This window comes from Halarchaeum grantii (assembly GCF_014647455.2).
Lineage (GTDB): Archaea > Halobacteriota > Halobacteria > Halobacteriales > Halobacteriaceae > Halarchaeum > Halarchaeum grantii.
Window position 1 is genome coordinate 1 of the sequence record NZ_BMPF01000007.1, and the last position, 57,671, is coordinate 57,671.

53 protein-coding genes and 5 pseudogenes (1 of these 58 running past the window's edge) are annotated in these 57,671 nt (G+C 56.0%); 33 read left to right on the forward strand and 25 right to left on the reverse strand.

From position 1 onward, the window contains the following. Window positions 1–522 precede the first annotated feature (522 nt). Window positions 523–1,098, reverse strand: coding sequence for a hypothetical protein (locus IEY12_RS14785; protein ID WP_188884426.1), 576 nt, complete (start codon window positions 1,096–1,098; stop codon window positions 523–525). A gap of 108 nt (window positions 1,099–1,206) precedes the next feature. After that, a complete protein-coding gene (locus tag IEY12_RS14790) occupies window positions 1,207–2,796 on the reverse strand; it encodes a DUF7827 domain-containing protein (RefSeq protein WP_188884427.1) in 1,590 nt (529 codons plus the stop codon). Between the two features lie 93 nt (window positions 2,797–2,889). Between IEY12_RS14790 and IEY12_RS16035 the strand changes: the two are divergent. The 3 genes and pseudogenes from IEY12_RS16035 to IEY12_RS14800 all read left to right on the forward strand — a co-directional run. Next, a pseudogene (locus tag IEY12_RS16035) lies at window positions 2,890–3,290 on the forward strand (transposase family protein); the annotation flags it as partial. A gap of 108 nt (window positions 3,291–3,398) precedes the next feature. Then, complete coding sequence (csg, locus tag IEY12_RS14795; protein ID WP_268246010.1) at window positions 3,399–6,185, forward strand: HVO_2072 family ArtA-dependent S-layer glycoprotein; 2,787 nt, start codon at window positions 3,399–3,401, stop codon at window positions 6,183–6,185. 388 nt (window positions 6,186–6,573) lie between these two features. After that, window positions 6,574–7,902, forward strand: a pseudogene (locus IEY12_RS14800) (RNA-guided endonuclease InsQ/TnpB family protein). Between the two features lie 116 nt (window positions 7,903–8,018). Here IEY12_RS14800 and IEY12_RS14805 read toward each other — a convergent pair. Further along, window positions 8,019–9,239 carry a COG1361 family protein gene (locus IEY12_RS14805; protein ID WP_188884428.1) on the reverse strand — a complete coding sequence of 407 codons (1,221 nt, stop codon included), beginning with the start codon at window positions 9,237–9,239 and terminating at the stop codon, window positions 8,019–8,021. 663 nt (window positions 9,240–9,902) lie between these two features. Between IEY12_RS14805 and IEY12_RS14810 the strand changes: the two genes are divergently transcribed. The 6 genes and pseudogenes from IEY12_RS14810 to IEY12_RS14835 all read left to right on the forward strand — a co-directional run bounded on the left by IEY12_RS14810 (window position 9,903) and on the right by IEY12_RS14835 (window position 15,414). Beyond that, window positions 9,903–10,634 carry a homing endonuclease associated repeat-containing protein gene (locus IEY12_RS14810; RefSeq protein WP_188884429.1) on the forward strand — a complete coding sequence of 244 codons (732 nt, stop codon included), beginning with the start codon at window positions 9,903–9,905 and terminating at the stop codon, window positions 10,632–10,634. A 189-nt stretch (window positions 10,635–10,823) separates the two neighbouring features. Continuing rightward, window positions 10,824–11,174, forward strand: coding sequence for a hypothetical protein (locus IEY12_RS14815; protein WP_229871414.1), 351 nt, complete (start codon window positions 10,824–10,826; stop codon window positions 11,172–11,174). A gap of 906 nt (window positions 11,175–12,080) precedes the next feature. Beyond that, window positions 12,081–12,455: pseudogene (locus IEY12_RS15950) on the forward strand (transposase); the annotation flags it as partial. 264 nt (window positions 12,456–12,719) lie between these two features. Continuing rightward, window positions 12,720–13,631 carry a ParA family protein gene (locus IEY12_RS14825; RefSeq protein WP_188884430.1) on the forward strand — a complete coding sequence of 304 codons (912 nt, stop codon included), beginning with the start codon at window positions 12,720–12,722 and terminating at the stop codon, window positions 13,629–13,631. Continuing rightward, window positions 13,631–14,167 (forward strand): DUF7970 domain-containing protein, encoded by a 537-nt coding sequence (locus tag IEY12_RS14830; RefSeq protein ID WP_188884431.1) that lies wholly within the window; start codon window positions 13,631–13,633, stop codon window positions 14,165–14,167. Before IEY12_RS14825 ends, IEY12_RS14830 begins: the two co-directional genes overlap by 1 nt. A gap of 644 nt (window positions 14,168–14,811) precedes the next feature. Continuing rightward, window positions 14,812–15,414, forward strand: coding sequence for a DUF7342 family protein (locus IEY12_RS14835; RefSeq protein ID WP_188884432.1), 603 nt, complete (start codon window positions 14,812–14,814; stop codon window positions 15,412–15,414). Window positions 15,415–15,441: 27 nt separating this feature from the next. Here the strand turns inward: IEY12_RS14835 and IEY12_RS14840 are convergent, their stop codons facing one another. The 10 genes from IEY12_RS14840 to IEY12_RS14885 form a co-directional block, all read right to left on the reverse strand. Beyond that, window positions 15,442–16,704: a tyrosine-type recombinase/integrase gene (locus tag IEY12_RS14840; protein WP_188884433.1), complete on the reverse strand. Its 1,263-nt coding sequence runs from the start codon at window positions 16,702–16,704 to the stop codon at window positions 15,442–15,444. Window positions 16,705–16,707: 3 nt separating this feature from the next. Continuing rightward, complete coding sequence (locus IEY12_RS14845; protein WP_188884434.1) at window positions 16,708–17,142, reverse strand: type II toxin-antitoxin system VapC family toxin; 435 nt, start codon at window positions 17,140–17,142, stop codon at window positions 16,708–16,710. Next, a complete protein-coding gene (locus IEY12_RS14850; protein ID WP_188884435.1) occupies window positions 17,143–17,391 on the reverse strand; it encodes an AbrB/MazE/SpoVT family DNA-binding domain-containing protein in 249 nt (82 codons plus the stop codon). It lies immediately after the preceding gene. Between the two features lie 497 nt (window positions 17,392–17,888). Beyond that, the gene (locus IEY12_RS14855; protein WP_188884436.1) at window positions 17,889–19,556 is read right to left on the reverse strand and encodes a transposase; all 1,668 of its coding nucleotides are present in this window, start codon (window positions 19,554–19,556) and stop codon (window positions 17,889–17,891) included. Between the two features lie 371 nt (window positions 19,557–19,927). Then, a complete protein-coding gene (locus tag IEY12_RS14860) occupies window positions 19,928–20,158 on the reverse strand; it encodes a DUF8066 domain-containing protein (RefSeq protein WP_188884437.1) in 231 nt (76 codons plus the stop codon). A 595-nt stretch (window positions 20,159–20,753) separates the two neighbouring features. Beyond that, window positions 20,754–21,077 (reverse strand): hypothetical protein, encoded by a 324-nt coding sequence (locus tag IEY12_RS14865; protein ID WP_229871419.1) that lies wholly within the window; start codon window positions 21,075–21,077, stop codon window positions 20,754–20,756. 403 nt (window positions 21,078–21,480) lie between these two features. After that, complete coding sequence (locus IEY12_RS14870; RefSeq protein ID WP_188884439.1) at window positions 21,481–21,921, reverse strand: hypothetical protein; 441 nt, start codon at window positions 21,919–21,921, stop codon at window positions 21,481–21,483. 3 nt (window positions 21,922–21,924) lie between these two features. Next, window positions 21,925–22,443 carry a DUF7342 family protein gene (locus tag IEY12_RS14875; protein ID WP_188884440.1) on the reverse strand — a complete coding sequence of 173 codons (519 nt, stop codon included), beginning with the start codon at window positions 22,441–22,443 and terminating at the stop codon, window positions 21,925–21,927. 399 nt (window positions 22,444–22,842) lie between these two features. Continuing rightward, window positions 22,843–23,400, reverse strand: coding sequence for a PIN domain-containing protein (locus IEY12_RS14880; protein ID WP_188884441.1), 558 nt, complete (start codon window positions 23,398–23,400; stop codon window positions 22,843–22,845). Window positions 23,401–23,414: 14 nt separating this feature from the next. Beyond that, complete coding sequence (locus IEY12_RS14885; RefSeq protein WP_188884483.1) at window positions 23,415–24,068, reverse strand: winged helix-turn-helix domain-containing protein; 654 nt, start codon at window positions 24,066–24,068, stop codon at window positions 23,415–23,417. 1,060 nt (window positions 24,069–25,128) lie between these two features. Between IEY12_RS14885 and IEY12_RS15785 the strand changes: the two genes are divergently transcribed. Together IEY12_RS15785 and IEY12_RS14895 are read left to right on the forward strand one after the other, a co-directional pair. Then, window positions 25,129–26,022 carry a hypothetical protein gene (locus IEY12_RS15785; RefSeq protein WP_229871425.1) on the forward strand — a complete coding sequence of 298 codons (894 nt, stop codon included), beginning with the start codon at window positions 25,129–25,131 and terminating at the stop codon, window positions 26,020–26,022. 56 nt (window positions 26,023–26,078) lie between these two features. Beyond that, the gene (locus tag IEY12_RS14895) at window positions 26,079–26,876 is read left to right on the forward strand and encodes a DUF7847 domain-containing protein (RefSeq protein ID WP_188884442.1); all 798 of its coding nucleotides are present in this window, start codon (window positions 26,079–26,081) and stop codon (window positions 26,874–26,876) included. Window positions 26,877–26,889: 13 nt separating this feature from the next. Here IEY12_RS14895 and IEY12_RS14900 read toward each other — a convergent pair whose 3' ends face one another. Next, on the reverse strand, window positions 26,890–27,363 hold the full coding sequence (locus IEY12_RS14900; RefSeq protein ID WP_188884443.1) for a hypothetical protein: 474 nt from the start codon (window positions 27,361–27,363) through the stop codon (window positions 26,890–26,892). Window positions 27,364–27,719: 356 nt separating this feature from the next. On the opposite strand from IEY12_RS14900, the gene IEY12_RS14905 reads away from it, so the two are divergent. After that, window positions 27,720–28,469: a hypothetical protein gene (locus IEY12_RS14905; RefSeq protein WP_188884444.1), complete on the forward strand. Its 750-nt coding sequence runs from the start codon at window positions 27,720–27,722 to the stop codon at window positions 28,467–28,469. A gap of 50 nt (window positions 28,470–28,519) precedes the next feature. After that, window positions 28,520–29,176: a hypothetical protein gene (locus tag IEY12_RS14910; RefSeq protein ID WP_188884445.1), complete on the forward strand. Its 657-nt coding sequence runs from the start codon at window positions 28,520–28,522 to the stop codon at window positions 29,174–29,176. 54 nt (window positions 29,177–29,230) lie between these two features. Here the strand turns inward: IEY12_RS14910 and IEY12_RS14915 are convergent, their stop codons facing one another. Further along, window positions 29,231–29,734 (reverse strand): hypothetical protein, encoded by a 504-nt coding sequence (locus IEY12_RS14915; protein WP_188884446.1) that lies wholly within the window; start codon window positions 29,732–29,734, stop codon window positions 29,231–29,233. Between the two features lie 379 nt (window positions 29,735–30,113). Here IEY12_RS14915 and IEY12_RS14920 point away from each other — a divergent pair, with 379 nt between their 5' ends. Beyond that, complete coding sequence (locus tag IEY12_RS14920) at window positions 30,114–31,028, forward strand: PQQ-binding-like beta-propeller repeat protein (protein ID WP_188884447.1); 915 nt, start codon at window positions 30,114–30,116, stop codon at window positions 31,026–31,028. A 92-nt stretch (window positions 31,029–31,120) separates the two neighbouring features. Here the strand turns inward: IEY12_RS14920 and IEY12_RS14925 are convergent, their stop codons facing one another. The 3 genes from IEY12_RS14925 to IEY12_RS16100 form a co-directional block, all read right to left on the reverse strand. Then, complete coding sequence (locus IEY12_RS14925; RefSeq protein WP_188884448.1) at window positions 31,121–31,444, reverse strand: hypothetical protein; 324 nt, start codon at window positions 31,442–31,444, stop codon at window positions 31,121–31,123. A gap of 98 nt (window positions 31,445–31,542) precedes the next feature. Then, entirely contained in the window at window positions 31,543–31,743 is a 201-nt protein-coding gene (locus IEY12_RS16095; RefSeq protein WP_483867016.1) for a DUF8054 domain-containing protein, read from the reverse strand. Beyond that, window positions 31,731–32,027 carry a DUF8054 domain-containing protein gene (locus IEY12_RS16100; RefSeq protein WP_483867017.1) on the reverse strand — a complete coding sequence of 99 codons (297 nt, stop codon included), beginning with the start codon at window positions 32,025–32,027 and terminating at the stop codon, window positions 31,731–31,733. Before IEY12_RS16100 ends, IEY12_RS16095 begins: the two co-directional genes overlap by 13 nt. Before the next feature lie 134 nt (window positions 32,028–32,161). Here IEY12_RS16100 and IEY12_RS14930 point away from each other — a divergent pair, with 134 nt between their 5' ends. Continuing rightward, window positions 32,162–33,382, forward strand: a complete 1,221-nt coding sequence (locus IEY12_RS14930) for a PQQ-binding-like beta-propeller repeat protein (protein WP_188884449.1) — start codon at window positions 32,162–32,164, stop codon at window positions 33,380–33,382. A gap of 775 nt (window positions 33,383–34,157) precedes the next feature. On the opposite strand, the gene IEY12_RS14935 is transcribed toward IEY12_RS14930, so the two are convergent. The 4 genes and pseudogenes from IEY12_RS14935 to IEY12_RS14950 all read right to left on the reverse strand — a co-directional run bounded on the left by IEY12_RS14935 (window position 34,158) and on the right by IEY12_RS14950 (window position 36,133). Continuing rightward, window positions 34,158–34,676 (reverse strand): hypothetical protein, encoded by a 519-nt coding sequence (locus IEY12_RS14935; RefSeq protein WP_188884450.1) that lies wholly within the window; start codon window positions 34,674–34,676, stop codon window positions 34,158–34,160. 99 nt (window positions 34,677–34,775) lie between these two features. Then, window positions 34,776–34,991 carry a hypothetical protein gene (locus tag IEY12_RS14940; RefSeq protein ID WP_188884451.1) on the reverse strand — a complete coding sequence of 72 codons (216 nt, stop codon included), beginning with the start codon at window positions 34,989–34,991 and terminating at the stop codon, window positions 34,776–34,778. A 76-nt stretch (window positions 34,992–35,067) separates the two neighbouring features. Beyond that, window positions 35,068–35,890: pseudogene (locus IEY12_RS14945) on the reverse strand (IS5 family transposase). 21 nt (window positions 35,891–35,911) lie between these two features. Next, window positions 35,912–36,133, reverse strand: coding sequence for a hypothetical protein (locus IEY12_RS14950; protein WP_188884452.1), 222 nt, complete (start codon window positions 36,131–36,133; stop codon window positions 35,912–35,914). Window positions 36,134–36,237: 104 nt separating this feature from the next. Here IEY12_RS14950 and IEY12_RS14955 point away from each other — a divergent pair, with 104 nt between their 5' ends. The 6 genes from IEY12_RS14955 to IEY12_RS14980 all read left to right on the forward strand — a co-directional run bounded on the left by IEY12_RS14955 (window position 36,238) and on the right by IEY12_RS14980 (window position 40,682). Next, window positions 36,238–36,972 carry a helix-turn-helix domain-containing protein gene (locus IEY12_RS14955; protein ID WP_188884453.1) on the forward strand — a complete coding sequence of 245 codons (735 nt, stop codon included), beginning with the start codon at window positions 36,238–36,240 and terminating at the stop codon, window positions 36,970–36,972. A gap of 115 nt (window positions 36,973–37,087) precedes the next feature. After that, window positions 37,088–37,774, forward strand: a complete 687-nt coding sequence (locus IEY12_RS14960) for a class I SAM-dependent methyltransferase (protein WP_188884454.1) — start codon at window positions 37,088–37,090, stop codon at window positions 37,772–37,774. A 17-nt stretch (window positions 37,775–37,791) separates the two neighbouring features. Beyond that, complete coding sequence (locus IEY12_RS14965) at window positions 37,792–38,502, forward strand: AzlC family ABC transporter permease (protein WP_188884455.1); 711 nt, start codon at window positions 37,792–37,794, stop codon at window positions 38,500–38,502. A 13-nt stretch (window positions 38,503–38,515) separates the two neighbouring features. Beyond that, window positions 38,516–38,815, forward strand: coding sequence for an AzlD family protein (locus IEY12_RS14970; RefSeq protein ID WP_268246011.1), 300 nt, complete (start codon window positions 38,516–38,518; stop codon window positions 38,813–38,815). Window positions 38,816–38,997: 182 nt separating this feature from the next. Then, entirely contained in the window at window positions 38,998–40,137 is a 1,140-nt protein-coding gene (locus IEY12_RS14975; RefSeq protein WP_188884457.1) for a hypothetical protein, read from the forward strand. Beyond that, the gene (locus IEY12_RS14980) at window positions 40,137–40,682 is read left to right on the forward strand and encodes a transposase (RefSeq protein WP_229871442.1); all 546 of its coding nucleotides are present in this window, start codon (window positions 40,137–40,139) and stop codon (window positions 40,680–40,682) included. The genes IEY12_RS14975 and IEY12_RS14980 overlap by 1 nt, the downstream gene beginning before the upstream one ends. Before the next feature lie 311 nt (window positions 40,683–40,993). On the opposite strand, the gene IEY12_RS14985 is transcribed toward IEY12_RS14980, so the two are convergent. Next, window positions 40,994–41,182 (reverse strand): hypothetical protein, encoded by a 189-nt coding sequence (locus tag IEY12_RS14985; RefSeq protein WP_188884459.1) that lies wholly within the window; start codon window positions 41,180–41,182, stop codon window positions 40,994–40,996. A gap of 425 nt (window positions 41,183–41,607) precedes the next feature. Between IEY12_RS14985 and IEY12_RS14990 the strand changes: the two genes are divergently transcribed. From IEY12_RS14990 to lrp, 3 genes are all read left to right on the forward strand, one after another. After that, window positions 41,608–42,360, forward strand: coding sequence for an HFX_2341 family transcriptional regulator domain-containing protein (locus IEY12_RS14990; RefSeq protein ID WP_188884460.1), 753 nt, complete (start codon window positions 41,608–41,610; stop codon window positions 42,358–42,360). A 512-nt stretch (window positions 42,361–42,872) separates the two neighbouring features. Continuing rightward, a complete protein-coding gene (locus IEY12_RS14995) occupies window positions 42,873–43,694 on the forward strand; it encodes an IS5 family transposase (RefSeq protein WP_188884461.1) in 822 nt (273 codons plus the stop codon). Between the two features lie 218 nt (window positions 43,695–43,912). Beyond that, window positions 43,913–44,368 carry an HTH-type transcriptional regulator Lrp gene (lrp, locus tag IEY12_RS15000; RefSeq protein ID WP_188884462.1) on the forward strand — a complete coding sequence of 152 codons (456 nt, stop codon included), beginning with the start codon at window positions 43,913–43,915 and terminating at the stop codon, window positions 44,366–44,368. Window positions 44,369–44,393: 25 nt separating this feature from the next. Here the strand turns inward: lrp and IEY12_RS15005 are convergent, their stop codons facing one another. After that, entirely contained in the window at window positions 44,394–44,561 is a 168-nt protein-coding gene (locus IEY12_RS15005) for a DUF1931 family protein (protein ID WP_188884463.1), read from the reverse strand. Window positions 44,562–45,189: 628 nt separating this feature from the next. Further along, entirely contained in the window at window positions 45,190–46,479 is a 1,290-nt protein-coding gene (locus IEY12_RS15010; protein WP_188884485.1) for an orc1/cdc6 family replication initiation protein, read from the reverse strand. Between the two features lie 636 nt (window positions 46,480–47,115). Between IEY12_RS15010 and IEY12_RS15015 the strand changes: the two are divergent. The 9 genes and pseudogenes from IEY12_RS15015 to IEY12_RS15055 form a co-directional block, all read left to right on the forward strand. Then, a pseudogene (locus IEY12_RS15015) lies at window positions 47,116–47,220 on the forward strand (IS5/IS1182 family transposase); the annotation flags it as partial. Continuing rightward, window positions 47,220–48,422, forward strand: coding sequence for an RNA-guided endonuclease InsQ/TnpB family protein (locus IEY12_RS15020; protein ID WP_188884464.1), 1,203 nt, complete (start codon window positions 47,220–47,222; stop codon window positions 48,420–48,422). The pseudogene IEY12_RS15015 and the gene IEY12_RS15020, both read left to right, overlap by 1 nt. Window positions 48,423–48,936: 514 nt before the next feature. Next, complete coding sequence (locus tag IEY12_RS15790) at window positions 48,937–49,299, forward strand: DUF7985 family protein (protein ID WP_326838481.1); 363 nt, start codon at window positions 48,937–48,939, stop codon at window positions 49,297–49,299. A 24-nt stretch (window positions 49,300–49,323) separates the two neighbouring features. Beyond that, on the forward strand, window positions 49,324–51,057 hold the full coding sequence (locus tag IEY12_RS15030) for a DUF8186 domain-containing protein (RefSeq protein WP_020222171.1): 1,734 nt from the start codon (window positions 49,324–49,326) through the stop codon (window positions 51,055–51,057). Beyond that, window positions 51,054–51,905 (forward strand): hypothetical protein, encoded by an 852-nt coding sequence (locus IEY12_RS15035; RefSeq protein WP_188884466.1) that lies wholly within the window; start codon window positions 51,054–51,056, stop codon window positions 51,903–51,905. The genes IEY12_RS15030 and IEY12_RS15035 overlap by 4 nt, the downstream gene beginning before the upstream one ends. Window positions 51,906–51,907: 2 nt before the next feature. After that, entirely contained in the window at window positions 51,908–52,966 is a 1,059-nt protein-coding gene (locus tag IEY12_RS15040) for a TrbL/VirB6 family protein (protein ID WP_188884467.1), read from the forward strand. Window positions 52,967–52,972: 6 nt separating this feature from the next. Continuing rightward, the gene (locus IEY12_RS15045; protein ID WP_188884468.1) at window positions 52,973–54,091 is read left to right on the forward strand and encodes a TraC-like domain-containing protein; all 1,119 of its coding nucleotides are present in this window, start codon (window positions 52,973–52,975) and stop codon (window positions 54,089–54,091) included. Next, entirely contained in the window at window positions 54,084–56,273 is a 2,190-nt protein-coding gene (locus IEY12_RS15050; RefSeq protein WP_188884469.1) for a VirB4 family type IV secretion system protein, read from the forward strand. Before IEY12_RS15045 ends, IEY12_RS15050 begins: the two co-directional genes overlap by 8 nt. After that, window positions 56,266–57,671 carry the start of a helicase HerA domain-containing protein gene (locus IEY12_RS15055; protein ID WP_188884470.1) on the forward strand. It continues 2,872 nt past the right edge of the window, so the window shows 1,406 of its 4,278 coding nt (coding positions 1–1,406); its start codon is at window positions 56,266–56,268; the stop codon falls past the right edge of the window. The genes IEY12_RS15050 and IEY12_RS15055 overlap by 8 nt, the downstream gene beginning before the upstream one ends.

A 57,671-nucleotide genomic window follows, 5' to 3' on the forward strand; every position in this document is an offset into this window, starting at 1 on the left:
ACCAATCTTACAAGAGACACTCGCTACCGCTACACAACCGAGGTGTGAGGCTTAACTAAAGACGGATGGCTAGCATACCTACAGCAATTCTCCGATACAGAAGCTGCGGCCAGTGCATTGGAATCACTTCAGCAAGGTCGGGTTTCACAGGAAGGGACACAGGACTTCAACACTCGAACGTGGCAGCAGATCTACTACTATCAAGATTTGACCGCAGCTGGTAGTGATAGTGGATATCTCCGGTATCGCGAAGAAGACGGTATGGTGTTCAATTCCGAAGGTGGTGTAACCCGTGAGGCAAATGGTCTTTCCAAGATTGTGGGTGGAAATCGATCCGAACCAAACCTGAGTGGAGACGTTGTCTACGCCTATTTAATCCAGGCTGAAGATTGCCTCATTACTGTTTCCCCATCTTTGACGGCTTGGGGAGAACGAAAAGAAGGGACGGAAGACGTCATCCAGTACTCTTGGCTATCGTCTGCAGTTAAGTCAGAGTAATCTTCTTCACGCCTGTGATGGTGTTCAGCTGTTCAATCCATATTCAACAGATACCTGTATAATCAGGATCACAGTGAGCAGGACGGCCATCAGAGTACCTACGATCAAAGCACACCAGTTTACGAGGCGGGAGTCACTCTGATAGAGATTAGCCGAGACGATACGTTCGGAGAGTGGGGCGAAAGGACGAAGCGAGAGCGTACCCCGGCTGTACGCACCACTATCAACAGCGATATGTAGTAGCCACACTCCGCCGGTTGTTCCTGCGATGAATGTGGCGAGGATATCCCAAGACGGGGGGACTAGAAGCGTTTGTGCAAAGATCCGCTGTAGCTGTGCGCCCGTTCCCAAAACTAGTAGGTAGACGACTGGCACAAAGCTGATCGGGGTGAGTACGCTGTGGAGTAGTCCTCGTCGCTGTAGACCAGTTAGTGTCTCAAGCGTGTTCGGTAAGGCTGCCGTCACCACACCAAGACTGAGACATCCATATAACGCGAGTATGGTAAGCAGCGTTGGTTGGACAAGATCAGCACCCAGAAGAACGATACCACCACTGGAGATTGTCGCAAGTGAAACTCCACGATGGCCCCAGTTATTCATCTACCGCGACTTTTGAATGGACCAGCAAAAAGCCTCGCCTGAAATCGGATGTGGTTGCCGTTGTGACGGTATCCTGAGTTTTGGATCAAGAATGTGGACGTGGGAAGCCTACGGATTCAGTGATGTGGTTGAACCAGTTGTTGTCTCGTTCTCGGGAAGCGGATATTCTACTGGTCCGGCTACGACATCTCCCTCATACATTATCGTGACATTAACTGGCTCGGAGGCTTGGGATGGGATAGAGACCTCGGTTGCAATCTCCCCAGTACGACTGACGGTGCTCGTATATCGCGAGAGAAACTGGAAATCTTCAGTTGATGAAGACGCCTCAACGACGAGAGGGGTTCCTGCTGCGTAGTTCGTCTGAGCAGATACTGAGATCGAATTGTTGGAATTAGATATTGAGAGGTTGTGGATAGCTGGCTGTGACACAGTAAATGTCTTGTTAAACCTGATATGCTCTCCAGTTGGGTACGTGCGACTATCGACCTCAAGCGAGATGTTGTACGCTCCTTCCGGTAGCTGATCTGTATTCGTTACAGTACTTAAGGTATTAGCTTCGGAGGAGTAGGTCTCATTAATCGCCATCAGCGGGGAGAGTATCTGGGTATTATTACTGTGAATCTGTAAATCAACACCCGCTCCGAGGGTACCTTGTCCAGTTAGACCATATTTGATAGTCTCCGACATCTGGTAATCTCCGAGAGATATCTGAATAGTGTCCTCTGATTCATTTGAATTTTCTACTGAATACTGGAATAGCAGTGTCTCACTTGCGTTAATGACGACAGGATTGCTAAATTCGATAGATAGCTCTCCACTAGACGTTGTCTTATAACTGCTAACCTGTGGTTTTAGAGACCGGTCTATTATCCCATCAGAGTTCGTATCGATACCGATTGATCGCACGAGCTGCCGACTGTGGAATGTTGGTGTCTGCTCATAGTCAAGAGTGAGTGATTGACCTCGAACTGTCTGGTTCGGTGCTGACAGTTGAAGCGTGTGCTCCGTGTGCGCCCCAGGAGTGCTATCTGACATAAATACGGCCTTCTCGCCCGGGTTTGTCGACTGGAGCGCACTTTCGATACCGCTAAGGTGGAAGTTCGCGACCATCAAATCCCCAGTAGCAACGTCCAGTGGCTCTGTAGTGTTTTGGCTCGTGTTTTCGGCAAACCGATACTCTGCGACTACAGATGCTGGTGTCTCTCCAGAGATGGTGTAACTCGTACTTCCATAGACTGTTGGTTCAGTAATCATCATTACCGATGCAATACGCGCGGAACCAGAGGTAATAATCAGGTTATATCTTCCAGTCGGTAGCAGATCTGCCTTAACATCTGAGTTCTGGCTTGTAAATGTAATTGAGTCTTCACTTCCCCTCGTGTTGTATGCGGCTTTGGGCTGTCCTACTTTCGACGTATCCAGTTCAACTGTGACCTGCCCATCTCCATTCCCATCTCTTACTTGGAGTGTTGTAGAATAATTACCATCTGCTGACGAGATCTGCAGACTCACCTGCTCGGTATCAGAGAACTCGAGTGGTATCGTTGCGATATCGCCCTGCTGTTCAACCGTTGTCGGGTTTGAGAAACTGACTGCTGCATGTTGTGCCGTCGCAACCCCACCCGAAGCCGATGCGGCTATTAGACATAACACGACAAAGAGTGTCCGTTGCCCGGATTGTCCCCATCTATCCATACTTGTACTACTCTAGTTATGGGTAAGTACTTTCTGTCGTTTGGCTTCCTCAATAGTTGCTCAATCTGTTTTGGTAATCCGATTCCAGCTCTAGTGGATCCGGCGTACACCTCGCAGATGGGCCACTCGTGCCATCGTATCGGTCGGCGAGATTCGCTGCCGAGTTTCGGTATCCACACGGCGACTGTCACGTTTCGACGCTTTAGGCCGACATCAACGCTACGGCGACTATCGTACGACGGGTTAATCCATGGGGAGAGAGCGTCCCACTTCTTAGACAGACACGCGCACGCGAAGCATCCGCGTATCCATCATCAAGTTTTGGTTCTGCCTGCTACCATTCTCAGGAAACCAGAACCATCTTTAGCTGCTTATCACTTATTGGTACTCTTCCCTTTAGAGGATTTCAATACCACCAGGACAGTACTGAAATGCGACATACGTTAGCACTCAAAACACACAAAGCATTTACTACTGCTACCCGTTGTTATTGACGTACCCCTACCATGCCGGCAACAGCAAGTACACCACACAAATCCGGAACCGGTATCGGATCCCTGCTGGTAGAACGCTAGCGCTGGCGACTGCAACAATAACAAAAAATGTCAGACACACGTCTTAAGGTTCGCAGCCTGTTCCTGGTTGTGCTGATGGTCGGCTCCGTCTTCGGTGCCACCGTCGCATTCACCGGGGGTGCCGCTGCAGCCACTTCGAACGGTTCCTCTATTTCACCGACTACGGTGGACTCGGGGACCACGGAAACGCATAACGTTTCAATTAACGCAACCATGACGCCTGACGGTAGCTCGGACTCGGTTACGATCAACCTGCCGAGCCAGGCGTCTATTACTGGGAATTCGCTTTCGCTTGACACGAACAGCTCCCAGTTCAGTAGTGCCGGTACCAGTACCTCGAACGACCAGTCCGATCTGGTCTACACGATCTCTGACTCCAGTAACGGGAACGTCAGCTACATCAACGTCTCTGGTACTGTCACTGTCGACTGGGACTCCGTCAGCTCCCAGCAGACTGAGACGGGTTACCTCAACGTCACTGACTCGAACGGTAATGCCGTGAGCAAGTCGGTCTCGTTCACGCTCAACGCGAACACGAGCTCGAGTACCGACTCTGCACGTACCGAAACGCAGGACTGGACGTATGTCCACGACGACGAGGCCGTCTTCCAGGGTGAGGAGGATGTTCGCTTCGGTACGCCGAGCGACTATGAGAGCTCCCTGATCGGTGTGTCCGGCAACGGTGAAGGTGACACACTCGAGTCCCCGATCCCGCAGGACCAGGCAACCGGCCTGTATGACGCCAACGGTCCTGACAGCTACCGTGACGGCGTCATCGGTGTGAACGTGCGCCAGCCGCGCGTCAGCACCTTCGAGGTCCGCCTGGACCAGGACTCCGATGACATTAACGGTGGCAGCGTCACGAGCGACAACGCCAATCTCTCCGTCTACGTCCAGTACAACTACGGCGATGCGGAAGATGCTGAAGTCTCCGTAATGGACTCGTCCGGCACGGAGATTTCCAACGAAGTTATCAACGGTGACGCCACCGTTGAGAACGGTAGCGGCTACGTGAACGTTGACATCAGCGACGAGGACGCCGGTGAATACACCTTCACGGTTGAAGGTTCCGACGACCTCGACTTCGGTAGCGCTACGCAGTCCACCACGGTCGAGCTCACCGGCGAGAAGGAACTCGGTCTGAGCCTTGACCAGACATCCGTCACCCGCGGTACCAACGTCCAGTATGAGGTTACTGGCGGTACTGACGGTAGCTACCACGTCGTGACGATCGGCCAGAGCGACTTCCAGGATGACCTCTCCGAGGCGAACGCGGAGAAGATCTTCCGTAACATCGGCGACACGGACACGACTGGCATCGTCACCTCCGATGGTGACATCCAGTACGCGTACGCTGTCGTCGAGATTGATGGGACGACCGGTGTTGGCTCCATCGAGACGCAGTACCTCGACGAGTCCGACATTGACGTGAACGTCTTCGATACGGACGTTCCGGAAGATGCGAGTGCCTCTGGCGGCGCGGACGACGTGACGCTCGAGGTTACTGAGGGTGACGTCACGCTCAACTCGCCTGAAGACTCCTACGTCGTCGGCTCTGAAGTCGACGTGAATGGTACGGCAACGAGCTCCGAGAACATCGCACTCTACGTCCGCGACGGCGGTGACTGGCAGCTCCTTACGCTCGACGGTGACCGTCAGCTTAACGTTGAGTCTGACGACACCTTCGAGAAGGAAGATGTTGTGCTCTCCAACGGTGACGGTCAGGGGAACAACATCCTATCGCTGCCCGGCACCTACCGTGTCGGCGTGATTGATGCTGCTGATGCAGACATCGATGGCGACGACACCGTGGATGACTCGATTACCACGTCTGAATTCAACAGCGGTAGCAGCACCAGTAGTTCCCTCCGCGTTGTTGACGGGAACCTGACTGCGTCTATCACCACGATTAACGGTCAGATTGCGGAATCCGATGGCTCCCTTGAGATTACCGGTACTGCTTCCGGTCAGGACGAGGTTGCCGTCGTGATGGTGGACCAGCGTGGCAACACGCAGTATCAGTCGATTTCCGTTGAGGACGATCAGACGTTCAGTGAGGAAGACGTGACCATTCCTGAGGAGTTCTCCCAGGGCAAGGTCTCCGTTCACGTCTTCTCGATGGGTCGCGACAACACCTTCGGCGACGGTGACATCGCGAACTTCGACGAACTCAGTGACTTCGTCACGCAGCTTGAGGAAGATTCGCTGACCGGCGAGCAGGTTCGTGAGCGGCTGACCGATAAGACGACTGAAGCGGTCGCCAGCGACGACCTGATGGTCACGAAGACCTTCCGTCTGGCGGACGGCTCCACGACCGTCGACTCGGTCTACCCCGAAGGCTCTGAAGCCTCCGGTATCAACCCTGTCGCCACGGGTGACACGATGGTCGTCAGCGGCCAGACGAACCTCCAGCCCGATGACAACACGATTACCGTCGAACTCCTCGATGAGGACGGGAACTCTCAGAACCTCGTCAGCACTGACGAGTGGGGTACGAACGGTACGTGGTCTGTCACGCTGAGCACGGACGATCTCGAATCTGGTACCTACACCATCGAAGCGGACGATGGTGACAACTCGGACCAGGCTGAAGTCGAGATCGTGAGCGAGTACGCCGGTACGACTACGACGTCCACGGACGACGAAACGTCCACGACGTCCACGACGTCCACGACGTCCACCACGACGTCCACGACGTCCACGACGTCCACCACGACTGGGACGACGAGCGGTGGCACGCCCGGCTTCGGTGCCGGCGTCGCCCTCGTCGCTCTCGCCGGCGCTGCGCTCCTCGCACTCCGCCGCGACAACTAACACTAACAACGACTGACCGGCGGTACCGGTCATTTCGGTTCGCGGTCCTTTCTTTTGGAGTGACCTCGTAGCAATACGTCACTAGCCAGGCAATCAAGTACAATTGTAGCCTAGCTACGGCACTGCTGTTGTGTGTCGCTCTTCTTCCGGTCCACTAAGGCCATACTTAGTAGCAGTGGCTCTATATCGCGTCGTCGCCCTCCATTCGCCGTGCTCCCTGCAACAGCAGTCCCTTCCACGTCAGCCTGTGCTTCTTCTTGATTCGCTTCAACTCCTCATACCGCTCGTCGTCTTCGACCTCAATGTAAACAGTATGTCGTTCACTCCATGCAAACCCAGTAGTAAAACAAGGGTTACAACGGTTAAGGGTCTACACGCTGGTACGGCGATGAAGCGCGTCAACAAGTTCAAGGTACACCCACGTACCCTCGAATAGCGTGGGGTACTCCTCGAACTCCTCGACGCGTCAGCCACCCTCTGGAACGAACTCACCTACAACCGCCACCAGGCCTTCTTCGACGACAACTAGGTCTGGCACGCCACCAATCCCAGCGACCGCTACAAGGACGTACTCGGGAGTGCAACTGCCCAGTAAATCCCCCGCAAGAACAGCGCGGCGTGACGGTCGTTCTTAGCTCTCAACGAGAAATACCACGATGGCGACCACGACGAGAAGCCGTCGCTACCCGGCTACTGGGGTAACGAGGAAGACGGACGGAAGTCGCGGACGTACATCCGCAACGACCAATACACCCTCCAGTGGGGTGACCGAAGCCGCCTCGAAATTCCGGTCGGGAAAGCGTTGAAAGACGAGTACGACATCACCGGCAGACTCCACCTCGAAGCTTGCGGCAACCCGAAGTGGAATGGTGAACAGGGCCGGTTGGAACTGGTGTACGACGAGGTACGCGACACGTTCAGGACACTCCAACCAGTCACCGTACCTGATTCTCGACGGGATTCACCACTGGCCTCTGAAGAGGCCGCCTTGGACGTGGGTGCGAACACCCTCGTCGCCTGCACCACGACAACTGGCCAGCAGTTCCTCTACGAAGGCCGCAGCCTCTTCAAGCGGTTCCGCGAAACGACCGAGGAGATTGCTTACTACCAATCCATACTGGACGATCAGCGGCGGACGAGCAAGCGCATCGACCGACTGTACCGCCAGCAGTTGGGGCGTCGAAATCACGCACAAGATGCGTTGGTGCGCGACCTCGTCGAACAACTGTACGAAGACGGCGCTTGCCGAGTGTACGTCGGCAATCTCGAGGACGTGTTAGAGACGCACTGGAAGTGCGCGTGATGAACGAGAAGACGCACAACTTCTGGGCGTTTTCGCGGTTCATCGACCGCCTCGAATGTGTCTGTGAGGAGTCCGGCATCGAGGTCGTCGAGACGTCGGAGGAGTACACGACTCAAGAGTGTCCGTAGTGTGGCGAGCGAGAGAAAACATATCGGAATGCGGACGTGTTCCGGTGCGATGAGTGTGAATTCGAGGGACACGCATATTTGAAGGCAAATCACGTGGTCCTCGACCGTGAGACCGGTGGTGGAGTTGGGCCTAATGGCCCGGCCCGTGCGCTTCGAGTGGGACAATCACGAGTGGCGGCCCACCACAACCGCCTCGCCTGTTCGGCGGGCAAATCCCAAAGAGGAACACACAGACCGGAGTACCCATCGTGAGGTGGGGAAACTTGCCTCCGGGGAACCGGCATAGCCGAAATCCCCATCGGAGGAATCCCACCCCTTCAGGGGTGGGAGGAGGTCAAAGTTTGGAAACTATTGGGCATCTCGAGTGGTGAGTTCACACCAATCGCTGTGTCCCGACAGAGGTTAACGCTTTCTCAGCAGGCTACGTAGACGGTGTCGGTGTCCGACAGCACCTCCAGCTGCCAACCCACCAAATAGTAGGCCGATACTCGTTAGTGACATGCCATTAAGGATCCCACCTAGACCAGTTGAGCTCTTAGACTCTACCCCGGTACTAGAAGCGTCTAGAGCGTCTCCTTGAACAGTCTGGGTAATATACTGATTCTGACTACCGACCGTATAGGAGACGTTTAGTGCCAGTGATGATGCTGAGGTTCCAGTAGGAACTGTAGTTGTGGCCGTTGATGAGGCATTAATAGTATCGAACGATGCCCTTGTGAGGTCTGCATTAGATCCCTCCCCTGAAATTAGTACGTTATGAATCGGAGCGTTACCTGCATTTGTGACCTGATACTGGATAACGTTAGTCCCGTTATTGGTGGTCATTACTGCATCGATAAAGATGTCATCTTGAACTGGGACGACATCTACTGTACGGGTAACCTGCGTACTCCCGCTATCGTACTCAACTGTTGCATTGAGATCTAGTTCGCCAGGAGATGTCGGAGTCACATCGAACACAAACGTCGACATATTCCTTGCCGACAGAATTGGCTGTAGTTTCGTCTGTGTCTCTATCTGGTCACCAGCGCTTGAGAGATGGACAGCCACATCCGAGATCTCCGAATCACGGCTATTCGATACCGTAACGCGAACTGGTGTTGATGTTCCGGAAACCATCGTGTCAGCATTAACTGAGACCTGCGGTTCTGCTTCCGGGGTAGGATCGGATGGAGCACTCACATCAACGTAAACCGGGTATTCTACGCTTTCAACTGATTTCACCGTCCCACTAGAGTTCACAACGTTCCCTCGAACGCGTACTGTAAGATGTTTTTCTCCTGCCTCCTCAAAGGAGGTCCGAAGTGGTACTTTAAGTGAGTCACCAGCACCGATTGTTCCGAGATTGTTCACTTCTACAAGTCGCGTTCCATCTGAAGTGACTAATACAGCTTCAGTTACTTGGAAACCACCGTTTCCAGCGGACGAATGCAAGATCGTAGGTGTGATTGTTACTGGATTCCCGGCGACCGGTTCATCTTCGGATACCGAAACTTGAGAAATAGAGATATATGAGACATCTGCAGAGGCAACACCGACACCTGCTATAACTACTGATCCAACCAGTATTGTGATGATTATTGCACTAACGAACCCTACACCGTGTATTTGTCGCTGCATCACGTCCCCATGATATAATTGCAGCAGTATAACTGCTCTGGCTAAGGTTGGCCTAAAACAGAACATTTGGTACTCTTTTCTGAACTCAAAAAGTATATTCTGATCTATACTTATTTAATGCCCTGCTAGTTCAGTAACCCCCAATCGATATCGTCCTAGTAAGTAATATCGATAATCTCGACACTGTCTAGATGGGCGAACTTCAGCGAGCGACTGTCACAACATTGAACTGCACACCCGAAGTCGGACGACGTTCGTAACTACGCTGTTGATGACCGGTCTCCGTTATTCGTCCTGAAATTAACGGGATCTACTTCTCCGAACTCTTCCCTGCCACTCAATCAGACGAAATCGACTAATATGGCTCAACTAGACTGTATCATAGTTTCCACTGGCTAAGTTTGCTAACCAATCAATACGCGGACAATTGACTAACTACCTTGAGCTTGTATTTCCCTTGAGACAAAGTGAACCACCTCCGGGTTAAGTCCCGAAGCACTCAGCCTGCTCCACCTGTAGAACTGCGAGGCCGAGTCAGGATTTTGTCGATCAAATGCCGCAACGTCGATAATCAATCTCCTCTCAATTCGTTATTAGTTTTAAAGGAGTCTATTCAACTACGAATACCTCCAACAATAGTAAATATGGCTACGTCTAATTGAGGCTATGAAAATCAGCGAAGAGGAGTTAATTAACGAACTCAAGAGGTTGGCACGTAATCATTCATGTCCTCCAACTCTACAGGAGTTACGTGAACACGGAAAGTACTCTGCAACGACATATTATAATCGGTTTGGATCTTGGAAAGAAGCATTGGCTGAGGCAGGTTTTAGCCCACGAGATCCGCAAACAGAAGCTAGTGAAGAAGAATTAATTCAGTCACTAGTTGATCTTGCTGATAGACTTGAAGAAACACCTACTGTTGATCAGATGGACGAAGAAGGGGATTATTGGACTTCAACCTACCGTAACCATTTCGGTTCGTGGGATGTAGCGCTTGAAAAGGCAGGATTAGAAAGGACAGAAGACAAGATATCAAAAGAAGAACTAATATCAGAGCTGAAGCGTCTGGGTGAGGAACTAAGTAGCCAACCAAGTCGGGAACAAATGTCTAATCTTGGAAAATATAGCGAGTCAACGTATCGTCGTCAGTTTGGTTCATGGACTGCTGCCTTACAAGCGGCAGGATTTGATGAGCGGCCATCGGTAGGTGGTTCCAGAATCCCTGATGACAAACTACTATCTGACTTACAAGACCTAGCTGAAAAACTAGATAAGAAGCCAACAATGGACGATATGAATGAGCACGGACCACATTCACCAAATACATATGTTCAGAGATTTGGATCTTGGTCAGCTGCTATAGAGATTGCGCTGAATCAAGAAGATTATGAATAGATGTCGAGTGTTTATCAGTAGTCACTCCTGATACCGATATTTGGTAGAGGTGTACAGTAGATATTGAGCATTAGGAGGAGAAGAGCTGTGCGGGAAGACAGTTTGGTGTTGGTGATAGAGTGAGTATGACGCTACGACAACTACTGTGTTACCAATAAGTCAAAGACCGAGAAAGCCCAGTACGACGAGTTGTGTGAGGAAACCAGCCACACAGCAAACCTCGTCCAGAAAGGTATCCGACGTGCCATCGAAGTAGTTGATGCTGATGTTGAAAAACTAAAAGAGGGGGAGAAAACCAGTTGGCCTGAGCTCGACTCGTGGAGTGTCGTCGACGACAAACGCTCCGCGTCGTTCAACGACGATCACGCCACGCTCTCCACGTCGAACGGCAGAGTTACTGCCGAATACATGTTCACACCTGACGACGAACATGAGGGCACGCCGTTTACCCGGTACTACGAGATTGAGACTGGAATGCGTCGAGTGCCACGCTCCAATACGACGAGCATGACGACACGTTCTACTTGCATGTCACGCTGAAGAACCCCAACTACGAGGGTGACGGAACAGAATGCCAAGAAGCCAGTCACGATGATGACGCCACCGGAAACGGAGTGATTCTCGGCATGGGCTTGAACGTGACTGGCGCGTTCGCCGTTACCAGCACCGGAGGTTAGAATAGGTGTCCACACGAAAGTCTCTAGGTCGTTCGAGACGGCAAGCTGTTTCGTGATAGCGAGACGCCAAAGGCGTCTCGAACCACTTAGCCCTGAGTGGTTAACTTTGTAGCCAGTCTCCGCGTGTCATTGCTCAATATTCATTGTCTGGTAGCGCGGGGTAACATTCAATATATAGTAGCGCTATAATATGAATGCGAGCAGTTGTACGTAGACTGCTGGCATGTCATCCGATGGAGCAGGAGATCGACACGCTTAGTTGGAGGCTAAGTAGTGTCTTGGAATTGGATCCTGTCCTTCTGCTCCACTAAATGACTCAGGCTATACTCGAAGAGTCAGAATTGATAGGGTATTTCTATCCCATCTGAATATGTCGGAATAATATTAAGTGGGCAGTATCTGTATTGGAATAGCCGTTAGGTAGATTTTCGAATTGAACGGTCAGCGGAGATTACTGTTCGGCAACCGAGTGATCCGGAGGACCTAGCAGGTCTCCGATTTCCTCGCAGTCGGCGGGGTCAGGATCCGACCAATGGGCCGCTCAAAGACTTTTGATCGAGCTTTCGTCAGAGGCAGTGATGCCATCGCACACCAACTGGTCATTCTGGACTTTCTTTGTCGAAGGCACCGAACGACCTCTTTGCCTCGATTCGTGGGTGTTTTCCACACTTGGATATCTTTTTTCAAGGCGAGAATCCCGCCGTTCACGGCGGGCGTGAAGCCGACAACTGCCTCACGTTCCACCGTCGGTTGCAGGCCGAATACCCTACGACTGCAAGGGCGCATTGAGGACAAGGCGACGGAAGCGGGCATCCCGGTGAGTACGTGAATCCGGCGTATACCTCGCAGATGTGCCACTCGTGCCACCGTATCGGTCGGCGGGACTCGCAGGCTGAGTTTCGGTGTCCGCACGACGACTGCCACGTTTCGACGTTTCAGGCGGACATCAACGCTTCTGCGAATATCGCACGACGGGTTGACCCGTGGGGAGAGAGCGTCCCGCTTGACAAGGCGGAACGCGATGACTCGCTTCGAGATGGGAGCCGTAGTGGCACGGCCACGATTCACTGTGAGACGAGCGATACCTTCGCAGATGATACTCACGGAGTTTCAAGAGTCGAAACCCTCTACCAGCGACCACTGACAGGTATTTCCCATGCGTGGGAAGCCTCGCCGTTTACGGCGAAAAGGATGTCACAGCAGATCGGGAAATTTCCCCACTCCACCATATACATAATTCATCAACCTAATCTACCTACCTAATGAATTTGGGTGATCCGGGATGTAGTGAGGATTAAACCAGACACGATCCAGATCATCCTACTACATCAGGCATACAGATTATGTACATACCTCATCCAAATGTCTGGCATACTTTTATCACTCAAATGGCCTATGTAGGGAGTGTATGCCCATCACCTATACCATCTACTCAGAGTCTGGAGGTATCCACAAGACCACGTGGACAGCCAATCTCGCTGAAGCCCATGCTCGTCAGGGCTTCGACGTCCTCGTAATCGACCTTGATCACCAAGCCGCAAACCTCACCTACCTCTTCGACGTCGAGAAAGAACGCGACAACCCTGAAGCTGATAATCTCGTTCGACACGTCCTCGGACGGCCAAACGGTAACTTCGACGATCTCATTCGCAGCACCAAGGAAGGAGTTGACGTACTCCCCGCTCACGATATGCTCGAAGAATTCACCGAGCTTCTCCTCCAGCGTGAGCAGTTTGAAGAGAATATGGGTGATGAGTTCAATCGCTACGAGCAACTCTACAAGGTCCTCTGGGAGAAGAACAACGTTCAGAAGGACTACGATGTTGTCATTGTTGACCCAAACGCACGTGCCGAGATTATGCTCTATAACGCGATTTATGCTACTCGGACGCTTGTCGCGCCAACCAAGCCCGCAGGAAAGGGCAATAAGAGTCTCGAAGGGCTCGCTGGGCTCCTAGAAAGCATGAGTGAGAATCTCGGCATTGACGTTGGCGTTGCCGCCGTCATTCTTTCTGGGGCCAGTTCGACGAGCACCCACAAACGGTATATCGACGAAATGGAAGAAGAGTACGGCGTCGCGGCAACCGTGGGAAGCCGTGAGAGTATGATGGACGAGATGTGGGATGCCCAAGGAACAGCCTTCAAAGTCGTCGAGGAAGGCTGGCACAACGGCGAACCCGGTGCACGGCGGCTCCGTGACCGCGAAGTCGAGACACTCGAAACCATCCTAGAAATCGCGGACTACATCGTTGACGAATTCGACGTCGAACCGCCCAAAGAACCGTCGCTCAATATCGAGGAGACGGAGGTGACGTCCTAATGGGGGGACTGAAGAAGGGAACTGGCGGTCTCAATCTTACTGAGGACTCCGACCAGGAAGATGCCGAGGAGGCCGAAGCAGCAGCCGAGGTCGAATCCGAGGCCGAGACTACGACCGAGGTAGAAGCCTCAACAGCAGACACAGAGACTGACGCAGCGGAAGAGTCTCCAGCAGAATCGCTAGACGAGTCGGAGCCCGACTCGAGTGCAGAGAGTGAGGATGAGCAATCCGCAGACAAAGCGTCTTCTACACAGGCTCAGGCGGGAGATATCGACATGGACGGTCTGCCCTATCTCGTGCAGCGCCAGATGCGTGGGGCATCTGTGAACGCTGACCGGACAAAGCAGCTCCTCCTCGAGGTTCGTCCCTTCGTCAAGAACGGTGAGGAGGACTTTCTTGATGATCTGGAGAACCTCGTCGCCGGACCAGTCTACAAGGGGGATGCGCGCGAAGCCGCAATGATGGTTGCCCACGAACACCCTGAACTCGTCGCCGAAAAACTCCGCGAATGGGGTATCGAATACCTCGATAAGTAACTGGAAAGATGTATTGAAATTTAATTTTTATACCAATATATAGTGAATTAATTAAGTCATCGCTCGTGGAGTCGGTAATCGGTCGAATGTCTTCAAGTAGATTGATTAATTCGGGTATATGGATGTTCTCAGAGATCGTCCCGAGTTCTTGATGGGAACACATCGATTGAGGTGGTCTTAGGTGACCTCCTTCTCGCCGTAAACGGCGAGGCTTACCACGGTACTGCGCCGCTAGGTTGGGATATTTGCTTGTTTGTAACCTAGTCGGCATGACGGGCTACTGGCGGGGCCACACCGCCGTTACTCTTATCCCCGGCAGGGGGACTCGGAGTTATCCTGTCCGAGACACCACAGCGGTTCGAGAGAGTGTCTCGAACGTTCTGGGTCTCGGAGTCCCGATACTGTGCATTCAAGTGGGCGGTGTGAGTCGCCTCGGTGTACGTCATACTATGGCGTATTGGCACTTACATATCCGCGTCAGCAGCAAAACATGGTTTGTGTAAGTGTTGGCGGATTCACTCCCTTCCTGAACGACGGGATTCTCTCCTCGAATAAGTATAGTATTATTTCTATAAATAATTTTATATATAGGTGATAATGTGGAAACAAAAAAATTACTAGATTCTCTACAATAGCTAGTCAATATGAGCGATTACACACCCGACGAATTCGTGAACGTCGATGAGACAGCCGGTAACGGCTGGAAAGCTGAGACGACTCCCTACGAACGTGTTCGCCACGTCATTGCACAGACATACACGTCTATACCGGCTGCTGACATCGCCGAGGACGCACTCACTTCACCGAAAACGGCGCGCAAGCACCTAAAAGCGCTTGCAGACGAGGGGTTCGCCGTCACAAGTGCTGGTGAACACGGCAGAATGACCTATCGTCGATCTCCTGAATCACTTGTTGTTGAGCAGGCAGTGGATATCCTTGAACACGCTTCGACGGACGAACTCGTTACGCGTATCGGTGAGATGCGTGACCAGCTCAACAACTATCGCGCCAAGTATGGAGTTAATTCTCCCGAAGAGCTGGCCGTTGAGCGGACAAACCAGATGTTCGCGGAATCCGAATCTGATCATCAAAATATTGATTCAGAGACTGTTCAGGAGTGGCAGATGCTACGCCGCAACCTCGCATTCACAAACGCCGCCCTCTCAATTGCGAACGCCGAACGCTTCGTCGATGACGATCTACACTCGATGGAGACGTTCTCGCCTAACCTATCTCTTTTCGAGTGATCAGAGTTGGTAGATGTTTCTGCGGTCTTAGAGGTACTCATCGAAGAGGTCTGCAAACTCCTGTTGAATAAGCTCCCGCATGGCGTCAGCACGAGCCTGCCGCCGAGTTCGTTCGTCGAGGTAGTTGCGCTCGGAGACGGAGGCGTCACGACTCCCCTGTGAGGCCGCGACGGCGGCCGTTCCAGCCTCGATGTTCGGGCGTTGCTGGCGGTAGAGCCGGTACCACGTCCGACGCCCCATTTTCGGGAGCGGATGGCTCCTATCAACCTCAACGTCCGCTCGCTCGCCGAGGTCGCGGAACCAACGGCGCGCCGTCTGTGTGGACATCGGCCGACTGATTGACTGACCGGGGAGGAGGTAGCCGGTCCATTCCTCGTCTTCGGCGAGAATGTCGATACGCTCGCGGACGGCGTCGACGCCGACGAGGAGCTCGACCGTATTGCGGGTGCGGCGGGCGTTCTTGCGTTGGCCGGCCTCGAACTCGATATAGGGCACATCGCCCTCCTCTGGATCGAGTTCGAGTTGGTCGACGTGCAACTCACAGGCCTCGACGGGTCGGAGTCCCCAGCCGGCGAGCGCGAGCAGCAGGAAACGTTCGTCAGCATTCGCGACGTCAAGGAGTGCCGCGACGTCGTCGCGTGAGAGCGCCGGGTGGTCGTAGCGTGGGTCTTCGTCCCAGCCGAAGCGATTCAGCAGATTCTCGGCCGGGTTGTAGAGACCGCGCCCCATCTCCTCGAGGAACGTGTACCAGTTTTTGACTGCCGAGACGTACTTCTTCTTCGAGGCAAGCGTTCCCAGCTCGTCGTCGAGCACACGGAAGGTGTCTCGGACACGCGCGATCTCGTCGGGTTTCGCCGTCTCGTCCAACAGCGGCGAGAGCAGATTGCTCGTCTCGTTCACCTCGCGATAGGTCGTGACATACGTCTTTAGTCGCGAGCGCCGCGGCTTGATGGTCGTCGCGGCACGGCCACGGTCGCGCTCCAACTCCTCAAGGTAGTCCTCGAGTCCACGAATTGTCGGCTCGTGGTCGATACCCCACTTGCCGTCCGTCTCGTCAGGGTTTGGAGGGAGGCCGACTTCGTCGTAGAACTCGCTCGGTGAGCAGTCGTAGTCCCGGCGGAGGCGCTCGACGAACCCCGAATAGTTGCTCTTTAGCCACGCGTACGTCGGCGTCTCACTATCCGGGTCGACGTCGATGTCCGGGTCAGCCCGGATCGCGGGTACGATTTCCTCGCGATAGAACTGGGCGAACTCCTCGAGGCCGTCGAAGCGAGCGTAGGTTGCCTCCATCAGTCACTCCGGCTGGTAGGGGTTGGTTGCAGTTTCGAGGCGGTAGACGTCGTCAGTGGCGTCGAAATCGTCGTCAAACGCGTAGAGGTAGCCGAGCCCCTCAGTCTGCATGTAGGCGACGATGCACGCATCGACGAACGAGAAGCGTTCGTACTGCCGAAAGAGCGCTTTCGCGGTCGCAAACGCATCACTGGACAGCGACTCCAGGTGGAACCGGGCGTTCTCCTCGATGCGGTCGAGGAAATCCGTCGCTGCGTCGTGGCCCGCGTGCGTCGTTAGTCCGTTCAGCGTTTCGGCGAGTACGTAGTCAAGAACGACCGCTTCCGGGAGGTCCGCAGTATCGACGCCCTGGAGGATCGGGAGGGCGGCGTCGTGACGACTGTCTCGTCGATACGCAGCGGCGAAAAGCACGCTCGTGTCGATGAGTGCGCGCGGCATCTACTCGACGTCGACGCCCCACGCGTCGTGTTCTGACGTTACGTCGGTTTTCTTGTCGCCGCCGTAGCCCTCAAAGTCGCTGAACGTCCCGCTTCGCTGTTGGACGACCTGTACCCGTAGCGTCCCGCCGTCTTCGATCTGCCAGCGAAGTCTGTCGCCGTCGTCGATGTCGAGTTCGCGGCGGATACGGGCGGGAATGTTCGCTTGATTCCCCGAGACCTTGCTTTCCGAATCAACGCTCTCACTCATATTCCATACGAGGAGGGCGACGCCTATAAGCCTAGTGTGCGACCACACTACCCTGCGCCTGTCGCTGAGTTCGGTGGCGCTGCGACGATAGTTTACTTCGCAGACCGGCATTGTAGTCGGCCTGCTCGGTGGTATGGCGATTCTAAGGGTGCGGTTTTCGTTGGATAGAGCGATACAATCTGATTTCTTAGCATTTGTGTTTCATGGTTGTCCCGGCCAGACAACCAGACAACACAGAATAGTAGCCGAAACTCTCGGGTCACGTGTAAATTGCATATCGCTATATCGAACTCACTGGTGGATCGGGTCCGAATGTGCACGAGAATTCGCCGGAATGAGGCTCGACTGGCCCGATTTCGACCAGAAATTCACTCAGTCAGTCGTCGATGACGACCGAGAATCAGACTCTCCTCGGGACTGGTGTCGACAGAGCCAAACTCGCCAAGATTTCGACAGCGACGCCTCTCCGAACCGCATGCGGTCCCGACTGAGAGCGATTACGGCGGTGGACCCCCAAGCAACGGTTGCTCAACGAATCCGAGGAACCGCTTCGCCGTAATCCGTGGCCCGTCCTGCCGTTCGAGACAGTCCAGACTCACTTCCACGACGAACTCGACGAGCAACCACATATCGTAGAGCAACACGGCGAATCCGAAGTAGAAATACCGAATCCGGAAGTTCGAACTCGTCGTCCACGCCAGAAACTCCTTGATCGACCGATAGCTGCTCTCGATACCCCAGCGACGGCTGTAGCGATTAATCCAGCCTTTCGTCTCCTCCCGATCGAGGCGAATCTCGTCGTCGATATCGAGGTTCGTCGCGAACGTCGCAACTCCCTGCTCGTCCTCATCATCGCTCTCAGTCTCGTCTTTCGCTTCGTCATCGCGTCTTTTCGGAACGAACGCCATCGTCGTTTCGACACGTGTGTCTCCAGGCTCTCCTGCAACTGGGCCGTACAGCGCCCAGTCTGTCACTTTCACGTCGTTCGACATTCGCTGCACCTCCCGTTTCAACCGTTTCCGCTGTGGCACTGCGATGATGTATTTTGAGCCAGTTTCGTTCAACGTCCGGATTACGTCCGCGCTGTAGAACTCACGATCAGCGTACACCATCTTAATCGAGACGTGTTCGCGAGCCTGCCAGTAGAGCTTGCGAACTACCTCTCCTATCGTCTCACCCTTCTTTATGGGCCGCATCGCCAGCGTGAATTTCACATTCTCGCCGACGATGCTCGCCGTCGCGAATCGATAGCGACTCCCGTCATCTTCTGGATCCCTCGTCCCCATCGCCATCTCTAGCTCTCGGTGGTCGCCAGGAATCTCGATACTCGTTGCATCAATGGCAAGCTCGACCGGCCGCTTGAACTCGAGATGGCGCTTCGCTTGCTCAAGCATCGCCTCGACCCCGTCTGTCACGAACGCCGTAATCTGGTCAGCCGAGAGTTGCTTGATGTAGTGGAGATGCGTGTCGGCGTCCGGCGCGTTCTCCGTGCCGTCGCGATCCGCGAGAAGGTCACCGCCGTTCTCTGCGGCGACCTCGTTGAGACTGAGCAGTGATTGAAGCGTGAGGAATGCGGCGTCCTCGTACCGTGTACCCGAATCGGGACGATCCAAGTCTAGCTGTGGGAACACGAGTTCGCGCATTTCGGTCGTCACCTCTCGGGACTTCTCGCGGATAAAACGCTCCTCGGTCGCTTTCGAGAGGTCGCTATTCTCCGCAGGTTCGAGTGCTCGCAGCCCGAGTGGATTCCCTCGGTCGTGAGCGTGTTCAAGTATCCACTCCGTTCGGCGCGTGATGAACTCGTGGAGGTCGTCGCCGAAGCGGTCACGCCACGCGCGGCCCAGTGTTGTTCGGCTTGGAGCCGTCGCGTCGGTCGCGAATTTCTCGGAGTCGAAGCCGAGATCAATAGCGTACTCCTGAAGTTCAGCGTGGAGGCGGCTCATCGACCACCCCATCAGCTCTCTCCAGAAGAGTGCACGGACAAGCGGCTCAAGTGCGTACTTGTAGTGCCAGTCTGCCGCGTGGTCCTCGTAGATGTCGAGAGAGTGGAGCGGGAGGTCTCGAATGACCTCGAACGAGGTGGCTCCGTCTTCGATGAGGTCGATTGCGTCTTGTTCGAACGTGGTCAGTACGGTTGTGTCGTGAGTCGAATGTGGGTTTGACAACGAAACAGGGCGGAGGCAGACTGCGGTTCATGGATGTGTACTGTTGGAGACAGTTGAGTTGCATTCATGGTGAGTCTGCTAGTGGTTGTTCACGTCGTCTCGTCATTATCCTCCGAGACTGCGGTCTCTTCGCTCACGATCGTGTCCTCGAGACTACGTTGGAGCGTAGTTGTGTGGTCGATTGAGGACAGTTGAGAGTATGGATCCCGGACGTGTCCAGTGCCTGTCGTTGGAGGGTTAACTACCGAATACAGTCTTTCAGCTATCCTAAATCTATCTTTCTGGCCGCTTTTGTGAAGATTCAGCTCTGTTGAAATCCTATTAGTTCGACACGACACCCGTTGGAACAATTGTTAGGAAGGTCTGCGTATTTATCGACCCTCTTCTCGTAGAGTTGCCATCCGCTGTTGTGCGTCGGCAATCGCTTCCACGGCGACCATACCTCTCCACAGGAAGTACAGAAACACGAGTACAAACCCTGGGAGAACTCCAAGTAACAACTGCCCCGCGATGAGCAGTGAATATGCGAGGAGGAGTATGTAGAACACCACTATTGCAATGAGCCAGTTACGTGGAATTGATGGTGGGGACCAGTCCGTCATACATTTTCGATTATCTGTCACTGATTTAGTGATTACGCTACAAGGGTGATAAGTAGCTCATTTGTAGTTAGCAGTTGATCACCGCATCGGGGGAAATAGGAACACCACCAGCTCAATGAAGTAATCTGCGTCGTCGCGGTCCCTCCTATGATACAAAATACAGATCCTGTCTGACTTCGAAGATGATCTTACGCTTTCGGCCCTCCGAGCGGTTCAGTATCTCAGTGGTTTTCGTCGTGGGCGTCCACAGCGAATCATCCGAGAAGACGAGGAGCGTAGATGCCGTTCTAATTTCCCTGTTGAAAATAAACGGTTCAACTCTGCAGGAACCGTCCGACCTGCAGAACACCGTTTAGGAGACTCAGAACGAAAATCGAGGTCACTCCGAACTGGAATAGCATATCGTCATTGGAAGCGTGTCCAAACCATGTTACTCCCAGTGCGAGGATAACCAGGACAGCTAATCCCAAACTCAGTTTGTTAAACGTTTTCATAGTGACGTTATATTCTATTCGTATAAATACGTTCTCGAATATCGTCACTTTATCACTCGTTATTGACCGATAGGTGAAGGGGAAGGTACCACTTAGATAGATTACACTACTGCTCGATATGCTTGCCCACCACGAATAATACCGACGATGGCGAGAAGCACATATAGGATAGTTAGCGTGACAAAACCCTGGTTCAGATAACCGACAACAGCGAAGATAAGAGAAAGGACTCCCGCTATCAACAGAGTAATTGAGTACGCTTTCTGCCTCTGTAAAAGCAAGAACGCACCAGCGACAGCGACTAGCAGTAGGAGTCCACTTGCGAGATATGCTCCTAACTGAACGACGGTATAAATTGCTCCGAGGAGACCCACAAGAATGAGTCCAACGCTGGTGAGGTTCCACCGTAATTCTTGGTTGCTCACACAGGGAGGATGATGCCTGACACGAAAAATAGTTCGGACTATACGCACCCCTACCTAACAGCTGTTTCACCAGACAAGATGTCTAACAAATGACATTTCAACAGAGACTTACATAATGTCTGGGTAGAATGAACCTATGAGTCCGAAATACGAGGGATGGGAGAGACAGTACACTCTCGCCCTTGTGGCAGGCCTTGTCCATTTCGTATTGGGGTTCAGTGTTGATCGCGCTTGTGGCGGTGGCCGGTGTCGAATTGCTCAGTAAGATCGCTGGACGGAGACTACTTGGGACAAAGCCTCATCTCCGTGATTGAGGGGGACTCATCTGATGAACGATTCGCACGGTTGATCCAGCATACCGGCCAATATCCATCGCTGTTCGGATGCAGTACTCAGCGACCCCTTAGCTGTCAGTAAGGTCGGGAAGTCGCTCGTCGAACAATCTGTCGAGTGCTGTCCAGAGGACCTCCGTCGGGAGTTCCTTCTCGAAGTTGGCACGTTCGTGCTTATTCCCGCCTGTGACCGGATTCTCGTACTGGAAGTGAACGGGCCCGAGTTCGGGATGATCGTCGTCGCGATGCCAGCCGCAGTTGAACCCCGTGTTTGGGTCCGCGTAGTGGATGCGGTAGTACTGGTCGTCTGTGGTGAAGCGCCACTCGACGTCGAGTGTTGGTGCGTCTGGGCCGGTTGGAGGGAACACGCGGTTCGGGTCGACCTGTGCACGGAGAAATTTCTTGACGATGCTGTCCGGCTCGTAGGCGACTGTCGTGACAGTCGGATAGCGCCGGAGGACGTCCTTTAGCCCCTCGTAGACGGAGCTATCGATAGTTCCGGAGAGACCCATTCGTCAGACGGAGATCGTGTCGCGTTCGGTCGCCCAGTCGTACTCGGTAAGGGCTGCCTGAACGACGGGGATGCGGTCGTCGAGATGCTCCCACTCGCTCGCGACCTCGCGGCGCTCCTCGATCTCGTCGGCGTCGTCGAGGTCGGCGATGCTCGCGCGAAGCTCGCCGGGAGTTTCGACGCCGTAGGTTGTCTGCCAGTCGGTGATTGTGGTCCGCATCGATTCGAGGGCAGACGTGAGCTCCTCGCGACTATGTTCGCGTTGGAGGGAGGCGACTTCACGGTAGGTCGCCATGAGTTGGTCGACGCAGTAGAGAGTCTGGTCGCCCTGCTCGATCTTCCGGAGGACGTTGTCCGCGACGAGCTGGTCGAGGTACTTCTGTGCGGTCTTCACCGAGACGTCGGTCTCGTCGGCGATCCAGGAGGCGGTGCGCGGCGTCCGGAGCGTGCGCGCGGCGGCGCGAACCCGCTCGCCGCGCGTCATCGACGCACGCTCGTCGTCGCGTTCTGTGTCGTCGGCCATACTCCACCTACGAGTTTCTAGAACATATATCCAAAGGGTTAGAGATATAGTTCCCTAATGCACGGATGCTGTCGGTGCGTTTCTCAGTACTCATCATCGTGTGAGGAAGGAACGGTCTTGTTCGCCGAATTTTCCAGAGTATGACCGCTATCTCGTGCACAAATTCTGTCGTTCGGGACTACTGCACTGGTGGAGAAGTTGAGACCGGCCGTCTCAATGCATACGGTTCTTGAACCGGCTCGTGACTCTGGATGAGGTACTCCTTCGACCTCTCATCGTTTTCACTTCTAACAATAGGCGAAGCAGGAGGGCTGCTCGCTCCTCGGAAACTAGTATATTTAGCTAATGTTGAAGTCGTGAATGGACGTGCTAATACTGGTCCAATCGCAAAAATTTCTTCTACTCATTCCACGTAAGCTGGCCAACGGTTGGAAACTCAACCTTGGCCGTTTGGGGTGGGTTGTAGTATCGTGACTTGATGTCGTAGTATCCGAATTCGGGAGGGATACGAGCGCACGCCTTTGCCAGATTTTCGTCCGCTGTGTGGGTGATCACATGAATTCGGGCATTCGCATCGAACAATCGAACTGCCAACGCGACCAACGCCGCATCCTGCCAGTTGTTCGTCTCTGGATACTTGCTCTGCTGGTTGAGAAACTCATCTGCAACGAACCGTGCTTTCTCAACTGGTCCAGCGCTCCTATCGAACCCCTGGGTGCGATCACCTGGCAGTGATGGAGCTACCCGAAGCCACCCTTCTTCGATAGCCGCATCGAGGTACGGATTCGTCGGCGAGTCGGCACTCCCGGTATCTGCCAGCTCGTGGTAGACCGCTGCTGGCACCCAAATTTCGGTTCCGGCGTCTTCTACGGCTGACTTGAGATTCTGTAAGTGCGGACTCGGGTGTTTCCCCAAGTTCCGAAACATCACCGTGTCTGCAATGTTCGCAGTATACATCCTCGTCACTCAGTCTACTTGTCAGCGTATTCCTCGAGAAGCCCGTCTTCATCCTCATCGAAATCATCCGGTGTGTACGTCGTCGGGGTCGACTCGTCGTCTCCAAGATCGAGGATCGAATAGAGCGCTTCGACGAGGTCATACGTCGTTCCAGGAGATAGATCTGTGAGGCTCGCGATTTGCCGGATTGTAACATCGCCCTCACTGTGTGCCTTCACGAGGTCGTATGCGAGTGCGAATGTGACGATTCCGTGGTCTTCGAGGACCCGTTCGATCGCTGGGTACTCGTTCTTCTGGGCGATCACCTCGATAATCTTGGGGGTGATCGAGACTTCCGTCTCGCGGACTGTCAACGTTAGCTCGAATTCCTCAGCGGTGTATACGGCAGTCCCGGCCTCGTTACCAACCTTGCTGATCAGGCCCGCTTGCTCCAGTTTATGCAGGTAGTCGTACACCGTCTTTTTGGAGACAGTCGTTGTTTCGACGAGTTCGGGGGCTGTTGCAGTCTCTACCCGTTTAATCGACGTGTAGAGGTCAGCGAGGGACGGGTTCTCAAGTAATTCTGCGAACGTCGGAATTCCAGTGATCGTTCCCGGAGTGTCCCCCGCGTTTCGCACGTGTTCTGTATCGTAGCTCATCTTGTATAGAGTTACGAAACTAGAAACCATAAACGTTTGCCACGGAAACGGGACGCTGTAATATTCATAAACGAGGACAACCACAGGGATAGCTCTGTTACGTGCCTTAACTACACGATACTCGCTCCCCCAACGGCCATTAAGTAGATACGCACACCGATTTTTGCTGCGCTCACTCGCTTCGCTCGTTCGTGGTCCCTCCGTCTTCTGTACTTACCCTTCCTCGACAGGCTGTCACAACTGTTTAATGACGCACTCTACCCAGGTATTCGGTAGCCGGTATCCGAGAACTATCATAGAGAGTTCAGATAGTTCAAGCCGGATCGGCCACTCTTGTAGGGGGTCGTATTGAGCAAACGGCTCATGTGAGCACAACCTTCCCGCAACAAAGCTGAATTCTTGCGGTTGTGGTTCTTTCTTCGGTGTCTACATGGCCGAGGGAAGCACTGAGATGTTGCGATGCCGAAGCCAGTACTCACCGCCGGCTAGGAGGGCATAGCCGACGAGATATATCGGTGCCCAGACGAACACGAAGAGGAATCCAGGCGAATCACCTTGGCCACTTCCAAACGGGGGGATATAGACGGGAACGTGCCAGAAGAGGAGAATACCCACCAGCAGCACTCCCGGACTGCGAATCTTATATCGGAGCCAGAGCAGGACAGGAACCCCGATCGTCCCGAGCCCGAACACTGTCGATAATACAAGGGCATGCCAGAGCGTCCCCGAAATCGAGACGTTCGAAGAGGGAAGAAGACTGTACCCGAACACGACCAATGAATAGAGAATAGTGACCGCGAGGCTGATTGCGAGGGGGTCGGTTCCATGCAGCCGACAACGGTGACCACCGTTGGAGGGTCGCCATATCGGACTATGGTGCGTTTGTCGCCATAATTCCGTCCACTATGCCGACCTGTGGGGACGCAAGATCCAGCATCTGAGAGGCTTTCACTACGATTGGGGGATCAGTTCGTTGTAGGTGTCATCTCTCGAGATTCACGCCAGTCAACACCTCCAAATGAGTGCGGACTCACCATCCGGTATGGTCCCGACTCGCCGACGTTTCCTCCAAATTGGCGGGGCAACAACGTTGACGGCACTCGCCGGCTGTACGAGCGATCTCCTCGGCTCGAAGGATACTTCCTCCGAGTACAGCCTCACCGTCGACTCAATCGACGCCCCGCCGGTCGAATACGCCCTCTACGAACCTGACGATGGGGCGCTATTCGGAGAGCCAGCACGGACTGCACTTGACAACGTTCTCCCGGACGGACGACACACGTCGTACGGGTACAAACCGCTCCCGAGCGACGCCTACGTGGCTCACGAGGGGTCGTACTACCAGACGAAACACGTCATCACCGGGCGCACACGGATGGAGCGCCAGCTGGTTCGTGTCGACCCCGTTCCCGAAGAGCAAGTGCCCAACGACGCAGTCCTGATCGACACACTCGAACAGCCGAGCGCACGCGCACTCAAAATCCTCCACAGCTACACCCACACTAATGGCGAGACGAGTACGGCCGAGTTGCTTCGCGGTGATGCCTACGTCCTGCGCCGGCCATCGGAACGCGAGAGCCGGCTTGCGACCGGCGATCTCGACGGCCGAGTTGTGACGATGACCGAGAGCGGAACGTGGGCGTACCGCGTCCGTGTAACCCGCGAGCAGATTGTCGAGACGGCGTACACGGCACTGGCCATCGAGGTCGCTGACTCGCGTGCCCAGTTCCGCGATGTCGTCTTCGGCTCGCGGATCGATGCTGAACTCACCCCAGCAACGCTTCCGACCGATGCACAGGAGATCCTCGATCAGGCAATCGCACGGGAGACGTACACGGAGACGGCTCCACTCTCAGAATCGTTCGACACGGTGCTCGACGCCCTCGGCCTCGGCGCCGTCGACACGGACGTAACCGGCAAATTGCTCTGGTACGACGAGGGGTTCTATCGCTACGCGCTGTACGTCAATCCCCCCGCGGCGTAGCGTGGCGAGCTGTTCGATAGGGAATAACTTTTCAGGTCGCCGATGGAATCCCCGATATGGCTGTCCTGAATGCCCTCCGCCGGACGCCGAGCGCCCTCCGCCGAAATCCGATGCTGCTCGTTCCAGTACTCGCCCTGTCATTGATCCAGGTACCACAGTTGGCCCTCCAGGCGGTCGATCCATTACTCAGCAGTATCGTCTCACTCGGTATGTCGCTCGTCTTTCTCGTCGTGATGCCGTTCTTCCACGGTGGGTTGATCGCGATGGCCGACGAAGCCCTCGATGGACGAACGGCACTACAGACGTTCGTCGACGACGGGAAAGCCAACTACGTCTCGCTGCTCGTCGCGTATCTCGCCCTGATGGCCGTCAACTTCGCCCTCGGGATGGTCGCGTTCTTCGTCGCTCTGTTCGGTGGCATCTTCGTCCTCGGCGGCGGTGGCCTCGAATCAGCGAACCTCGCTGTTCTCGCTGCCATCGGAATCGTCGTCGCAATCGTCGTCCTCCTGTATCTCCTGGTGCTCTTTTTCCTCCAGTTCTACGGCCAGGCAATCGTGCTCGAGGACATGGGCGCGGTCGACGGGCTCAAACACAGCGCGTCGGTCGTTCGCCACCACCTCGTGAGTACGCTTGGCTACTCCGTCCTCGTCGGTGTCCTCAGTGGCGTGTTTGGTGGTGTGTTCGGCGTGCTCTCGCTGTTGCTGTCACCGCAATCAGCGACCACGCTTGGACTTCCCGAGCCATCGCTCCCGATTATGGTCGTCGTCGGGCTCCTCATCCTCGCGGGTGGAACGTTGTTCGGCGGCTTCTTCGCGGTGTACTCCGTGTCGTTCTATCGAGAACTCACGCGCTGATTAGTACGGCTGATCAGTACCCGTCGAAACGGTCTCCGAGGTCGAAGCGGCCAATATCAACGGACGCTGGAGACTGATCGGGGGGTTCGGTTTCCGTCGGACGAACGTACCCAACTCGGAGGTCATCGGTCGCCTGCACCCAGAAGTTCTCTACAGATGCGTGTCCAGCCAGCGGAAGGTCGTTGAACGCATCACGGCGAGCCTGTGCGTGCAGGTGATCGCCATCTTCGGTTATCGGCCCAAGCTTAACGTTGTACTTCACCTGGCCGAACTCGGTAGTCAGATCGTCGTGCGTCTCCGATGAAATGGTGACCGACGCGTCATCGACGGCCCCCTCAACGTACTCCCGATCGAAGCCACCGAATACCTCGTTTTGCTCACGGTCGAACTGTAGCCCGAGGACCTCGGTCCAAACAGAAGAGTCCGCTTGAGTGAGTTTGACTTCCACTGCCTTCTGCCAGACCAGCCCACTCACTGACTGTATCATCTCCGGTGTCGTCGTACTTTGCGTGTCGTTCGATGAGTCAATCGCTCCACACCCTGCAAGAGAGGAAACACTTCCAGTGGCACAGAGCGCCAGGAATCGACGACGCGAGGATGGAGGACTCATATCGAACCAAAATGTCTCCATGAGTGTATATTTTCCCACCCGTGAATTTGAACTGATAGACACCCAATCCCACACAGCGGTTAATTCACACTGTCCTCTCTGAAAGGACTGCTGTGGGGCTTTCTACGACACGCTCGGCGATTAGAGATACATCCGACTCGTCCGTTGGCGATATTGATGGAGAGCGGGGAGATAGTCGACACATCCATACGGGGTTCGACTCGATTTTACATATGGTCCTCGGATTCTCCGGGAGTCAACTGTTCGGCGTCGGTCTCGCCGTTATCGGGATGGTCGTCCTCGCGTTCAGTGGGCGGTACGTCTGGCGTGCCACCGGCATCTACCGGGCAGCGGCCGTCTCGACGCTCGGAGAGACAACTCCCGGGACGCTCGTTCGCATCTCTGGAACGGCCCAACAGGGCGAAGCCGACCTCCTGAGCGCGCCCTTCAGCGGGAGGGACTGCCTCGCCCTCCGGTACGCCGTCGAAGAACGTCGTCTGAGTCCGGTCTTGCTCCCTTGGTTCGTGACGATACACGAGCTGGCGGGCTCGGATACGTTCCGCCTGCGGACATCCGAAGCCGACATCGATATTGTCGAACCGGCACACACCGTAACACTCGAACGCAATATCGTCGCGACCGTCCCGCCGAGCGACGACCCACCTGAACGCATCGAACGGTTTGAGCGGGGCGCCGCGGCCGTTCCGGTGACGACGTACTGGCGCGAACCTCCATCGCTCTTGCAACCGATCACGAGACTTCTCTCGATCGGAACCCGCCGCTACAGCGAACAGCGTGCGACGCCCGGAGACGACCTCACCGTTGTCGGTCGCGTCACCGAAAGGAGAGATGGCGTCAATCCCCTCGTCGTCTCCGACCGGCCACCGAGACAGACGTTCCTCCGGATGACCAAGACATCGCTCGTTGGCCTCTGCATCGGTGTGTTCGTCGTCGTGCTCGGGCTCGTGCTCGTTTTGCTCTGAACGGCCCGAAATCAGAACATCTACGCCGACGGTTCGTCTACGTCCTATCGATGCCCTCCTCCACAGACGAGATCGATCGATACTCGGACGCGGTCGATGTCGCACGACGATACCAGCGACTCGAACGGCCGCTCAGCTCCGCGGTTGCGCTTCTCGTGGGGCTCGTCGTCGGCGCTTCGTTCATCCTGTTCTCACTGGTAGAGGCGATTCTCGTCGGGCTGGTCCTCGGTGCGCTGGTTCGTGTTCCGGTATTCCGAACCAGCGGCACCGCTCGACTGGTCACCGACGCCGACCCTGGCGCAGTCCGGGCCGAGTTCGAGGGTGAAACGCCGCCCCCGCTTGCCTTCCAGTGGGGGGTCGCCGATGACGTTCGCTCGACAGACGACGGCGTGACCTACGAGTTCTCGTACCTGTTCGGATTGCGTTCCACCGAGATGACTGTCGAGACGCGTTCGAATGCTCCCGATGCAGGGGTCGACGGCGATCTCGAACTGATCGTAACGGCCGGCGGCCGATCGTGGGCGACGTACACAGTATCGATACAGCGAGGCGGCGACGACACGGTCGTCGATGTCGAGTGGGCGTCGGACCGTCGGTTCGGTCTTCGACGGCTTCCACAGCAGTTCGTTGCCGACCGATATCGGGCCGACGCATTCGCCGTGCAGGGCTACCGCGTCGCTGACCGTGAGACATCGCTATCGCTCTGACGCTTCGAAGCTACTCGACCGCTCGCCGTGGAGACCTGCTTCCAGTCCCGCCCGTCACTCTATGTCGAACCCGCGCTCGTCGAAGGCATCGACTGCACGCTCGAACGCAGCGTCACCATCGTCCGTATAGAGAGACGGCAGGTTCACTCGGCACTTGTAAGTCGATCCAGCATCCGTGTACGTGACAACGAGTCGTGAGCGTGTCAGCCCCTTCGCACCGCGCGTCGCGGAGACATCCTCGATATCGTCAAGCGAAATGCGATCGGGTGATCGGAATCCTCGAACGTAGTTCACCACCAAGAGGACGACGAGTAGACCGAGCACTCCCGCGAGGAGAAGCACGTCACCCGAGTGAATCGCACTTGCGAGCCAGCCAACGGCGAACAGCAGTCCGAACACGTAGCCGACGAAAATCGTCTTGCGCCCCCAGCGTTCGTTCTGCCAGTACCCCTGATAGAGCGAGCGGGCGTACTCGCTGACGGACTCCTCGACGAGGACGGCGTCGTCTGTGAACCGCACGACGCCGCGCTTCGTCTTGAACGACTCGATGGAGGGCACGTGAGAATATCGATGCCGCCTCGTTGTGGGTATTGTGGTATTCCGAACTCCCTCTGGATGACAGCTGCCTCATACGAGAAGCAACGGTCGATGAGTACAGTGTGGACGTAATGGACAGACAGATATCTGATAACGAGTATCGTAGGACTCTTCCCACGGTATTATTTCAACTATTTCGACAGTAAACACGCCGGTACGTAGGTCTGCCTATCAATCGGTCCCCGTAGAAATACACGAATTACGAACCCCCATAGGTTCAAATATCTAAATCCTATATCATGTTATAATGGAGGCCTCACGTCGGGACGTACTTGCGGCAGTCACTACAATAGTGTGCACCGCGAGCGGATGTCTCGGCTCTGGTCGACGGTCGTCGGACGTGGTTTCGCAGAGCCCGGCTGGCGTAGCCACTGTGGAGAGCGGGACGGCGTATTTCGGCACTATCGAGGACGTCCACGCTATCGATGTGGGGACGGGCGACTCCGTCTGGACGTACCAGAACGCGTACGGAGAAATCGACCAGCCGCCATCAGTCACTGAGGACACTGTGTATGTGAGCGAAAACGCAGGAGGCGGTGTCCACGCGATTTCAGCGGGCGAGCGCAAGTGGTACTTTGACGACCTCGTGGGCGACGCGAGTCAGCCAGTCCCATTCAGAGACGTCCTCTACGTGAACGCTGGCGGGACCCTCTACGAGCTCGACCGGGCGTCAGGACAGGTGCGTCGTGAACGGACGCTCAAGAACACGTTCCCCTCGACGCCAGTCATCCGAGACGACGCGATATATCTCGTCACGGATGGCGAACTCTGGGCGCTCGATCGCTTGACGCTCGACCGTGACTGGACGCATCCAGTCGCGCCGTCGAGCGAGGTCATAGCCCACCAGAACACCCTATTGGTCTCCTCACAGGAACAGACTGGCTTCGTAGCGCTCAATCGAACCGATGGCACACTTGCCTGGGACACGGACCTGAGAGCCACAGAATGTGCGGTCATAGCCGACGGGAACGTATATGCGAGCGAGCGAGACGGCACTCGAGTCGGTGCGTACGCTCTTGACGGACGGAAGCAGTGGATGAGCGACGACGCCGGGACACCCTCTGTCCCCGCAATCGGATCTGACGCAGTCTTCGTCGTGGACCACCACAACAGCAAACTCCTCGCGCTTGACAGAGGGACTGGGGACAGAAGATGGACATTCAGGATCGATGCAGGGCTACGACACTGGCCGACGAATGCATCGGACCGCGTGTTCATTCCCACCGACGAGGGACTGTACTCAATTGAGAAATGAATCGGCTCTATCGAGGTTCGGTTCAGAAGAAACCTATCGTTCGGTATTTTCTCTATACCTAACGAATGCAATTTTGACAGAGCTACCCCGTGCTATATCTCCATCCCAAGTCCAACCCCGACAAGACCGATCCCTATTGTAAGTAAGATGAGCGTGGTTCGAAGTCCGTTAAGTGGGAGATTGGGATGGATACCAAACATAGGTATTATAGTCACAAGCAGAATAAGCGCGAAACTGTGCAGCTTGTTAGCTTCTCGTAATTTGCTACTATTTCTGGCTAATAGCCAGCCACTTAGAGTCCAAATAACGCCCAGTGAGAGTAGAACCTCTGGGAACCACCTTCCATCTAAGTACTCTACTGCAGCTACGGCACTACCTATAGTAATGCCAACGAGAACTGGCTTATAATCTGTCATAATATGTCTCCCCCCCCCCCCTAGATTTAAAAATCTTATCTAGTTTTTATTATATGAATATGACACTGAATAGCTGTACTGGTGCGAGGTGTGATATCTTATTCTGCATCTACAGGATGCTCAAATAGTCTCTTACCAGTTTCTTCACAAGAAATAACAGCAACTTCTTGCGAAGAGCAGCATGACTCAATTGTCTCCTTACTCATTGTAATCTGGCCACCAGTTGTTGGACAGGTTTTTAGGAACAGACGGAGGCTATGTAGGATCGTACCCTTCGTACTGGGTTCTAAGTTTCCCATTCAGTTGCCCAGTGATTAAGCACTCTTGAGGCAGCAATATCAGCAATAAGTGCATCTCGAGATGGCCACTGACCAAGAATTCCATCCTCAGTCGCTAACGCTCGAGCATCATCGTGTATCTCGATCTCATACTCTGTATTCGCGTCTTGAATCCCGAGTGTGGTTGCGATGTCATTGCCATCAATTTTCGACTCTGCTACTTTTGATATTTCGCCAGCCCATTTCTGTTCAAATGATTCACTTAAGCAGGTGCTGTCTAGTTGAGTCAGTTTGGGAACGCGCATATCGTGGAATTCCTTGTAGAGAGATGCTTGCAGACCTTCCTAACAGTTGTTCCAGCGGGTGTAGTGTCGAGCTAATAGATTTTCAACAGAGCCGTAAGAAAGTATTTACCGGTATGGTGAAATTTACGGGTTGTATGCCCTCCAACACACAGACACGCCGTGGCGTTCTTGCTGCTGTCGGTTCAACTGGGCTCGTCTCCCTGACGGGCTGTATCGGTCGTGTTGTCGCCGGCGGCGAGCGCGTCCATAAGCGGGACGCACCTGTTGGCGACGTCCGTGGTGCGTGGCCAACCTACCAGCATGACTTCGCGAACACCGGCGCCACGAACGAGAGTGGTCCGTCGGATACCGCGACCGCTAGGGGTGTCACGGGCGGGACCTCGGCTATCGCCACGTCCGTCGCACTCGCGGACGGACGCGGAGTCGTCGGCTACAGTGACGGAGATGGAGACGCTGGCGCGTATCGCGGCTTCGAACTCGGGGAGTCGGACGCGTCGTGGACGGTTGACTACCCGCTGGGGAAGTCGACGCCGACGCTTGCCAGTGACACGATGTTCGTCTCGACGGCGGAGTTCCTCGCTGCATACGACGTCCGGAATGGAGAGCTATGCTGGCGGATGAATACGGGCGGCTATGGTGCGGCGTCAAACTCGCCCGTACTCGCCGCCAACACTCTTCTCGACGCTGATGATGAGACAGTGTACGGCCACGATCCCGTGACTGGCGAGGGGCAGTGGCAGTACGACACTGGAGGATCAGCCGCTGCACTCGTCGCTCGCGATAGCGTGGCGTACACAATCGTCGGTGAAGATCACGAGAATACCGGCGTCGCCGCCATTGATCCGGCGACCGGCGAAGAACGCTGGCGGCGTGACGACCTCCCGGAGTGCGTTGTTCCGCTCGTCGCCGGCAGCGACCATCTCTACTACGCTGCACATTGTGGTGACGTCTACGCGCTCTCGCTCGACGACGGGACGACACAGTGGACGGCGTCACTTCCACTGCCGGAGGACGGGAGTGCGTATCTCGCCGTCGCGGACGGGAGACTTCACGCCCAGTCTCCGGACGCCGCGCTCGCAGCCTTCGACACTGAGACTGGAACCAACGTATGGCAGCGGACACTCGATATTGGCTCTCTCGGACCCGGACCACGACCTCCGGTCATCGCCGGAGACACGCGCTTCGCGCTCTGTGGAGACGCCGTATATGCCCTCGACTCCGCGACTGGCAGAACCCGATGGTCACTCACTCTCGACATCCAACCAGCACTCATGAGTGCGCCGTCCGTCCGTGACAATGCGATTTACTACGCGGGTCGCGGCCGCGACTATGCCGTCGTGCGCGTCTCTGACTGACTGCGACCGATCACCCAGTAGACGATTGGGAGGCAGACAACGAAGGCAACCGGCCACAAGAGTATCTGCGTGACCGGGTCTGGCGGCGCGACGATTGCAGTCACGATGAACCCCCCGAAGCCGGCGGTCGCGATGACTCGTTTCGGCGACTTCTGGCACTGCGTGAGACCGAGTACTATAGTCTGGATGGCAGATGTCGTACGCCTCGGTTACGGCGATGTGCGAGCTAGGCGTTGACGGTCGTATCTGATCGGGATCGTCAAGCGCCGCTTCCGCGACCCGCTGCACGCCACATTCGCATCCGGCTCGAAAGAAACCGCCCGCACGTGATCGACCGGGACGGCGTCGATCACGGGGGCAGTGGCGCACGCGTCCGACCCTCACTCTGGGTCGAAGCGGCGCCCGGTCGGGAACGTAATTCCCGTCTGTTCAGGACGTAGCAATCGATCCGCCTACCCGCACCGGGGGATTGCCAGGAACTTCTGAGGGACCGGGTTCCACCAACGAGCGGTGTAGACTTCCCAGACCCAGTTGCCGGTCGAACACGCGTTCAGCCAGTCTGCGATACCCATCTCGATTGCCTGCTCGAGGGCACATCCTGCTGCAGCAGGCTCGACAGCGGGCAGGAGGACGTCGTCAATGACACCAACACCGGTCACGTCGTCCGCAGGAATCAGAACCGCTGCGGCACCGATTACCGTGCAGGCTTCTTCAGTATCGTAGACACCATTGCACTTGTATCCGGGGGTGATATCCGAGTACTGACAGCCGCTTCCTAGGGCTCTGATCGCTTGCCCCCCTGTGGAGAGGTCGACGCAGAGATCGTCGAGGCGGACTCAAGGTTCTGGGCAGCCGCGGGCCCCGAGTCCGAGCGCTCGTCTGCCAGACCCTCGTATCGAGCAACAATGTCCACCTCGTCGATATCAGAGTTGACATGGGCATGAAGCCCTTCAGTCGCCGACACCGGATCGAACGATTCTGCGCCCTGAATCGGGACGGCGAGTTTGTACGAGTCACCCTCGCCCTTCTTCCGGACTGTCTTGGCGCGGTCGAAGTTGAACAGATTGGCCCGCCTCGGCAGATCGCCGGTGATGTCCTGATACGGGCTGGACTGTCTGACTTTGTTTACTTCCTGTGAACTGGATTCGCTTACCTCGAACTCGCCACTCTCTTGTCCAGCTGGCCCATCGTGGCTTCGTCGCCTCGCTGCAGCAGTTCCGAGACCAGTCAGGGCTACTCCACTCGTTACTCCTATTTTCAGTATTTGTCTTCTCTTCATTTTCTCCAACTCCAATAGGTTACATTACGGGATAGATTTTATACCTCATTCAACTGGCAATAATTGATTGGAATAAAAGTGCAGCTAACGACGGCAGCGGGACAAAGAATACAGTTATGAATCGCTCAGGTAGAGGAAGAGGCCACCGAGGAGAAGAACGACCGCGGCGATCAGTAAGCCGCTGCTAAGGACACTCTCAAGTGAATCGGACAGACCGGGATCGCTGACGAGGCCGAAGCTGCCCTGAAAGACTATCAATTGGATGACAAGGGCTAGCGCTCCGATTTTCAGTAACAGGGAGACCTTGCTGGTATTCAGGATGCTTGCCATACTGGCCATTCGCTCCATCCAAATATAAATATTTTGCTATTTTTGGCTCTGTAGTTTCGGTACACAGCGGTTGATTTCACGGATATCTCACGCTCCGGCGGAGGTTGTAGACGGTAGCTTTGAGCAGCATTTCATGGAACTCTAACCACCAGCTTCGCGCACGCACGGCTGCGCCGAGCGTGCGCTTGATCGAGGAGAAGACGGTTTCTGACATGGAGCGCTGGTGGTACCGATCACCGTCCATGCGGGTGTTGTGGGCGTGATCGAGCGGGTTCATGATACGGTGTTTGATCAGCGGTCGGACGCCGTTTTCGCGGAGTTCGTCACGGAAGGCTTTCGAATCGTAGCCTCGATCGGCGGCGAGGCTCCGCAGGTCGCCGGCGTTACGCCGGGCGACCTGCGGGCCGATCTTCGCATCGTGTTTCTTGCTTGTTGTGGAGTGGATGTCGGTGATGTACAGCGTTTCGACATCCACGAGTGCGGTGACTTTCAGCGCTCGAACGCGGTAGTTAGTGCGGTTGGCGTAGTGACGGCTGGGCTGATCGCGGTCAAATACCGGTTGAATCGATGGCAGCGTGGCCAGTGCGTTTCTCGGTTGACGCGCCGAGAAACGCACGCCACGTCTGCGTCGGAATCCGCGCAAACCACGTGCGGAGGACGGTATAGTGCGGAAGTCGCGTGAGGCCGATTTCGTCGAGGACGCCGGGCATCTCGCTGAGCAAATCCACCGCAACGCGGTAGGATTTGCCCAGTTCGATGCGAAGCGCGTGTAGCGTAAGCATCGCCCACTCGGCGAACCCGCCACCCCCTTCGGGGTCGGCGGGTTCGTCAGGATTAGCGACAACTGATTTAGCCTTAGCGACCGTAACACGAGTGAAGAGACGGATCTCGGATGTCAAACCAATCTGTCTCTTCGCTTTCTACGGCAATAACGCAGTCGTAGCCGTTACGTCTAGCGAAACTACAGAGCCCTCGATTTTTACCAGCTCGAAAACCTCGCCAGTAACTCGGTTGAAGTAGAGTACCTTGTTGTACACGCCCTCGAAGTGTTCTTCTGGAAGCGGAACCCAATCGTATTGGTCATGGTCGCCCAGTTGGGTGAATGCTCGTTCGAGCCCAGTTTGTGAGTTTTCAGTGCTCATACTACAAGCGGAAACCGTACCTAAACTGAATTGAATTGAATTCTTGCCTATCATAGTCGGGTTTGGGGCGATGTTTTTTGACCAACCCGGAGAATGTTAACACGATGGCACTCCCGAGAAGTGAACTTCTTAGCGTGAAATTGGAACTGTGGCATCCCGACTGCTGGACTGTCGAAGTCATGGAGGAGACGGGTGCCGGCGTTCTCGGGCATGGTAGCGTTATGGACGGGCGGCAGGCTTTCGAACGATGTACGATCTACGGGGATTCGTCGGATCATGTGAGGGAAGCCGTCCAGACCGCGAAGGACTCAACTCGAATCAGTTGTGTTCAGGAGGTACAGTCTACACCAACGGAAAGCATTGCGCCTGAGTCAGCTATCGGAATGTTCTCACAGGACGTCTTCATTGAATACGAGTTCACTGAGGGCATCGGTCCGGCGTTCTTCTCTCGGGGGTTCGTACTCGACGGGCCGTCACAGATGGAAGAAGGCCGGGAGGTTTGGCCGCTCTTAGTGCAGATGGACCGTTCCGCTCTCGGTCGGCGGATAGAAGAAATTCAGAAGGAATACGATGCGAACATCACGCTTAATCAAGTCACACCTGCCGACCAAGATCGAACTCAATCGTCGTTCCAAGCCCAGCTTGACGAACTCACACCACGCCAACGCCAAGCGTACGAATTAGCTCGTGAAAACGGCTATTACGAATGGCCGCGAGAAACGAGCGTCCAGGAACTTGCTGACGATCTGGGCGTCTCGAAAACGACGTTCCTCGAGCATCTCCGTTCAGCTGAGAACTACCTTCTTGACCCGCCTGAAACTCAAAGCCCCTCTGAGTAGCTATCCCCACCCGACTATAGTAGGGTGAGAGCCTTGCGGATTCTCTCTCTATCTGCCTCATACAGTCAGGAGCACTTCGCTCACTGAACTAATCCACACGACTAATATTGCATCTATGACAGAATACACCGGCAAGCAGTGGACTGAACTGTATCATAAGAACGCGAACGAAGAGGAACCCCTAATGCCGTCGGAACCGCTTCCGTTCGTGGACGAGATTACGGCGTATCTGAACGAATATGACCACGAAACCATCTTAGAGGCGGCCGCGGGTGAGGGTAGGAACAGCCAACGGTTCGTTACGTCCATCCCCGACCTCCACGCGTGCGACATTAGCAAAGAGGCATTGGAGGTCTGCACCGAGAGAACTGAGGGGGAGGTCACGACACGGGAGACCGATCTCCGGAATCTTCCCTACGACGATGGGCAGTTCGATGCAACGATTATGCTTGACGCGCTCACGCACTTGCGGGAAGTCGAGCTCGTCCTCCGCGAACTCATCCGGGTGACAACAGAAGGCGGCCATGTCATCTTCAATATGCCCGTCGAGGGCGACGACGCCGAGTCCACCAGTGAACTCCTTGCCGACTGGGGGGCGCTCAAAGAGTACGAGTATAGGAAGGAAGGGCACGAGGTGACGTATATGTTCATCGGGGAGCAGGATCGATTCACGACGCTACTGTCCTCTTTCGGACTTCAAATTGCGCAGGTCACGACGTGGGAATGGCGTGACCCACCTCACCCGCAGTATCGGCTTGAAGAACACGACCACAAGAACATCGTCGTCTACGCGCGGGTATAGAAACAGCGGAGCGAACTATGGAAGAACACAATCAGTCAGAGGAGACGGAGTTTAGTCGGGAGGGCCTGTTTGCAGGAGTCCGACAAAGTACCCCTATCGCACTGGGTGTATTCACCTACGGCATTGTCTTCGGGGTTCTCGCACGGCAGTCGTCACTCGGACTCAGTGAAGCTGTGTTGATGAGTGCCTCGGTCTTCGCCGCGTCCGCACAGTTCGTCGTCCTCGATCTCTGGGAGTCACCACTTCCGGTCATCGCTATCGTAGTCACAACGGTCGCGGTGAATCTTCGCCACCTTCTGATGGGCGCGTCGATTCAACCGTGGCTCAAACGCCTCACTCCCAAGAAAACCTACGGGATGCTGTATTTCCTGAACGACGAATCGTGGGGGCTGACGATGCGTGCCCGGTCGAACGGCGAGAACGACGCCGCATTCCTCCTCGGAAGCGGCCTTATCGTGTTCGTCGCATGGGTCAGTGCAACCGTCCTCGGCGTCTCCGTTGGCGGGCTCATCGAGAACCCCGCTAAATACGGGCTGGACATGGCGTTTATCGCCGTCTATATCGCGCTCTTGGTCGGCGTGTGGGATGGGCGTGAGGATGCCGTTCCTGTTGGTATCGCAGCGTTGGTCGCGCTCGTCGCGTCTGTCATCATTGCGGGGAACTGGCACATCATCATCGGCGGCCTCACAGGAAGTATCGCCGGAGTCGTCAGGGATGAATATGCCTGAGATGCAGGTGAATATGGTTGCATTCGTCGCTATCGTTGGAATGGCTGTCGGAACGTATTTTACCCGGATTGGGGGCTATTGGTTAGTAAGCCGGGTTGATTTGTCCCCTCGGTTCCAAGCGTGGTTGAGCTACGTTCCAGGTGCAATCTTGGTGTCGCTCATCGTGCCCGAACTCGCAAAAGGTGGTCCCGCCAAGTGGGGTGCCGCGCTCGCCGCGCTCGTCGTCGCGTGGCGCTCCGGGAACATCCTCTACGCGATGCTCGCGGGAATCGGAATTGTACTACTCCTCCGTCATCTGCCAATGGCCGCGTGATGTCGACTCTCTCACTTCATAACACGCTACACAAGAGCGTACATGAAATCTTTCTTTAGCTCATCTCTATATGAATACTCTCCCTACGGCTTAAGTACCGACAAGTAAGATATGTAAACAATGAGACGGTGCCACCCGCTCCTTGCGACGCTGACGGCAGGCGGCCTGCCCTCGCAGAGCGGGTGGTCCAGCAAGCCAGCGACCTCTGTGAACACGAAGACCACCTCACACGAGTCGTTGCTGGTCTCGATCTCCCGCTCGTAGAGATTGACGACCAGTACGAGCGGACGCCGAGCCACGGCTACAACCTTGTGCCGATGCTGCGGCTGTTCCTTTACAAGTATGCAGGCGACTACAGCGACAACGAACTTGCCGACCGTCTCGACTCGTGGCAGTATCTCGAACTCCGCTTCGACCTCGACGGTACGCCGACGCAACAGACCCTCTCGTACACGTGGCGTTATCGCTTTGACGCCGACCTCTGCGAGCTGATAGTCGTCGCTGGCAAGGCCCTCCGACAGGAAGCCATCGAGCACGGCGTTATCCGCGACGACCGCGCGGACGCCGAAGTCGGGACTAGCCACGAGTTCGAGACAGGCGAGATTCCCGATAACCTTTCAGAGGCAAAAATCCGTGAGACAGTGCGGGCCGCCCGCCAGCACGTTTTCCCCGCGTTCGATACTGGACGTGCCTCGAACGCCCGATACAGTGACGAGTGCATTTTCTTGATGCAGTCCTACCTCAGTCTGGCGAACTGTGGGACTGCACAGGGAACGAAGCGATTCGCACGGATGAGCCGCCGCGACGAGACCCCACACAGCGACACCCATCTCCGGGCGATCAAGAAACTCGGGAAGCCCACCGGCTGCCAATCCACACTTACCGAGTACCGTGGTACTGGGCGCAAGTATCGGACTGAACCGTGGCAGCGCGTTTCCGAGGAGCTACAGGACGGCTTCAGCACGGCAGTCGGGAACACGATTGACACGATTCGGGACACGAAGCCGTTCCGCGAGCCAGTCGTCGCAGCCATCGACATCACTGACACGGCGTTCTACCCTTCACCGTGGGAAGACTACGACGAGGGCATAGCGAGAGACGACTTTCCAGCGCCCGTGAACGGCCTCAAAGAGCGAGGCAAACGCGGCTATCAGTTTTCGACGCTCACCATCGTTGGCGACAACATCCCACTCATCCTCGCCGTCGAACCGATTCGGGATGCATCCTACTGGGAGGATGACGACGTGGAGACGCGAAGCCGCGCTGAGGTCGTCGTGTGCTGTTGGAAGAAGCGAGCAAGCACGTGGACGTCCATCTCGTGATGGCTGACCGCGAGTTCGATGGCCATGACGTCCTCCACACGCTCGACAGCCACGACATCACCTACCTCATCCCCAAGCGCAAGTACGCCGACGATCTGGAAGGCGTCGCGAGGGTTGACGACCACCCGGTTGCGGACGTAGGTGTGGAACCCGACGTGGAGTTGGGCGTCGACGGCGAGGTGAGCCACGAGGTGAACTTCATGTACGTCCCCTCGACCGAGAAGGACGGCGATTATGCAGTGTTCCTGACGAACCGCGACGACGTGGTTCCCGAGGACGTTCGAGGGCTGTGTAACCGCTATAGTCGTCGGTGGGAGATCGAGAACGAGTACAAGCAGATCAAGAAGTTCCTCCCAACGATGGCCTCCACAGACTACCGCGTTCGGTGTTTCAACTTCCTGTTCGGGTGCCTGCTGTACAACGTGTGGCGGCTTGCAGACTATTTGTTGAAGTTGGATGTCGGGAAGCCGATTCGTGACGAGCCCGTGCTGACGACAGGTGAGGCCATTGAGTTGCTCGCCTGTTTCCTCGTTCCATACGGATAGCCGACGCTGGGTTCCTCTCGTGTTCTAGTCGGGTCCATAGCGATAGCTGTCGCGTCCGCTCTCGTTTTCGCGCCTTCCTGTTGACCTCTGAATAAGTAGGGAGCTACACTCACTAGTTGCCTCACTTCGTCGTCCCTGAATCACCCGCGAGATCGCCTGCTTTCGTTTGTAGATTCGCTATCCTCCGAAGTTGTGGTAGTTGAGACCGACCTTCTCAATGCATACGGGCTCATCTGGATGAGGTGTGAGCTTTGATTCAGGAATGTCTGAGTGAATGTGCTGTTCGGTAGACTGTTGGAGTGTAACGGTAGCTACTCTGGCTCGGTTGAAGAGATCCTGCTCATTCCAACGTAGAAAACTACTGTTAACACGATAGCCAGAACCAATCCTGCAACTATGGGGAAAATACCTGTCGGGTCTGGGCTGAGTATGAACGCACCTGAAAATCCAACGAACAACCCAAGTAAGATGGATACAAGACCCCGAACAAGCTGATGCATATTCCCCAATCGCGTCGAATATCAGATAAGGCTATTGTCCCAGATAATTCGTCGCCCTTCGATATAACATACTACTGAATCTACCGGACATACCAGACACTCATCACTCTACCAACATAAGTCTTCGTCCGTACCGCTTCGAGTGTCACTCCAAGTGATTGCAGCCAGCTGGTCAAGTAGTCCTGTACCAGTTGCAACACCGGTCTGTGTTCCGGTGGGTGATAGTACCGAATTAGCGTAGTGTAGTAGAATGGATAGACGGCAATTCTATCCTCTTTACACCAATAATACCGACAAGTTCCGATAGTTTGGATACTACTCATACGATAGGCGGTCCGCCAATATGAGCGAATATCGAGATAGTCCCTCTTCCGTCGACATTTAAGTTCTTCGTTGACGCAGAAGACGACGAGAGGCCCTCCACAATGCAGACGATCAACGAAATCCATATTGCGCCGCTGCGTTTCGAGTATGATCGCGTCCTCGGCGCCGCTGAACGCTATGGAATTGATACCATTTACCTACTTGAACACGAGGAGCGGGATACGGAACAGCCGGCGTACCACTCAGAGCTCGTCGACGAACTCAACGATATGGGGGTTACGGTGCGAACTCGAACAATCAACCTGTTCGACGTCTACGACGTGCTCGGTAGGGTTACGACACTCATCACCCAGCACGCCGACGACATTGTCCGTGTGAACGTCTCGAGTGGATCAAAACTCTCGGCGGTCGGTGCGACAATCGCGTGTATGGCGACGGACGCGACAGCATACTATGCATACCCGGAAACATACGCACACGACGGACGTGAGGAGCCAGTAAGCCACGGCTACGCCGAAGACGAAGTCCTCCCCTCGTATCCGATCGAATCACCAACAACCGACCAAGTCGCCGTGATGTCGTTTCTCGACGAGACGAATACAGGCGTCCATACTGCCAAGAAAAAAGACATCATCGAATACGCGGAAGAGAGCGCTCTCTCGTTCATCGCGGACAATCAACCAGCGAATGACAAAGCAAAGTTCGCGCTGTTGAACGCGAACGTCGTCGACCCACTCGTCGCGAACGGCTATCTCGCAATCGAGCGCGTCGGTCGACAAAAGCAAGTTTCACTCACTGAAACTGGCGAGGCTGTACTTCGCGCGTTTGAGCACAAACTCCGCTGTTTCGATTGAAGGCATCTCGGTAATATTGGCGCTGGCTACAGTACCGATATCGAAGTATTGAACACCTGATGGGATTGTACCCTTGATGGGGTAGCGCAGTCCCTGCTGACCGCCCTCCCTCCTGATCCACTTCGCACAAGCTTGGCTAAAGCACCTGGTCAGTGGGCATTCAGAGGGAGCGCACGAACTACACTCTAAAAATCCATAGACGTTACCGACAATCAGTAGGCAACCAACGATAACAAGCTCCTCTAGCTGAAATACCCGGATCTGTTAAACTCCTATCTGATAGATATCTTTCCCGGTAGAACAGCTGTTAGGTAAACTTGTGAACTGTTCGACAACTGTGCTCTAGGATGATCATCAAAGATTAATAAATCTTGAATAACAGACGTGAGTTATGGAAAAGCATCCGAAACCACAACAAGGGACGAACGAGATGTGATCTGGCACCGGGTAGGGGCATACTGGCTCTGTTGAAATCCTCAGAGAGTTACAGGTTCGCCCGGTAGTTTGACCGAATGCAGGCCCTCCCGAAGTCGCGGTTACTCCGGTTTGTTGAGCAGGCGTATCACTTGGCTCGGCGAGCTGTCGCTCGGTACTCCTCGAAGTTCTCGAAACGCCGGTACACACTCCATCAGCACATCGTTCTGCTGTGTCTCAAGGTTCGGAAGAATACAACGTACCGGACGCTTCTCGACGAACTCATCGAGATGCCCCGGATTCGGAGCGCCATTGACCTTGAGGAAATCCCGTCGCCCTCGACGCTGTGTAAAGCGTTCAATCGACTCAAAATGGCTGTTTGGCGAGTTCTTCTCAATCTCTCGGTCACACTCCTCCCGACCAACGGGGTCATCGGTATCGACGCCTCCGGGTTCGACCGGAGTCACGCCTCGAAGCACTACACGAAGCGAACGAAGTTGACGATTCAGCAGTTGAAAGTCACGCTTCTCGTAGACACGAGGTCGAATGCGGTTCTCGACGTACACGTGACGACGACGCGAAAACACGATTCGCGGATTGCGCCGTCGCTCATCAAGCGAAACACTGGAGAAGTAGCGATTCTCCTCGGCGATAAGGGATACGACGACCAGAAGGTTCGTGCGTTAGCTCGTGAGACTGGTGTTCGTCCGCTCATCAAGCACCGCGAGTTCTCGTCGCTTCACAAGGCGTGGAACGCTCGACTGGACGCCGATCTCTACGGACAGCGCAGTCAGAACGAGACCGTAAATTCTCGCCTCAAACGCAAGTACGGCGCATTCGTCCGCTCACGGCGCTGGTGGAAGCAGTTCCGTGAACTCGTTGTCGGTTGTCTCACTCATAACATCGACAAGGCACTCTGAACGTTAGATATGCTAGCTTTACCTAACAGGAGTTTCGGACTTTCTTCAGGATAAAGAAACTGTGGACCGCACAACTACTATCGATTAATACACGAATAGTTTGCTGAGCTCGCTTAACTGGACAGTCCCCTTTCAGTCATACTTCGTCCGTATTAGTGGAGTCGCCAGTACTCGGTCAAAGCAGATGGCTTAACCCAGCAGCGTCTCTTAGCGCGACTATGACCTACGAGAACCTCGACGCCGAGCTGATAAATGCCCTTCTCGGTGACGGACGGGCAAGCCTCCGGAGTCTCTCAGAGCAGTTGGACGTGTCAGTCACAACGATCTCGAACCACACAGACGATCTCGAACAGGATGGAATCATCACGGGTTACTCCCCAGTAATCGACTATGGGGAGCTTAGCTACGATGTGACGGCGGTCTTGCAGCTGAAAGCAGCGGGTGGAGCACTCCCCGATCTCGCCGAACGACTTGGTGCGCACGATCAGATGATCTCTGTCTATGAGGTAACAGGCAATTACGACATCATCGCCATCGGGAAATTCCGCGATACCGACCACATGAACGCGCTCATCAAGGAACTCCTCAGCGACGCCGCCATCGAGCAGTCCTCCACAAGCGTCGTCCTCAACGCCGCCGCCGAAAACGAGCAGTTCGAACTCGACGTCGAGTAACGCCTGAAAGCCTGTGTGAACCGATCTAGAGGTCGCGGGGCTGGACGGTCTTGCGACCGTTCGCCTCAGCACGTGCGGCGGCCTCCTCGAGGAGTTCTTCGACCTCCTCATCGATCGCCTCGTAGAAGTCGCCGGCGACGTTCTTCTCTGCTAGTGCGTCCTTGACTGCGGCTTTGACGACAAGATCCGACATACAGCGTCGGGTTCGCACGTCTCCCACTTATAACGAGGGGCAGACAGGGGGAATAAGAGTGAATCAGCTGATAAGAATACGAAGAGGGTTAATCTGCCGCTCGAGTACTATTGGACGAACCCTCCCCCCCCGTCATCGATGTGTAAATCGAAATGAGGTGAGGGGTTTCTCGTAGTAGAAACACCAATAGAAGTCGTTAACTCCTCTTAGGAAGCAAGAGAGTAACCAAGAAGGGATATTAGATATTATCTCCAAAGAGATTATTGTCTGACGAGGATTTAAGTAAAAGGGAGGGTTACCAAACCCGTAATGCAGATAATGAATATAGAAAGTTCAAAGAGAATTCTGTTGTTAGATATAACTACCTCCTAGGCCAGCTAGTCGTGTTTAGCAATAGACTGCATGGTGCAGCCTCTCCTCAGCTGATTACCCTCGTCTGTAATTTAGTCGCTCGCCCTCTAATTCTTGTATATCCCATCGATTTACACATCGATGGCGGGGGGGGAGGGGGAATCCTTCGCCCTCCCATCTTCTTCCAAGTACTGATACAGATCCCTCAAGACACTCCCTGTGCCCTCACAGTTTACACATCGATGACGGGGGGTGGGTGAGGAAAAGATCGAGCTCGCTAGCTATTCTGGAACTCTCTCAGTTGTGCATTTACAACGGATCGCAGCAGGTCCGTCTGGCTCGAAATCGCCTCCAGTCGAGTATCCTCGACGATCCGGTCCATAATTGCGACCGGATCACCGGTAAATGTGAACTCCATATACATCCCACCACCGCGACCACGACTTTTTCTGGAAGTCGACACTAAACCATATGTCGAGAGTTCTTTGACGTACTTGACGTACGTTTCCCGAGTCATCTGATCCGCGTCTAACTCATCCGTAACCCACTGGTAAATCTTGAACCCGACTGGACTCGGCACGGAACTTCCCGTCTGCTTCGAGTACCGCGTCACAGCAGCGGTTGAGTACAGCGATATCTTCTTCTGAGTCGTCAGTCCCTCCACGAGCTTCAGGGATCGATCCTTGTCGATTTCTTCCTGTGACTCACGAACGTGGTCTTCACTGACTGCGTCATCGCCTCGTTCGTCGGCTAAGTCCCCCGCACCTCGGAATAGATCAATGGCTTTTCGAGCATCGCCGTGACTCTGGGCAGCAAATGCAGACACCAGGGGAATCACGTCGCCTTTGAGTGCGTCCTTCCGGAATGCGTCTTTTCGATTCTTGAGAATTTCACGGAGCTGGTTTGCGTCATAGTCCGGGAAGTAGACGTCGCGAGGATTGAATGAACTCTCCGCACGACCGTCGATGTCCTCCATGAATTTCGGGTCATTCGTCAGAGCCGCAACAGACACGCGCCCCTCAATCTCGTTCGTATTGCTCGCCCGTGAAAGCTGATAGAGTAATTTCGAGTATGCGGGTTCATCGTTCGCTCGCCGTCCCACCAACAAGTCGATTTCGTCGAGAATGAAGATGACCGAGTCGTAATTCTCGTTGATGAGCTCGTAGAGCCGACGGTACTTCCGCTTTGTGGACACTCCAGTCTCAGGAACGCCAACCTCTGAGTTCGTATTGCTCGCGACGGTTTGCACTAACTCGTAGACTGCTTGGTCAAGCGTGTTGATCGGCTGGCAGTTGATGTCTATGACCCCGAAACGTTCACCCTTCGACTTACAGAGGTCGATAATCTGGTGTGTTACTGCTCCGATTATGAGTGACTTTCCAGTCCCAGCGGGCCCGTACAGTAGCATATTCGGCGGCCGGTTGCCTTGTAGAGTCGGCTTGAGGTAGCTGACGACGGATTCGAGTTGCTCGTCGCGTCCGACAATCCGTTCTTCGTCGATGATTGTATCCGGCTCAACGAGATCCCTGTTGACGAAGACTGATTCTCTTCCGTCCTCATCGAACATCTCTCGTATCGTCCGCTGGCCGCTCTCGTCGGAACTCTCTTCCTCACCCCGCTTCTCTTGGGTCTCTGCTTCTCCTTCTGCAATCTCGTCAGTTCTCTGCATTCCACTGGGCGAGTCCTCGCTACTCTCTACTGTAGATTGATTTGCCCCACTGGAATCGCTACCGACCATACCCTCCGTGCAGGTCCAAGGCATAAAAAGGTTCACCTACTTCGATGTATTTATAGCCAGTATAAGCCCCCAGATACCGGTATTTCTGTATATCTTCTTCTCTGTATCCAACCTCCAACGAAGTGACTCTCTGCCCACTACTCCACACACCCCCCGTCATCGAAGTGTAAACCAACCCCTCACCTGTTCGCATCTTATTGAGTCAACTACATATTGTGAATACAGCATCTAATTCCACACACCCCCCGTTATCGATGTGTAAACGTTCACCTTCATATTAGAACTCTATCTAGTTAGCTGGGTCGTTAAGCTCTGCCATCTCTCTCAGCACACCCCCCGTTATCGAAGTGTAAGCAGACCCCTGTCATCGATGTGTAAATCGATATACGACACCCCCCGTCGTCGATGTGTAAAACCTCCCTATAACGCTCAAAAACCATCTAACTGGTTGTTTCACTCTGCAACAGGGTCGAAGACCGTATCGAGGAACACAGCGAGGACGTTCAGTTGAAGCAATCAACCTTGGACGAGACGTACAACCGCCGCACTGGAGTCGAACGAACCAACGAATGAACCACAGTCAGATTCGTGACGACCTCAACCAGTGCGGGCACTCCGCATCTAAACTGTGGAACGTCGGACGCTACTACATCCAACAACGGTGGGACGACGACAGTGAGATACCCGATGAAGCCGAGTTGAAATCGGAGTTGAAAGATCACGAACGCTATAGTGACCTCCATTCACAGTCAAGTCAGCGAGTTCTCGAAGAACTTGCTGAAGCGTTCACCGGCTGGTATAACTCCGACGACGGCAACAACCAGCCGGGCTACCGGAAATGTGGTGACCGACACCCACGCTCCACCGTCACGTGGAAGCAAAAGGGCATCAAGCACGACACGAAACACGGCCAACTCCGTCTCTCAAAAGGATTCAACCTGAAAGACGGACGGTCGGACTTCATCCTCACGGAATACGAAATCCGCCCCGACGTACAGGTAGAGAATATCCAGCAGGTGCGTGCCGTCTGGAACGGCGACCGTTGGGAACTCCACCTCGTCTGCAAGAAAGAGATTCCCGTCGGGGATGCACCCGGCGACAATACGGCAAGTATCGACCTCGGCATCAGCAACTACCTCGCCATCGACTACGAGGATGGTCCTTCGGAGTTGTATCCAGGGAACACCCTCAAAGAGGACAAACACTACTTCACTCGTAAGGAGTATCTGACCGAGAGCGAGAACGGGCCATCGAAACGTGCGTTGAAGGCTCGTCGGACCCTCTCCCGGCGCAAAGACCACTTCCTTCACACTCTCTCGAAACACATCGTTCAGCGGTGTGTCAGCGAAGGTGTGGAGAAGATTGGGGTTGGCGACCTCAGCGGCATCCGTGAGGACGAGAACGGCGACTCGCGGAATTGGGGTCGGTCAGGCAACAAGAAGTTGCACGGATGGGAGTTCAACCGGTTCACAAACCTGCTCGAATACAAGGCCGAGGAACACGGCATTCTCGTTGACCGGGTAGACGAGGAGAACACCTCGAAAACGTGTTCGTGTTGCGGGCAGATTCGAGATGCGAACCGCGTGGAGCGTGGGTTGTACGTCTGTGCGTCGTGCGAAACGCCGATGAACGCAGACGTGAACGGCGCAGTGAATATTCGGAGAAAGATAACTCAGAGTCCCCCGACTGGGGATATGAGTAACGGCTGGTTGGCACAGCCTGGAGTCTTCCTGTTCGACTGCGAGAGCGGCTGGTTCACACCGAGAGCATAGGCAGACTGCAAACCCTAATATCCCAACGCTCGGGATTCCTCCGCCTGAAGGCGGAGGAGGATGTCAATGAGCGTGCAGCAAACTCTCGCTACCAGCAGATCGACCAGTATGCTGACGCGATGTCGAGTGAACCGTCGACCGATTTGACGAGCTCCTCTTCATCAGTAGAGAGCCTGTGTAGTCGGTAGTATCTTACTTGATATACGGAGCATACTGTGGCAATTGTGTCACGTACCTTTCGACTGAATGTTTATTTATCTACTAGAGAATTAACAGAAGATATTTATTTTCGCTTCGGCTATGATGGCGCGGATGCACTGTCCACGGGCCCGCTGTCGTGCGCTTCTCCCCCAGTCAGACAGGACTTGGCGACGTGGCCGTTCCCCAGAACCGCCCATCCGTTGCGTCCACCCGGCAGTCACCAGTGGTCCGTCACTATCAGCCCCTACTCCACCAATCCGTGTTTGACGCAGGCTCCCCCGCTGACGACCAGTCCACGACGAATCACGCATTACTGTCGAAGCTCCTCCCACGCCGCACTGCGATTGGCTTGGTTCTCCTCTGCCTTCTCGCTGTTGAGCCTGCGGCCGCTCAGCAGTCGGCAGTCTGTAACGCGGACAAACTCCCGAGCATGATTGAGGGGTTCTTCCAGCTCACGACGGCGCTGGGCATTATTGGGCTCGCCGTCGTCTGGCAGGCGAACTCCCTGATCGATATGTTCACGCTGAGCCCCGACCAGAAGAAGGGGTTGAAGCGGCACAAACGCTCGGCGCTCAAATCCGCCGTCGTGCTCGTCGTTCTCGGCCCACTTTACACGGTCGCCGGGTCGATGATGGGCCTCCCGCTCGCCCAGTGTGTGAATCTCGTCCCCTGGTAACCCACACTCGCCCTCCACTCGACGATGTCCCACTCGTATGCGGTTCCAATAGCGGTTGCCAGCGTTCTCCTGCTCGCCACAGCTGCGGGACTTGCCTCTGCAAGCCCACCCCAACCAGGGACGGAGGGGAACGGGCTTACGGAGAACGAGTCTGCGACCCTCTGGTCGCACGACACGGACAACTACACGAGCGAATCTGTCTATTCCCAGCGGTACGGCGAGCACCGCACAGCGATCCAGCAGGTAGCGAACGGCACGGACATCACGTTCACCAGACCACCCAAGACCGCCGCGACGTGGACACGGCACGATTTCGACGACCTCCACGCCGGCGGCCTACACACGTCGAACTATCCCGAGAACGCGAATCTCGAGGATAGCGTACTCATCGCAGACGCTCACGCAACGATTTTCGCCGCGCAACCGTCGACACGAGCACATCTCGCGTCCGGCGAGACGCGCACGTATCTCGCACCAGACGGCACATTTCGTGGCCTCGTGGACTACCGGGTTCGCTACCCGAACACGACGACAGCGAACGCGACGCTCGGAAACACGAGCACGGACTGGTCACTCGCGAGCCACCAGATTTCGCGCGTCTGGCTTACACAGGACGGTGAGACGCTCGCCTCCAGTTCTGGCACACACACGCCGACGCTCGACTACCACCTGCAGAACGACCGGAGTACGACGCTGACACTCCACGCACAGATCGAGGTTCGCGTCCAGCAGACCGTAGAGCTGAACGGCAACGTCATTAACGCGACGACGCGGACTGACTCGATTACGGTCAGTGACTCACTCGACGGATCAGTCTACGATCTTGCCGCGTACCCCTACTACGCGACGTATCCGAACGGCGATGCGGGCGTCGCAATCTTCCAGTCGCGGCCGTGGCAGGGCTACACGCTCACCAGTAATGGGAGTGAGCGTGTGCGCGGCGTCTGGCGGTCCTACACTGCCCGCCACACGAACTGGGACACGCTCGTCTCCTCGACACGTGACGGCGAGACGCGCACTCAACCGGACGCTATTCCCGTCTCAGTTCACGCGTATCCGTCGCGGATCGGGCCAGTCGCTGAGCCCGTTCGAACCGGCCCATCGGTCGTCAAGACGTGGGGGATTAATCGATCGTCGCCTGCGTCGACACTCGGCGAGAATGTCCACATCGACGTCGTGAACCAGTCCTACAAGACGTCCTATGGGGTCGCCGTTCGCACCGACGATGTCGACCGGCAAGCACTCCACGTCGGGGGAATCGTCCGCGGCGTGAACGCGACCATCATCCAGCCACAGGAGGGATCGACGCGACACCTCCGAGAAAGTAATCTCACAGTGAGTGTTCTCTCGCAGAACGATTCGGCCGCAGTCGTCCGTCTCGAACTCCGGGACAACCAGACGGGTGCGCCAATTGATCTCTCGAAGAGCCAGCGTGGCCGTGCGCTCGCCCAATCGGATGACGGCTACATCGCGATTGCTGGCCAACACGTCCAGACGAACGCCTCTGGAGTCGCCGTCGTCACGTTCACGCAGCCCGGCATCTACACGGCGCAGTACCATCCCGAATCGTGGCTCGGCGCGAATCCCGCCTACGTACGTGACCGGGCGAGCGTCCGCTGGCACCCGCTCGGCACGATACAGGGGTGGTTCGACCTCGCGTTCACGACTGGGTGGAAGCTCCTCCCGTTCGTCGTGATGTTCTACGCCGGTACGCACCTCCTCCGCCTCTTCGACCTCCACCGCTTCCAGAACCCATGACTGACAGCTCACCACCCATCGACCGTCGTACCGCCCTTCGAGCACTCGGTAGTCTCACTCTCGTCGGCATCGCCGGCTGTACCGGCGATCAGAGTACGGGGCCGTCGAGTTCCTTGACGACCACCACTGCTGGGCCGTTCGCGAACGTCGGCGTCCAGGGGACGACGCTCGTCGTCGACCTCGTGAGCGATACCGACATTGAGCATGTGAACCTCGTGAAGCCGAATGGATCGCTCTTCGGGACACGCGACGTCGCGCAGGGGGCAAGCCGCGTCTCCTTCGACGTCGGCACCACCTACACCCCTGGCGAATACGAGCTCGTCGCCGTCACCGGCGACCAGACCGTCGGCACCACGACACGGACGCTCCGTCCCGACCTCCAAATCATCGAGATGGGGATTGGACGCAATCAGCCCGAGAAGATGTGGAACGGATCCAAGCAGGAAATTGCAGACGAGGCGTATGTAGTGGTCCGGAACGGTGGGAGTGGGCCAGTCTCGGTTACACAGCTGTTGTTCCTTGGAATGGCGCCCTATCCGAGCGGAGAGAACGGCACCGGGTACGCCGATGATCCGGACATAAGTGGGATATACGACCCACAGTCAGACTCGGAAGCTTCGAAGGTCACCTTCGGTCCGGGAGAGCAGAAGACGCTCTATAGCTCTCGTTCTCCGTTCGCCTTCGTCCCCGGTAGTGGGACGACGTGTACGGATAGTGTTCAGCAGGGAACGTTCACAGTATCGCTCGAAACCGATCCCGATGCATCCTCGACCTCGAAGATGTACGATATCCGCTACTCAGCAGCTGAGAAGTTCAACAACTGTACGCTCACGATCGGAGGAGAGTAACGGTGGTCGATCTGATCGGCGTCGTCCTTCAAGGGTTCAAGGACGCCGTCAACTGGTTCACCGGCCTGTTCATGCAGGGCCTCACGAAGGGGTATACGCAGCTCTCGACCGCTATGTTCGGGACGCCAACCCCGCAGACGGACGGTGCGTTCGTCTTTGGCCAACCAACGAACGCTCCGTGGCAGTCTATCCATCACGCCCTGATTGGTGGCGAGATCATGGTCGTCTCGCTGCTCCTGCTCGTAATCTGCGTGCAGGGCCGCCACCTTATCCGTATCTTCAACATTGGAAGCACGTATGAGTCTCGGCGGACGCGTAAGACCGCGTGGGTCGGTGCCTTCCTCATCATCACGTGGTACTGGGTCGCCGTACTTACGCTCTACCTCGTGAATGGATTCACAATCGCACTCCTCCCGAGCCTCAGCGCCCTCGGCGCTGCGATGCTCAATTTCCTTGAGAGAACGTTGAGCAATCCTGGCCTCTCACTGGTTTTCGCGCTTCTTGGTGGGCTCTCGATGTGGGCGCTGGAGGCACTCTACTACATCCGGGAAGTCCTCCTCTACGTCTATATTTACGGGATGCCGATCGCATTTGCGCTCGCCTACGGGAATGTCCCGGTCCTCTCGGACGTCGCGATGGGCTTCGCGAAGCGCTTCGTCCCGCTCGCCATCCTCCCACTTCCCGCCGCTGTCGTGTTCAAAGGCTACGACTTACTCTACTCACAGCACGCGCTCTCGCCGGGCAGTCCGTTCCTCAAGTATCTCGTCGCCGTCTCCCTCCCACTCGTCGCCTTGGTGGTGACGTGGAAGACGTTCCAGTACGCGACGCCGCTGACCGCGAAAGCCATCGGCACCGCGACGCGCGGTGCTGCACTCGTCGGTGGTGTTGCAGCAGGCGCCTACGTCGGTGGGGCGAGCGTCGCGACGACCGCTGCCCGCTGGGGCCCGAAAGCCGCTGCTGGACAAGCTGTTGCTGAGCACGCCAGCCGTCGCGCTTCAGAGGAGAGTGAGGAGTCTATGCCGTCGTATCGCCGCACAGAGAACGACCCACAGACACGCTAACCCAGTATGTCCACAGATCCAGACGCTGCCGCCCGACGCATCATGAATCAGTTCGGCGAGGAGAGCCGCATTCCCTACCTCAACATCGAGGAGGGAGATGTTGGCGTCCTCATCGCCTTCCCCATCATCGGCCTCTTCCTCGCCGCCCTCACCGGTATCGACTCACTCGCCCTTCCGTTCGTCGCAGGTGGGTTCGGCCTCGGTGTCGCCATCATCTACGTCTCCCCACGCCACCTCACCGCGTGGACGTGGGCAACCGACGTCTACCAGTACCTCAAACGCCCCCGAATCACCTTCAGCGCACCAGCCGAACCAGAATCGGGGACGAACGAGACGGTTCGGAACGAAGGCGGATTCGCGAATTACACGCCCTTCACGCCGGACGAGCGGACGCAGGACCTCACCAATATCGAGCGGGCGTGGCCCGGCGCCGGCGCGATCCAGCGCTCGGACGGCACGATGGAAGCCTTCGTTGAGGTTGACCCGGACAACATGGATTTCGCGATGTCCGAGGACTGGGCGCAACTCCAGGAGGCGGGCGCGGAGTTCGCGAACAAAGAACTCGACTCGAAGCTCAAACTCCACGCCACCACGCGTGCATTCCCTGTCGAGCAGGTTGTCAAGAACATTCAGGACCGCCTCGACGACGAGGACGTCCAAGCGAACCCGGTGTTCCACGAACTCCTTGAAGAATACCTCGAGACACGCCCACGCGAGATGCGCGAGCGTGGCATCCAGCAGATCCGCTACTACATCGGCGTCGAAGTCTCCCCGATGGACGTCTACGACCGCTATCGCGACGAATCGACGCCCGCCGAGAAACTTACCGAGATTCCCGTGGTCGGCTTCCTGTTCAACCCGTTCGTCACACGCCGCGAGAACTTACAGGCGGTAGAGCAGCGGGCGCGGATGTTCGAGACGCTCGACGACCGCGTCGCTGCCGTCCGGAGCGAGTTCATCCAGCAGGCGAGTGGGTGGTCGGCACGCCGGCTCAGCACGGTCGAACTCTTCACGCTCGCGATGGATTTCTGGAACGGCCACGAACACGACGTCGACGACCCCGAATCGGTCATCCGCCAACAGCCAGCGATGGATCAGCAGGCACGGGAGGATGCCGATGCATAACGTCGTCCTTCCGGCGGCAGTCGGGTTCGGCGAGCAGCTCTCACAGTGGGCACTCAACCCAACGACGCCCGGCGGTGTCCTCCTCTACCTGCTCGTCGCGGTCGTCATCGTCGCTAGCGGGGTTGTCGCGTGGACGCGCTCGCAGGCACGTAGCGACGAGCCGACTGTCGAGTTCGCGGACGTTCTTGACGAGGGGACGCTCGAAGAGGGGCAGGCCGAAGGACGGCTGCTCGACGAAATCGCCGAGTCACACAAGACAGCGATTGCGCCAGCCGCCATCGAGTGGGAGACACGCGCGGCACACGTTGGCGAGCAGTGGACGTCGACGCTCTATATCGCGGAGTACCCTGACCATCCGACTGATGGCTACCTCAGCGACCTCTTCGAGCTGACCGATGTCGAGTTCGACCTCACTGCGCATGTCACGCCGAAGAACCAGGAGCGCGCCCGCACTGAACTCGAAGAGATCGCTGACGACCTCCAAGTGGATGCAGACCTCGAGCAGAGCGTTCGTGGTGCGTATCTCCAAGAGCGCGCTGACGAGGCCGCAGCCACGTACAAGGCCGTTGAGAGCGGTGCGAACGTCTTCGACCACGGGCTGTTCATCACGGTGCGCGCCGACGAGAAGGACGACCTGCAGGACGCCGTCCGCACCGTCAAGAGCACCCTTCGCGACGACCCCGCAAACCTCACACCGAAAACCGCGATCTGTCGGCAAGATGTTGCCCTCCAGTCCGCCGCACCGATCGGCGACAACGAGTTCGGCCGCGAGTCTATCGCCCTCGGTGGCGCCGTCGGCGCCCTCCTCGCGTCCCCCCATAACGCGACAATCCTCGAGGAGGGTGGCGTCGAGTTCGGCATCCACAAGGACAACCAGAGCCCCGTCGTCATCGACCCGTTCGACCGTGACAACGGCTATGCGATGTTCACCGTCGGGGACACCGGCTCCGGGAAGTCGTTTGGCTCGAAGCAGAACTTCATCCGCTCGATCGAACAGGACCGCGACCGCATCGGCATCGTCCTCGAGCCGCTCAACAACTGGGCGGGTGTTTCGGAAGCGCTCGACGCCCAGCGAATCACTGTGGGTGGAACGCTCGGCCTGAATCCCCTCGAAATCCGCCAGACGCCTGAGCACGCGCAGCGGGCGATGGGTGAGGACGCGAGTCCATTCAACGAGAAACTCGACGACGCGATGAGCTTTCTCACCAACTTCTTCGCCCTACGGGGGATTTCGCTTGGTGACCGGCGGACGACGCTCGAACTCGGACTACGGACTGCGTACGCCCGACAGGGTATCACCGACGACATCACGACGCACGATAATCCGAGTCCGACGATTCGGGATATGCTCGACGTCTTCGAGGAGATGGTTGAAGCCCCCGAGGAGTTCGTCGTCCGCTCCGAATCTGAGGCCGAAAAACTGCAAGCCGACGCGACGTGGCTCCTTGACCAGCTCCGGCCCTTCGAGGCGGAAGGCCGGCACGCGAATCTTGGGAAGGAGTCTGCCTTCGACATTCGGGATGAGAAGACGATCTATCTCGACCTCGCCCAACAGGAGGGGAGTGTGGACTCCAGTACAGCACTCACGATGCAACTCCTCATCTCACTCGTCTACGAGCGCGCAAAGGAGACCGAGAAGGAGGTCGTGTTCGTCATCGACGAGGCCAGATATATCATGCAGGATGCCGCGAGTCTCGCATTTCTCGAGACGGTGTTCCGCCATCACCGCCACCACGATCTCTCGATTCGCCTCGTGACGCAGACGGTTGACGAGTTCTTCGAGCACACCGAAGCCGAGGCGATTCTTGATCAGTGTGCGGTCAAGCAGTTCCACCGCCTTGACGGAATGGACGAGGAGTGGGCCGACGAGTTCGGCCTGAACTACGCGCAGATGCGCTACGTCCAGGACGCCGTTCCCGGCAACGAAGATGCTGGGTTCTCCGAAGCACTCGTCGGCGTCGACGGCGAGTGGCGCGGTATCCAGGTCGAGGCGATGCCCAAAGAGAAGCAGGTCATCGACTTCGACCCCACCACCCAAACTCGCGACGAACTCCCCGGCGCGACCAGCGACGAAGCTGATTCAGAGCTGGAGTCGATCCAGCAGCGACTCGCCGAGAAAACTGGCAACTCGACTGACGACGCAGAACAGGTCGCGGAGACGGACGGTGGTCGCGATGAGTGAGTACCTCTGTGTGACGCCGACCACGGAGGCAGTCGCCCCAGCGGGAGTTCCACGAATCCTTGAGAGCCTCCACAAACTCACGAATGAGGACTCAGGACTTGGAGCAAAGCTGAATCCGCTCTCGTCGTCGACGCCGCCGCGTTTCGAGTTCCTCGCGCTCAGCACGGGCGACGATGCACCAGTCGAGTTCTACTACAGCGCCGACGACTACCTCGACACTCTCGAGGAACGCCTACAGTCCGTCTATCCGGAGACATTCGACGTCGAACCCGTTGACCTCAACGTTGAGTCGCGGCTCATTCAGCCAGTCGAATACGCCCGTGCGGAATTCATCGACGCCTACCAGCAGGACGCCCTCCAGTACGAATTCTCCGAGAACGAGCAATACACACTCACCGAAGACGGCGGGATTGAGGCACCGAGTGTCGATGTGACTGCGGACAGCGTGGTGTCGATCGACGATATCGCGCTCGAACTCGCGACTGGAGACGAGACGCCGATTGAGAAACCGACGCTAACGGAGGAGGGCACGATTCTTGCGCGTCCGGCAACCGATGCTGTCTCTCCATATGGTGTCCGCTGGCGGGGATCGGCGAGCCGGAAAGAGGACTGGATGACGTCCCTCGCGCCATTCACGGACGGCGAGGACGAGGAATCTCTGTCAGCGGTCGACCAGCCGGGTGCAGCGCTCGCGTCCCTCATCGACCACGTGAACGACGCGACGGAGCCACTTGCCTTCCAAGTGGTGTTCGAGCGGCGTGCGAACTGGCAGTCCGACGCCGATGTTCGGAAAGAAGATCTGATCGACGGCCGCGACACACTCGCTCAGCGACTGGTTGGTGACCTGCTTGCGTACGATCCGGAGTACGAAGACGAGCGACCGGACAGGAGCGAACTGAGTGATCGTGTCGTCCGGCGGCTCGACGCAATTCGGGCGACGAATCCACAGCGCTCGTTCACCGCCAACATCCGCGCAATCGGCGTCCCGACCAGTGACGACGGACAGGAATCGCTTGACGAACGACTCGCGTCGCTCGCTCCCGTTTTCGACCCACTCGACGGCCCCTTCTACCACGTCGACACCGAGCGGCTCCGCGAGAGTGGCTTCCGCCAGGCGAAAAAAGAGCAGAATGCACGAACGGCACTCCAGCGCCTCCTTGATGCGGAGCTAGTGACTGGACGTGGGAAGACACGTCCGGACTTCGTGTTGAGTGGGCGCGAACTCGCACACTTCCTCCTCGTCCCCTCGTCCGAACAGCTCTCAATCGAAGGGTCGCGTGGGACGCGCGCCGAGCAGCAGAGTCGGAATCCGCTCGCCCGCCCGGACCCCGACCTCATGAGCGAATTCCGCGAGGGGATGGCAATCGGCCGTGCACTCGACGACACCGGCACGCCCGA

Bases quoted from the DNA above. Each gene is read 5' to 3' on its own strand.
- IEY12_RS14970 (WP_268246011.1), top strand. From the start codon at position 38,516: ATGGTTGCATTCGTCGCTATCGTTGGAATGGCTGTCGGAACGTATTTT.
- IEY12_RS14965 (WP_188884455.1), top strand. From the start codon at position 37,792: ATGGAAGAACACAATCAGTCAGAGGAGACGGAGTTTAGTCGGGAGGGC.
- IEY12_RS14885 (WP_188884483.1), bottom strand. From the start codon at position 24,068: ATGGTTTCTAGTTTCGTAACTCTATACAAGATGAGCTACGATACAGAA.
- IEY12_RS14845 (WP_188884434.1), bottom strand. From the start codon at position 17,142: ATGCCGCGCGCACTCATCGACACGAGCGTGCTTTTCGCCGCTGCGTAT.
- IEY12_RS14960 (WP_188884454.1), top strand. From the start codon at position 37,088: ATGACAGAATACACCGGCAAGCAGTGGACTGAACTGTATCATAAGAAC.
- lrp (WP_188884462.1), top strand. From the start codon at position 43,913: ATGACCTACGAGAACCTCGACGCCGAGCTGATAAATGCCCTTCTCGGT.
- IEY12_RS15035 (WP_188884466.1), top strand. From the start codon at position 51,054: ATGACTGACAGCTCACCACCCATCGACCGTCGTACCGCCCTTCGAGCA.
- IEY12_RS15005 (WP_188884463.1), bottom strand. From the start codon at position 44,561: ATGTCGGATCTTGTCGTCAAAGCCGCAGTCAAGGACGCACTAGCAGAG.
- IEY12_RS14785 (WP_188884426.1), bottom strand. From the start codon at position 1,098: ATGAATAACTGGGGCCATCGTGGAGTTTCACTTGCGACAATCTCCAGT.
- csg (WP_268246010.1), top strand. From the start codon at position 3,399: ATGTCAGACACACGTCTTAAGGTTCGCAGCCTGTTCCTGGTTGTGCTG.
- IEY12_RS15030 (WP_020222171.1), top strand. From the start codon at position 49,324: ATGTCCCACTCGTATGCGGTTCCAATAGCGGTTGCCAGCGTTCTCCTG.
- IEY12_RS14995 (WP_188884461.1), top strand. From the start codon at position 42,873: ATGCAGGCCCTCCCGAAGTCGCGGTTACTCCGGTTTGTTGAGCAGGCG.
- IEY12_RS14875 (WP_188884440.1), bottom strand. From the start codon at position 22,443: ATGGCCGACGACACAGAACGCGACGACGAGCGTGCGTCGATGACGCGC.
- IEY12_RS14840 (WP_188884433.1), bottom strand. From the start codon at position 16,704: ATGGAGGCAACCTACGCTCGCTTCGACGGCCTCGAGGAGTTCGCCCAG.
- IEY12_RS14925 (WP_188884448.1), bottom strand. From the start codon at position 31,444: ATGACAGATTATAAGCCAGTTCTCGTTGGCATTACTATAGGTAGTGCC.
- IEY12_RS14895 (WP_188884442.1), top strand. From the start codon at position 26,079: ATGGCTGTCCTGAATGCCCTCCGCCGGACGCCGAGCGCCCTCCGCCGA.
- IEY12_RS16095 (WP_483867016.1), bottom strand. From the start codon at position 31,743: ATGGGAAACTTAGAACCCAGTACGAAGGGTACGATCCTACATAGCCTC.
- IEY12_RS15045 (WP_188884468.1), top strand. From the start codon at position 52,973: ATGTCCACAGATCCAGACGCTGCCGCCCGACGCATCATGAATCAGTTC.
- IEY12_RS14880 (WP_188884441.1), bottom strand. From the start codon at position 23,400: ATGTATACTGCGAACATTGCAGACACGGTGATGTTTCGGAACTTGGGG.
- IEY12_RS14940 (WP_188884451.1), bottom strand. From the start codon at position 34,991: ATGGCAAGCATCCTGAATACCAGCAAGGTCTCCCTGTTACTGAAAATC.
- IEY12_RS15010 (WP_188884485.1), bottom strand. From the start codon at position 46,479: ATGTTCGATGAGGACGGAAGAGAATCAGTCTTCGTCAACAGGGATCTC.
- IEY12_RS14870 (WP_188884439.1), bottom strand. From the start codon at position 21,921: ATGGGTCTCTCCGGAACTATCGATAGCTCCGTCTACGAGGGGCTAAAG.
- IEY12_RS14900 (WP_188884443.1), bottom strand. From the start codon at position 27,363: ATGATACAGTCAGTGAGTGGGCTGGTCTGGCAGAAGGCAGTGGAAGTC.
- IEY12_RS14860 (WP_188884437.1), bottom strand. From the start codon at position 20,158: ATGACGGACTGGTCCCCACCATCAATTCCACGTAACTGGCTCATTGCA.
- IEY12_RS14955 (WP_188884453.1), top strand. From the start codon at position 36,238: ATGGCACTCCCGAGAAGTGAACTTCTTAGCGTGAAATTGGAACTGTGG.
- IEY12_RS14825 (WP_188884430.1), top strand. From the start codon at position 12,720: ATGCCCATCACCTATACCATCTACTCAGAGTCTGGAGGTATCCACAAG.
- IEY12_RS14830 (WP_188884431.1), top strand. From the start codon at position 13,631: ATGGGGGGACTGAAGAAGGGAACTGGCGGTCTCAATCTTACTGAGGAC.
- IEY12_RS14910 (WP_188884445.1), top strand. From the start codon at position 28,520: ATGCCCTCCTCCACAGACGAGATCGATCGATACTCGGACGCGGTCGAT.
- IEY12_RS14810 (WP_188884429.1), top strand. From the start codon at position 9,903: ATGAAAATCAGCGAAGAGGAGTTAATTAACGAACTCAAGAGGTTGGCA.
- IEY12_RS14930 (WP_188884449.1), top strand. From the start codon at position 32,162: ATGCCCTCCAACACACAGACACGCCGTGGCGTTCTTGCTGCTGTCGGT.
- IEY12_RS14905 (WP_188884444.1), top strand. From the start codon at position 27,720: ATGGTCCTCGGATTCTCCGGGAGTCAACTGTTCGGCGTCGGTCTCGCC.
- IEY12_RS14980 (WP_229871442.1), top strand. From the start codon at position 40,137: ATGGCTGACCGCGAGTTCGATGGCCATGACGTCCTCCACACGCTCGAC.
- IEY12_RS14990 (WP_188884460.1), top strand. From the start codon at position 41,608: ATGCAGACGATCAACGAAATCCATATTGCGCCGCTGCGTTTCGAGTAT.
- IEY12_RS15020 (WP_188884464.1), top strand. From the start codon at position 47,220: ATGAACCACAGTCAGATTCGTGACGACCTCAACCAGTGCGGGCACTCC.
- IEY12_RS14790 (WP_188884427.1), bottom strand. From the start codon at position 2,796: ATGGATAGATGGGGACAATCCGGGCAACGGACACTCTTTGTCGTGTTA.
- IEY12_RS16100 (WP_483867017.1), bottom strand. From the start codon at position 32,027: ATGCGCGTTCCCAAACTGACTCAACTAGACAGCACCTGCTTAAGTGAA.
- IEY12_RS15050 (WP_188884469.1), top strand. From the start codon at position 54,084: ATGCATAACGTCGTCCTTCCGGCGGCAGTCGGGTTCGGCGAGCAGCTC.
- IEY12_RS14985 (WP_188884459.1), bottom strand. From the start codon at position 41,182: ATGCATCAGCTTGTTCGGGGTCTTGTATCCATCTTACTTGGGTTGTTC.
- IEY12_RS14950 (WP_188884452.1), bottom strand. From the start codon at position 36,133: ATGAGCACTGAAAACTCACAAACTGGGCTCGAACGAGCATTCACCCAA.
- IEY12_RS14850 (WP_188884435.1), bottom strand. From the start codon at position 17,391: ATGAGTGAGAGCGTTGATTCGGAAAGCAAGGTCTCGGGGAATCAAGCG.
- IEY12_RS14835 (WP_188884432.1), top strand. From the start codon at position 14,812: ATGAGCGATTACACACCCGACGAATTCGTGAACGTCGATGAGACAGCC.